The 57,671-nt window shown below is 55.7% G+C and carries 57 protein-coding genes (2 of these 57 cut by a window edge); 9 read left to right on the forward strand and 48 right to left on the reverse strand.

The window, feature by feature from the left end; genetic code table 11:
* From BR83_RS0102310 to BR83_RS0102355, 7 genes are all read right to left on the reverse strand, one after another.
* Positions 1–91, reverse strand: the 5' portion of a protein-coding gene (locus tag BR83_RS0102310; protein ID WP_027355721.1) for a sigma-54-dependent transcriptional regulator. 275 nt of this gene lie to the left of the window's left edge; only the first 91 of its 366 coding nucleotides appear in the window; it begins with the start codon at positions 89–91; its stop codon lies off the left edge, out of view.
* Positions 92–94: 3 nt separating this feature from the next.
* A complete protein-coding gene (locus BR83_RS0102315; protein ID WP_027355722.1) occupies positions 95–1,606 on the reverse strand; it encodes an ATP-binding protein in 1,512 nt (503 codons plus the stop codon).
* Positions 1,607–1,876: 270 nt separating this feature from the next.
* Positions 1,877–2,044 carry a hypothetical protein gene (locus BR83_RS17085; protein ID WP_157832949.1) on the reverse strand — a complete coding sequence of 56 codons (168 nt, stop codon included), beginning with the start codon at positions 2,042–2,044 and terminating at the stop codon, positions 1,877–1,879.
* A gap of 561 nt (positions 2,045–2,605) precedes the next feature.
* Positions 2,606–3,808, reverse strand: a complete 1,203-nt coding sequence (locus tag BR83_RS0102335) for a sulfite exporter TauE/SafE family protein (protein ID WP_027355724.1) — start codon at positions 3,806–3,808, stop codon at positions 2,606–2,608.
* 67 nt (positions 3,809–3,875) lie between these two features.
* A complete protein-coding gene (locus BR83_RS0102340) occupies positions 3,876–4,076 on the reverse strand; it encodes a hypothetical protein (protein WP_027355725.1) in 201 nt (66 codons plus the stop codon).
* Positions 4,077–4,240: 164 nt separating this feature from the next.
* The gene (locus BR83_RS0102350) at positions 4,241–4,459 is read right to left on the reverse strand and encodes a hypothetical protein (protein WP_027355726.1); all 219 of its coding nucleotides are present in this window, start codon (positions 4,457–4,459) and stop codon (positions 4,241–4,243) included.
* 639 nt (positions 4,460–5,098) lie between these two features.
* Positions 5,099–6,118, reverse strand: a complete 1,020-nt coding sequence (locus BR83_RS0102355; RefSeq protein ID WP_027355727.1) for an inorganic phosphate transporter — start codon at positions 6,116–6,118, stop codon at positions 5,099–5,101.
* Positions 6,119–6,310: 192 nt separating this feature from the next.
* On the opposite strand from BR83_RS0102355, the gene BR83_RS0102360 reads away from it, so the two are divergent.
* Positions 6,311–6,925: a DUF47 domain-containing protein gene (locus tag BR83_RS0102360; protein WP_027355728.1), complete on the forward strand. Its 615-nt coding sequence runs from the start codon at positions 6,311–6,313 to the stop codon at positions 6,923–6,925.
* A gap of 50 nt (positions 6,926–6,975) precedes the next feature.
* Here the strand turns inward: BR83_RS0102360 and BR83_RS0102365 are convergent, their stop codons facing one another.
* The 9 genes from BR83_RS0102365 to BR83_RS14830 form a co-directional block, all read right to left on the reverse strand.
* A complete protein-coding gene (locus tag BR83_RS0102365) occupies positions 6,976–7,443 on the reverse strand; it encodes a metallophosphoesterase (RefSeq protein ID WP_027355729.1) in 468 nt (155 codons plus the stop codon).
* A 21-nt stretch (positions 7,444–7,464) separates the two neighbouring features.
* Entirely contained in the window at positions 7,465–8,070 is a 606-nt protein-coding gene (locus tag BR83_RS0102370; RefSeq protein WP_027355730.1) for an XTP/dITP diphosphatase, read from the reverse strand.
* Positions 8,036–8,821: a ribonuclease PH gene (rph, locus tag BR83_RS0102375; RefSeq protein WP_027355731.1), complete on the reverse strand. Its 786-nt coding sequence runs from the start codon at positions 8,819–8,821 to the stop codon at positions 8,036–8,038. Before rph ends, BR83_RS0102370 begins: the two co-directional genes overlap by 35 nt.
* Before the next feature lie 75 nt (positions 8,822–8,896).
* A complete protein-coding gene (locus BR83_RS0102380; RefSeq protein ID WP_027355732.1) occupies positions 8,897–9,670 on the reverse strand; it encodes an MBL fold metallo-hydrolase in 774 nt (257 codons plus the stop codon).
* 38 nt (positions 9,671–9,708) lie between these two features.
* Positions 9,709–10,482, reverse strand: coding sequence for an acyl-CoA dehydratase activase (locus tag BR83_RS0102385; protein ID WP_027355733.1), 774 nt, complete (start codon positions 10,480–10,482; stop codon positions 9,709–9,711).
* A 13-nt stretch (positions 10,483–10,495) separates the two neighbouring features.
* Complete coding sequence (locus BR83_RS0102390) at positions 10,496–11,479, reverse strand: 2-hydroxyacyl-CoA dehydratase family protein (protein WP_027355734.1); 984 nt, start codon at positions 11,477–11,479, stop codon at positions 10,496–10,498.
* Positions 11,480–11,549: 70 nt separating this feature from the next.
* Entirely contained in the window at positions 11,550–12,356 is an 807-nt protein-coding gene (gene murI / locus BR83_RS0102395) for a glutamate racemase (RefSeq protein WP_027355735.1), read from the reverse strand.
* Positions 12,357–12,573: 217 nt separating this feature from the next.
* The gene (locus tag BR83_RS16315; RefSeq protein ID WP_084327040.1) at positions 12,574–14,349 is read right to left on the reverse strand and encodes an N-acetylmuramoyl-L-alanine amidase; all 1,776 of its coding nucleotides are present in this window, start codon (positions 14,347–14,349) and stop codon (positions 12,574–12,576) included.
* Between the two features lie 130 nt (positions 14,350–14,479).
* Entirely contained in the window at positions 14,480–15,088 is a 609-nt protein-coding gene (locus BR83_RS14830; protein ID WP_051617758.1) for a GerMN domain-containing protein, read from the reverse strand.
* Positions 15,089–15,218: 130 nt separating this feature from the next.
* Between BR83_RS14830 and BR83_RS0102410 the strand changes: the two genes are divergently transcribed.
* The gene (locus tag BR83_RS0102410) at positions 15,219–16,151 is read left to right on the forward strand and encodes a L,D-transpeptidase family protein (protein ID WP_027355736.1); all 933 of its coding nucleotides are present in this window, start codon (positions 15,219–15,221) and stop codon (positions 16,149–16,151) included.
* A 16-nt stretch (positions 16,152–16,167) separates the two neighbouring features.
* Here BR83_RS0102410 and BR83_RS0102415 read toward each other — a convergent pair whose 3' ends face one another.
* The 6 genes from BR83_RS0102415 to BR83_RS0102440 all read right to left on the reverse strand — a co-directional run bounded on the left by BR83_RS0102415 (position 16,168) and on the right by BR83_RS0102440 (position 21,964).
* Positions 16,168–17,526, reverse strand: coding sequence for an APC family permease (locus BR83_RS0102415; RefSeq protein WP_027355737.1), 1,359 nt, complete (start codon positions 17,524–17,526; stop codon positions 16,168–16,170).
* A gap of 1 nt (position 17,527) precedes the next feature.
* Positions 17,528–17,881: an SCP2 sterol-binding domain-containing protein gene (locus BR83_RS0102420; protein ID WP_027355738.1), complete on the reverse strand. Its 354-nt coding sequence runs from the start codon at positions 17,879–17,881 to the stop codon at positions 17,528–17,530.
* Between the two features lie 19 nt (positions 17,882–17,900).
* Complete coding sequence (locus BR83_RS0102425) at positions 17,901–18,812, reverse strand: hypothetical protein (RefSeq protein WP_027355739.1); 912 nt, start codon at positions 18,810–18,812, stop codon at positions 17,901–17,903.
* A 61-nt stretch (positions 18,813–18,873) separates the two neighbouring features.
* Positions 18,874–20,601: a phosphoenolpyruvate--protein phosphotransferase gene (ptsP, locus tag BR83_RS0102430; RefSeq protein ID WP_027355740.1), complete on the reverse strand. Its 1,728-nt coding sequence runs from the start codon at positions 20,599–20,601 to the stop codon at positions 18,874–18,876.
* Between the two features lie 200 nt (positions 20,602–20,801).
* Entirely contained in the window at positions 20,802–21,203 is a 402-nt protein-coding gene (locus tag BR83_RS0102435; protein ID WP_322786300.1) for a hypothetical protein, read from the reverse strand.
* A gap of 62 nt (positions 21,204–21,265) precedes the next feature.
* Entirely contained in the window at positions 21,266–21,964 is a 699-nt protein-coding gene (locus tag BR83_RS0102440) for a zinc dependent phospholipase C family protein (RefSeq protein ID WP_034634327.1), read from the reverse strand.
* Positions 21,965–22,362: 398 nt separating this feature from the next.
* On the opposite strand from BR83_RS0102440, the gene BR83_RS0102450 reads away from it, so the two are divergent.
* Positions 22,363–22,611: a hypothetical protein gene (locus tag BR83_RS0102450; protein WP_027355744.1), complete on the forward strand. Its 249-nt coding sequence runs from the start codon at positions 22,363–22,365 to the stop codon at positions 22,609–22,611.
* A gap of 71 nt (positions 22,612–22,682) precedes the next feature.
* Here the strand turns inward: BR83_RS0102450 and BR83_RS14835 are convergent, their stop codons facing one another.
* The 3 genes from BR83_RS14835 to BR83_RS0102465 form a co-directional block, all read right to left on the reverse strand.
* On the reverse strand, positions 22,683–22,859 hold the full coding sequence (locus BR83_RS14835) for an aspartyl-phosphate phosphatase Spo0E family protein (protein WP_242839608.1): 177 nt from the start codon (positions 22,857–22,859) through the stop codon (positions 22,683–22,685).
* Positions 22,860–23,008: 149 nt separating this feature from the next.
* On the reverse strand, positions 23,009–23,830 hold the full coding sequence (locus tag BR83_RS0102460; RefSeq protein ID WP_242839609.1) for a DNA adenine methylase: 822 nt from the start codon (positions 23,828–23,830) through the stop codon (positions 23,009–23,011).
* Between the two features lie 334 nt (positions 23,831–24,164).
* On the reverse strand, positions 24,165–24,896 hold the full coding sequence (locus tag BR83_RS0102465; protein WP_051617760.1) for a polysaccharide deacetylase family protein: 732 nt from the start codon (positions 24,894–24,896) through the stop codon (positions 24,165–24,167).
* A gap of 251 nt (positions 24,897–25,147) precedes the next feature.
* On the opposite strand from BR83_RS0102465, the gene BR83_RS0102470 reads away from it, so the two are divergent.
* The 5 genes from BR83_RS0102470 to BR83_RS14850 all read left to right on the forward strand — a co-directional run bounded on the left by BR83_RS0102470 (position 25,148) and on the right by BR83_RS14850 (position 31,505).
* Entirely contained in the window at positions 25,148–26,182 is a 1,035-nt protein-coding gene (locus tag BR83_RS0102470; protein WP_027355747.1) for a lysylphosphatidylglycerol synthase transmembrane domain-containing protein, read from the forward strand.
* Entirely contained in the window at positions 26,179–27,861 is a 1,683-nt protein-coding gene (locus BR83_RS0102475; RefSeq protein ID WP_034634332.1) for a phosphatidylglycerol lysyltransferase domain-containing protein, read from the forward strand. Before BR83_RS0102470 ends, BR83_RS0102475 begins: the two co-directional genes overlap by 4 nt.
* Entirely contained in the window at positions 27,824–28,375 is a 552-nt protein-coding gene (locus BR83_RS14840; RefSeq protein WP_051617761.1) for a flavodoxin family protein, read from the forward strand. Before BR83_RS0102475 ends, BR83_RS14840 begins: the two co-directional genes overlap by 38 nt.
* A 262-nt stretch (positions 28,376–28,637) precedes the next feature.
* The gene (locus BR83_RS14845) at positions 28,638–30,023 is read left to right on the forward strand and encodes a radical SAM protein (RefSeq protein ID WP_051617861.1); all 1,386 of its coding nucleotides are present in this window, start codon (positions 28,638–28,640) and stop codon (positions 30,021–30,023) included.
* 78 nt (positions 30,024–30,101) lie between these two features.
* Entirely contained in the window at positions 30,102–31,505 is a 1,404-nt protein-coding gene (locus BR83_RS14850) for a B12-binding domain-containing radical SAM protein (RefSeq protein ID WP_051617763.1), read from the forward strand.
* Between the two features lie 13 nt (positions 31,506–31,518).
* Here the strand turns inward: BR83_RS14850 and BR83_RS0102495 are convergent, their stop codons facing one another.
* Entirely contained in the window at positions 31,519–32,145 is a 627-nt protein-coding gene (locus tag BR83_RS0102495; protein WP_114679188.1) for a DUF1614 domain-containing protein, read from the reverse strand.
* Positions 32,146–32,535: 390 nt separating this feature from the next.
* On the opposite strand from BR83_RS0102495, the gene BR83_RS14855 reads away from it, so the two are divergent.
* Entirely contained in the window at positions 32,536–33,027 is a 492-nt protein-coding gene (locus BR83_RS14855) for a response regulator (protein WP_157832950.1), read from the forward strand.
* A 2-nt stretch (positions 33,028–33,029) separates the two neighbouring features.
* On the opposite strand, the gene BR83_RS0102505 is transcribed toward BR83_RS14855, so the two are convergent.
* The 22 genes from BR83_RS0102505 to BR83_RS0102620 form a co-directional block, all read right to left on the reverse strand.
* Entirely contained in the window at positions 33,030–34,241 is a 1,212-nt protein-coding gene (locus tag BR83_RS0102505; RefSeq protein ID WP_027355750.1) for an argininosuccinate synthase, read from the reverse strand.
* A gap of 130 nt (positions 34,242–34,371) precedes the next feature.
* The gene (locus BR83_RS0102510) at positions 34,372–34,551 is read right to left on the reverse strand and encodes a hypothetical protein (protein ID WP_027355751.1); all 180 of its coding nucleotides are present in this window, start codon (positions 34,549–34,551) and stop codon (positions 34,372–34,374) included.
* Position 34,552: 1 nt separating this feature from the next.
* A complete protein-coding gene (gene argF, locus BR83_RS0102515; RefSeq protein WP_027355752.1) occupies positions 34,553–35,488 on the reverse strand; it encodes an ornithine carbamoyltransferase in 936 nt (311 codons plus the stop codon).
* A gap of 110 nt (positions 35,489–35,598) precedes the next feature.
* Positions 35,599–38,844: a carbamoyl-phosphate synthase large subunit gene (gene carB, locus BR83_RS0102520; protein ID WP_027355753.1), complete on the reverse strand. Its 3,246-nt coding sequence runs from the start codon at positions 38,842–38,844 to the stop codon at positions 35,599–35,601.
* Positions 38,845–39,201: 357 nt separating this feature from the next.
* Complete coding sequence (locus BR83_RS0102525) at positions 39,202–40,905, reverse strand: IS200/IS605 family accessory protein TnpB-related protein (protein WP_027355754.1); 1,704 nt, start codon at positions 40,903–40,905, stop codon at positions 39,202–39,204.
* Positions 40,906–41,105: 200 nt separating this feature from the next.
* Positions 41,106–41,450 (reverse strand): MerR family DNA-binding transcriptional regulator, encoded by a 345-nt coding sequence (locus tag BR83_RS17505; protein WP_242839610.1) that lies wholly within the window; start codon positions 41,448–41,450, stop codon positions 41,106–41,108.
* Positions 41,451–41,532: 82 nt separating this feature from the next.
* Positions 41,533–42,729, reverse strand: a complete 1,197-nt coding sequence (locus BR83_RS0102535) for an acetylornithine transaminase (RefSeq protein ID WP_027355755.1) — start codon at positions 42,727–42,729, stop codon at positions 41,533–41,535.
* Between the two features lie 15 nt (positions 42,730–42,744).
* The gene (argB, locus tag BR83_RS0102540) at positions 42,745–43,632 is read right to left on the reverse strand and encodes an acetylglutamate kinase (RefSeq protein ID WP_027355756.1); all 888 of its coding nucleotides are present in this window, start codon (positions 43,630–43,632) and stop codon (positions 42,745–42,747) included.
* Positions 43,633–43,718: 86 nt separating this feature from the next.
* The gene (argJ, locus tag BR83_RS0102545) at positions 43,719–44,933 is read right to left on the reverse strand and encodes a bifunctional glutamate N-acetyltransferase/amino-acid acetyltransferase ArgJ (protein WP_027355757.1); all 1,215 of its coding nucleotides are present in this window, start codon (positions 44,931–44,933) and stop codon (positions 43,719–43,721) included.
* 423 nt (positions 44,934–45,356) lie between these two features.
* The gene (gene argC, locus BR83_RS0102550; RefSeq protein ID WP_027355758.1) at positions 45,357–46,400 is read right to left on the reverse strand and encodes an N-acetyl-gamma-glutamyl-phosphate reductase; all 1,044 of its coding nucleotides are present in this window, start codon (positions 46,398–46,400) and stop codon (positions 45,357–45,359) included.
* A 410-nt stretch (positions 46,401–46,810) separates the two neighbouring features.
* Positions 46,811–47,803 (reverse strand): electron transfer flavoprotein subunit alpha/FixB family protein, encoded by a 993-nt coding sequence (locus tag BR83_RS0102565; RefSeq protein WP_027355760.1) that lies wholly within the window; start codon positions 47,801–47,803, stop codon positions 46,811–46,813.
* A 15-nt stretch (positions 47,804–47,818) separates the two neighbouring features.
* The gene (locus BR83_RS0102570) at positions 47,819–48,589 is read right to left on the reverse strand and encodes an electron transfer flavoprotein subunit beta/FixA family protein (RefSeq protein ID WP_027355761.1); all 771 of its coding nucleotides are present in this window, start codon (positions 48,587–48,589) and stop codon (positions 47,819–47,821) included.
* Positions 48,590–48,636: 47 nt separating this feature from the next.
* Positions 48,637–49,398 (reverse strand): alpha/beta fold hydrolase, encoded by a 762-nt coding sequence (locus BR83_RS0102575; protein ID WP_027355762.1) that lies wholly within the window; start codon positions 49,396–49,398, stop codon positions 48,637–48,639.
* 20 nt (positions 49,399–49,418) lie between these two features.
* On the reverse strand, positions 49,419–49,847 hold the full coding sequence (locus BR83_RS0102580) for a Zn-ribbon domain-containing OB-fold protein (RefSeq protein WP_027355763.1): 429 nt from the start codon (positions 49,845–49,847) through the stop codon (positions 49,419–49,421).
* A 15-nt stretch (positions 49,848–49,862) separates the two neighbouring features.
* Positions 49,863–50,879, reverse strand: a complete 1,017-nt coding sequence (locus BR83_RS0102585; protein WP_027355764.1) for a hydroxymethylglutaryl-CoA synthase — start codon at positions 50,877–50,879, stop codon at positions 49,863–49,865.
* Between the two features lie 4 nt (positions 50,880–50,883).
* A complete protein-coding gene (locus tag BR83_RS0102590; RefSeq protein WP_027355765.1) occupies positions 50,884–52,059 on the reverse strand; it encodes a thiolase domain-containing protein in 1,176 nt (391 codons plus the stop codon).
* A gap of 37 nt (positions 52,060–52,096) precedes the next feature.
* On the reverse strand, positions 52,097–52,873 hold the full coding sequence (locus BR83_RS0102595) for an enoyl-CoA hydratase-related protein (RefSeq protein ID WP_027355766.1): 777 nt from the start codon (positions 52,871–52,873) through the stop codon (positions 52,097–52,099).
* A 12-nt stretch (positions 52,874–52,885) separates the two neighbouring features.
* Complete coding sequence (locus tag BR83_RS0102600) at positions 52,886–53,743, reverse strand: 3-hydroxyacyl-CoA dehydrogenase (RefSeq protein WP_207640168.1); 858 nt, start codon at positions 53,741–53,743, stop codon at positions 52,886–52,888.
* A gap of 55 nt (positions 53,744–53,798) precedes the next feature.
* Positions 53,799–54,956 (reverse strand): acyl-CoA dehydrogenase family protein, encoded by a 1,158-nt coding sequence (locus BR83_RS0102605; protein ID WP_027355768.1) that lies wholly within the window; start codon positions 54,954–54,956, stop codon positions 53,799–53,801.
* Between the two features lie 39 nt (positions 54,957–54,995).
* Complete coding sequence (locus tag BR83_RS0102610) at positions 54,996–56,183, reverse strand: CaiB/BaiF CoA transferase family protein (RefSeq protein WP_027355769.1); 1,188 nt, start codon at positions 56,181–56,183, stop codon at positions 54,996–54,998.
* A gap of 220 nt (positions 56,184–56,403) precedes the next feature.
* Positions 56,404–57,177: an SDR family NAD(P)-dependent oxidoreductase gene (locus tag BR83_RS0102615; protein ID WP_027355770.1), complete on the reverse strand. Its 774-nt coding sequence runs from the start codon at positions 57,175–57,177 to the stop codon at positions 56,404–56,406.
* Between the two features lie 97 nt (positions 57,178–57,274).
* Positions 57,275–57,671 carry the end of a zinc-dependent alcohol dehydrogenase gene (locus BR83_RS0102620; protein ID WP_027355771.1) on the reverse strand. It continues 659 nt past the right edge of the window, so 397 of the gene's 1,056 nt are visible here — the last part of the coding sequence; its start codon lies off the right edge, out of view; its stop codon occupies positions 57,275–57,277.

Consider the following 57,671-nt stretch of genomic DNA (forward strand, 5'->3'; position numbering starts at 1 on the left):
CTGTGATCACCTCATGCCCTTCATCCTCCAAAGCCTTGCGTAACGCCCAGCACATTCCTTTCTCGTCGTCAATAACCAGAACCCGGGCCATGGATTAACCCTCCTTTTCTCCGTTACTTTTCACCGGCAGGCAAACGGTAAACGCCGTACCCTGGCCGGGACGGCTATCCACCCTGATCGTCCCCCCGTGGATGCGGACAATTTCCTGGCTGATGGCCAGGCCCAGACCGCTACCCTTTGCTTTACGGCTGAAAAAGGGCTGGAAAATATGATCCAGATCCTCGGGAGGAATACCCTCACCCGTATCTTTGAACACTGCGCAAACACCATCATAAGAAGTAAAGGTTTCTATATCCAGGCGGCCACCACCGGGCATGGCCTGCACGGCATTAACGATCAGGTTCAAAAACACCTGCTGCAGTTTATCACCGTTACCTTTAACCGGCGGCAATCCCTCAGCCAGGGATAAATTTAATTCCACGCCGTTCTGGAGGAAATACGTTTTGCTGCTGGCGGTAACTTCCGTTATTAAATCGTTGAGATTCAGCTCCCTCATACCGCTGCCCGGCCGGCCAAAGTTGAGCAATTCACCAACGAGCCCGTGCAACCGGGAAATTTGTTCTTCAATGATGGACAGTGGCTCTTTCATCTCCTCATTTTTTGCCAGGGATGGTTTTATCACCTCCACCGTGGACTGCATAATCCCGATGGGAGCGCGCAACTCGTGGGCAATATCGGCAACCAGGCGGCCCAGGGCTGCCAGGTGTTCGGAACGGCGCAGGTGTTCAACCAGCTGCTCCTTTTCCTCCAGGCTCGCCGCCATGTGATTGATGGTGCGGCCAATTTCACCCAGTTCCCCGGGCATTTCCGGGACCCTGGCCGCCAGGTTTTTCTCCAGTTCCCGAACCCCTTTTTTCAACCGGTCCACTCCCCGTATCAGGGACAAAAGGCTGGCCAGGGTAGCCACTACGGCAAAACTGAAAATCCCCAATGTGGCATAACGAAGCAACAAACGCGCCCGGGCACTCCGGGCAAAGAGGGGGTGCAGCCGCTCCTCAACCCAAACCACAGCCACCACTTTTCCCTGAACACGCACCGGCACCAGGTACTCAAGAAACTGGTCATCCCAGGTCTGGCCGATCCTGGTAATCGGCTGGCCCCCGGCCAGCACGGCCTTAATGCCTTCCTCAGCCTCCCTAAAAATGCGTTCTACCCGCTCTTCAGGCGTTTCCGGTTGGCGGGGCCGGTATTCGTGGAGAAACCCCTGCACCCAAATGCGTTCCTGGCCAGTGATATATAAACCGCAACGGATCCCCGGGTGGCTCCTGACAAGGGGAGCAGTCAGGCGGTTAAACTCATCCACCACACAACCGGTTAAATCTATCCGGGGATTGTCTCTACTTTTTTCCAGAACACAGGCCTCCAATTGTTCGCCCAGGTGATCACCAAGCGCACCCAGCCTGTGTTGCATGTCCTTGATCAACTGGTCATCCGTCCGGGAAGCAAAAAGAATGTCGTAGATCATCACCAGCACAGGAACAATCAACAATACGGCCACAATACTAATTACCTGCAGTCTGAAACTCCGGGGCCGGAAATTTACCATCCTGGCACCCCTCCCGACCTATTTATGGCTTGTGAAATAGTTCGCTATCTCCATACACATTCCTCCTCCCGTTCTGAAATATCGCCACTGAGGAGAGGGCTACATTCAAGGGGGAAGCAGGGGAGAGGGGTATCTCCAGGAAAACAAATGGCCGGTAACCCGGTAATATACCGGGTACCGGCCTATGGTTGTTCCATTCGGCCCAATTCCTTAAGACATCAATTGATTATGCGTAAAAGCAGACAAGAAAACTTTTATGCCCGTTAAGTTTCAGTACCAGCCCATAACAGGTCCCAGCAGACGGGATAGCCACACAACTATCAGCGCACCGCTGACGAAAGAACCCAGGACGTCAACCAGGTCACTGAGCAACCCTGGGTCGTCCGCCTCTTCAGGAAAATGACGATCAGGCGGATACCCCCATTCCCCCATCCACATGGAGCTCCCCCCCGTTACCCCTTTTTATTTTTCAAGGTACATTTTCTTCAATGATAATATACCACCGGCCGGAGGTCAATGGTAATCATAATATTTGAAAGATTAAAAATTTGGGTATCCGGCAAATTTTTGTGTCCGGCACATAGGGAAATGCGCTTTGTTAGCGAATTATTTCACAAATTAGTAAAAGGGGGAATCCACCGTGGTTTTACCCATTCCCAAAATTAAAACACCTCCCTGTCCCGCCTGTGGTTCAAAAAACACCACCCGCGGACGTATTATCAGGCTGGCGGCCGGGTTGGGCCTGGGATTTGGGGGAGCATTATTTTTTTTACTGCTGGGTTACTTTTACCCATGGATACGCAGCCTGCTTTTTATCGCCCTGCTTTGTGGCCTGTTTGTTTGCCTTATCCCGCCCTTGGGGAAATACTGCTGCCTGGACTGTGATGCCTACTGGAACCCGGAAGACCCCGATAAGTTTTGGCGCCCCAAGCCCCCGGGTCTATAAAAATAAGGAGCCCCGGCTACATACCGGGGCTCCTTCCCTGCGGGAGGTAAGCTTTATGCTTTTATCTTAGCTGCTTCCTGCTCGCGCAGGCGCTTTTCCTTTATTTCTCTGGCCACGCCCAGGTAGAGCTGGATGAGAATGTAGGCAGTAATACCCACAGCGGCGGTAAGTATCATAATACCCCCCGCCTGGTTCCAGAGGTAGTACTTTGTGTATGCGGCCCACCAATCGGGCTTGTTGGCTACCTCTACCATGTAATGATAAACGGCGCTCTTTTTCGCGTATATGGCGGAGATTTCAGCAGGTGTAAGCCCTTGTTCCGCGAGGAAAGCCTCAAAAGGCTTCTTGTAAACCGCCGCACAGCGGGAGGAAATTTGCTTGAGAATTACCGAGGCACAGGCAAAGAAGGTAGCAATTGAGAAGACCAAGCGGATGGTGATGCCGTACACATACTTGGTACAGATAGTACCGAACTGGGCACCCACGCTGGCTCCCATCAGCATGATCACTGCGGCAACCAGTTCCACACCGCCTTTTAGGCTGTACGTAAAGGCGCCATAAGCTCCCGAGAACATAACCTCAAACAGGTCGGTACCCACGGCAATCTTCGTCGGTACACCCATCAAATAAATCAGCGCAGGTACTCGCAGGATACCGCCGCCAACCCCGAGGATACCGGCTACAAAACCGGTCACTACGCCCACGAAGAGGATGGCCCAAAGGGAGACGCGCATCCTGGCTACAGGGCAGTAGAAGGTAGGCCAGATATTAAGGGTGTCCTGGATCCAGCGGGACCAGGCAGTGCCAACGATGTCTTTGACTTGCTTCCCAGCTTCCTTTTCCAGCTTTCTTACCCGCAGGTATTCCGAAAGCATGAAGATACCGATGGAGGCCAGCAACACCATGTAGATGTAACGTACCACACTTCCGGCAATTCCCTTTTTCGTGAGCCAGAGGAGAACTTGGGCGCCACTTTCAATGCCGGAGAAGGTGCCGATAAGCATCACTACCGCTATAATTACACTGACGTGGCCGAATTTCCAGTGTCTGAAGGTGGCTATAATGGATTTACCCACCAGGTGGGTCATGTCGGTACCCACCGCATAAATCATGGGGAAACCGAAGATGTTCAATGCCGGCGTGACCATCCAGGCGCCGCCGATGCCGAAGAAACCTCCCACCACCCCGACGGTAAAGCCAATCAGCAGTAGCGGCCACCAGGCCATCTCCACACCGCTAACAGGCATGTGCATCATAACCCAACACCCCTTTCTTCAAGCCAATTATTACAACCCATGAATGAACGGAATAATTGCTTGAGTTTTATTGCTTGATAACTGTACTTTCATCTTCGAATTCTTTCTTGTAGGAACCCAGATCCACGCGCAATAACCTGAAGATCCCGTCGGCGATCAGGCCGATGGCTACACCCGCTACCACCATGGTTCCCAAATTCACCACGGCATAAGTAAAGGGTGAATTTTTGGCCAGCCCGGCAGCCCATGTGAAGTACTCGCCAATCATTCATGATTCCCCCTTTCTTAATTTTTTACCTAGCATTTTAGCCAGCCCTGCCCCTACACCTGACCACTAAGCAACCAGAAAAGCCACAGGCCTACGGAAACGGTACAGAAGAGCACGATAAATATCCTGATTAGAAGCTTACCCATGGAATTCACCTCCTTTCTTTACCAGGTGGATATTTGTACAGCAATCTTTTCCAGTTTATTAAATGCCAGGAGCAGTTTATTGACCAGCAGAGTATACTTCTGGGGAGAGAATGCCTTGAGGTAAAGGATGATGGTTAGAACTGAAATGGTAGAAACACCTGTTATATCCACGGCCAGCAGGACCACATCCTCCACCTTTTCCCTTTCCACGGCCACGGGGGAATGCTTATCCGACATCGGCTTTCTCCCCTTTCGCAAAAATTTTGGGGGAAGTGAAAAAGGCCGGCTTCCCGGGTGTACCAGGAAAACCGGCCTATGGTTGTTCCATTCGGCCTGTTTTTTCTTTGACCCCATGTTACCAAATTCACAATCCCCTGTCAATAACTATTTCGTTATAAAATTGGTTGAAATAAATTTTTTTCCGGGCCATTCGACCAGATTATTATATTGACTACGGCTGCTTCTTTTGATACCATTTAATTGGGGTAATCCGGACGAAATCCCTTTTCAGCCGAATCGAACAACGATAGGCTGGCCACCTGGTTTTGAACCAGGGTAGCCAGCCTTTTTATATGCCCCTTTCCCAAACAACTCCGGGTATAACGTTTGGGAAAAGCCGGCCCGGCTTACGGCATCCGGTAACTCCGTTAAAACCGCCCTGCTCATATAAATTCCCGGGTCAACAGTGTACCCGCCAGCCCCTTTACGGGGCCTCTTTTTTTCTACGCCCGGCGGCTATTCCTCAGTCACAGAATTCTACGTACCCTTCCGTTCCAGCACGATTGCAGACAGGAATGTCCGGGGAGTAAGCGCAAAAAAATATACTGCCGGGGTATGAAGTACCTGTCTCCCAGGCAGCATGAGCATTGCGGCAACTTAAAATACTGATGCCAGCCGGGTAATCCCGGCGTACAGCCCGTAGGATATTCCCGCCAGGACTGCGGTTACCGGCAGCGTCACCACCCAGGCGGCGACTATTTTCTGGGCCGTCCCCCACTTGACCATGGAAAAACGCCTGGCTGCACCCACGCCTATGATTGAGGAAGAGATGACGTGGGTGGTGCTCACCGGCAGTTTCAGCAATGTGGCCCCCAGGATTACCAGGGCCGAGCTCAAGTCGGCAGAAAACCCGCTGCCGGGCTCCAGCTTGATGATGCGCGTCCCCACGGTCCTGATGATCCTCCACCCGCCTACGGATGTTCCCAGGGCCATGGCCAGGGCGGCAGAAAACTTGACCCAGAAAGGTATGCTTAAATCATTTTGAAAACCGCCGGCAACCAGGGCAAAGGTAATGATCCCCATGGTTTTCTGGGCATCGTTGGTCCCGTGGGAGAAAGCCTGAAAGGCGGCAGTAAAGACCTGGAGCATCCGGAAACGCCGGTTAATCCGGTGAGGTATGGCTTTACGGAAAATCAGTTTTATCAATGTCATAACGGTAAAACCAGTAGCCGCAGCAAGGAGGGGAGAGAAAACCAGGGCTTCCAGGATGTTGATGAAACCCTGGAAATTAACTGCCGAAAAGCCGGCAGCGGTAATCACCGCCCCGGTCAGGGAACCAATCAGGGCGTGGGAGGAACTGCTGGGAAGGCCGTAATACCAGGTGATCAGGTTCCAGGCACTGGCTGCTACAAGGGCGGCCAGCACAATAACCAGACCGTTGCTGAGGGAAAAGGGGTCGGCAATTTTACCGCCGATGGTCTTGGCCACGCCGGTAAAGGTCATGGCCCCCACAAAATTCATTACAGAAGCCAGGATGATGGCCGTGCGGGGTCTCAGAGCCTTGGTGGAAATGGAAGTGGCTATGGCGTTGGCCGTATCGTGAAAGCCGTTGATGAAGTCAAAGGTCAGCGCCAGGACGATGATCACGAAAATCAACAGAAGTTCAGGGCTGAACAACCGTTATTTCCCCTTTCTCGCACAGACTGTGGGACAGGTTCCCTCTGTATATTAACACCGAATTTGCAGATTGTTAATAAGCAGGAACAAAATTTTGTCCCTACATGCCGATCCCTCTGGACTTTTTATTGGCTTAAAGTTTAAAATGATCCAGGAAGATATTCAAATACTGATAGCGGAGGCAATTTACCGATGTTTTTAAAACGCAGGCACGATTTCTTTTTTGAAAACTTCCTCCATATTGTTAAAAATATCAAGGAAGCAGCCAGGCTTTTCCGGGAAAATGTAGAGCTTTTGAAGGATACGGAAGCCTACGCGGAAAATATCAAGTTGCTGGAAGACCGGGGTGATGAGTACACCCATGCCATATTCAAGGCCCTGAACCAGACCTTCATTACCCCGCTGGAGCGGGAAGACATCATGCTGCTGACGGTAAAGCTGGATGATGTGCTGGACGGCATGGAAGCCTGTGCCGATCTGCTGGATATATACCGCATCAAAGAACCGGACCCCTATATGTGCCTTTTTGCCCGGATAGTGGAAAACTGCACGGAGGAGATTTATACAGCCGTGCAACTGCTGGTCGACAAAAAGCTCGATGATATACGCCGGCACACCTATAGAATAAACGACCTGGAAAAAGAAGCCGACCAGCTTTACCGGGAAAGCCTGCAGGTCCTTTTCGCGGAAAACGATGACCTGAAAAAAATCATCCAGTTCAAGGAAATTTATGCGACCATGGAATCGATCCTGGACTGCTGTGAAGATGTAGCCAATACCCTGGAAGGCATCATCATGCGCAGCTGAAATCCAGTTGGGAAAAGCCCCCGGCTGTTTAAATGCCGGGGGCAAGCAACTTACAGGAAAGACGAACTGACTTCCCCTCCTTCAATGATCAGCAGGCCGCCTCCCGGGCCGTGTTTTCCCCGGGGGGCATACACGCTGCCCGGATTGAAAAACAAAATGCCCTCGTGTACCTGGCAGTAACGGTCGTGGGTATGCCCAAAAACCACCACGTCCACCTGCAGTTCCAGGGCCCGGTATAAAAGTTTCTGCAGGGAAAAATGCACCTGGTAAAGATGCCCGTGGGTGAGGAACACCTTTTTCCCCTCCAGGACCAGCACCTCTTCTTCCGGGCCGTTCCTTTCCCAATCGCAATTACCGGCCACAGCATGAACGGGCACGTTCAATATCTCCGCCAGCAGCCGGCCATCGCGGTAAAAATCCCCGGCGTGAAGCACTAAATCCAGCGATTTTATTTTATTCAAAATTTTGACGGCCGTTTCCAGCCTGCCGTGAGTATCACTGATTACACCAGCGCGCATGGATAACCCCCGCTTTCCGACTCAACCCTCCAGCTCATACCGCAGGCCTGCCAGGATTTCCCTCATCAGGGCCAGGGCGCGCCCCCGGTGACTGATCCTGTTCTTTACCTCCGGGTCCAGCTCGGCAAATGTCTTCCCACAGGAGGGTACGTAAAAAAGGGGATCGTAACCGAAACCCCCTTCACCCCGGGGCTCCTCCGCGATTACTCCCTCACATGTTCCTTCCGTGGTAAAAACCTTCCCTTCCGGCGTGGCCACGGCCACCACACAGCGAAAGCGTGCGGTACGTTTTTCGGGTGGGACACCGGCTAAAAGCCTCAAGAGCTTTTCATTGTTGGCCCGGTCGTCGTGTCCTTCACCGGCAAAGCGAGCCGAGTGCACCCCCGGCGCCCCCCCCAGGTAATCCACCTCCAGCCCGGAATCGTCGGCCAGGGCCAGCTGACCGGTATGGCGGGCCACCGCCGTGGCCTTTTTCACCGCATTATCTCTAAATGTAGCCCCGTCCTCCACCACTTCCGGCACACCGGGGAAGTGCTCCAGGGACAGAACTTCATAACCCAGCGGCGAGAGGAGCTGACTTAACTCCCTCACCTTACCTGGATTGCGGGTAGCCAGTACCAGTTTCATCGCTCAGATCTCCTTTGGGACCAATCTGGGCCACCAGGGCGGGGCCCAGGACTTCTTTTTGATATTCCACCAGCAGCCGGATGCCTTCTGCTGCCAGGTCCAGCATCCGGTCCAGTTCCTCCCGGGTAAAGGAAGCTTCCTCCCCGGTACCCTGAACTTCCACCAGGCGACCATCACCGGTCATTACCACATTCATATCCACTTCCGCAGCCGAGTCTTCGGCAAAACACAGGTCCAGAACCAGCTCCCCGTTTACCCGGCCCACACTGGTAGCGGCTACAAAGTCCTTCACCGGTAAGCAAGGGAGCAGCCCCTCCCCCACCAGGTGGGCCAGGGCATCCACCAGGGCCACAAAGGATCCGGTAATGGATGCGGTACGGGTACCGCCGTCAGCCTGGATAACATCGCAGTCCAGGATCACGGTTCGCTCCCCGAGAACGGATAAATCCACCACCGAGCGCAGGGAGCGGCCAATGAGCCGCTGGATTTCCTGGGCACGCCCCTTGTTCCGGTTCAGGTCGCGGGGAGTACGTACACCCGTGGCCCGGGGCAGCATGCCGTACTCGGCGGTTACCCAGCCCGTACCCGTGCCCTGCCGGAATGGGGGCACCCTCTCTTCTACCGTGGCCGTACAGATAACCCGGGTATCGCCCACCTCCACCAGGACCGAACCCTCGGCATATTTATTGTAGTTCCGGGTAATTTTCACCGGCCTCATTTGACCGGGCTTTCTTCCGTCCACCCTTTCCATAAATTCACGCTCCCGTTCTATTATTTTTGCCGCGCCGTTGCACAGCCCGCATGCCATAGTATGCCCTGACCGTCATCAATACAGAAAATATGTATCCCCCTCAACAGCCAGCTCGACCTTTCCGCCAAAACCGGCTTCAGCTTCGGCCCTTATCCGGGCGAGATCGTATTCGGGATAAAAATGGGTGAGGATCAGCTCCTTAACCCTGGCCTGCCGGGCCAGGGTTCCCGCCTGGCGGGCGGTCATATGCCGGTCGTGCAGGAATTCGGCGTCCTTGTCCAGGCCCGAAGCTTCACACAGGAAAATGCCCGCCTCCTCGGCCAGGGCCGCCAGTTCCCCGGTGGGGGCGCTGTCCCCGGAATAGACAAAATAGCCCGATCCCTCCACCCCCACCGAGTAGGCGGGCAGGTTGTGACGGGCCGGCAGGAAGAAAAGCCTTACCGGTCCCACCGACCCGCAGCGCACCTTTATTCCCGGCGGCACCTCTTCTTCCGGCAGGGACTCGATGGGGACCACATCGAAGGCGTCGGTACAGGCAGAAAGTTCCTCGAAAATATGTACCGGTTCCGGGGGCAGGAAAAGCTGCACTTTACGCCAGCGGAGCTTTTCCCGCAGGCCGGCAGCGGTGGCATGGCGCAGGCAGTGCAGGTCTACATAGTGATCGGGATGCAGGTGGGTAATCACCGCCGCCCGCAGGTCACAGTGATGTATGAACTGCACCAGCCGGCTGAACGTGCCGTGGCCGGCATCCAGCAGGATATTACCTCCACCGTCCTGCAGGAGGTAACCGGAACAGGCCCCCCCTGCGGCCGGGTAGGGAGCCCAGCACCCCAGTACGGTAATCCGCATGACAATACCTCCCCCTCTCTCCTGTAAGGTCACGGCAATCAATCCGGACTCCTCAACCGTGCTTCCACGCAGCAGCCCACGGCCCCGGTATACTGGGGATGTTCGGGAACCACCACCTGCACCCCCAGCTCCCGGGCCAGGATCTTTCGCAAGGCGGTGTTCCGGGCTACGCCACCGGTAAACACCAGGATCTCGCTAAAAAGCCGCTGCAGCATGGGGCGGATGCGCTTGAAAATAGTGTAATTCACCCCGGCAGCCAGGGAGGAAATGGGGTGTCCTTCCACCACCTTGCCAATCAGCTCTGTCTCCCCAAAAATGGCGCAGGTAGAACTGAGATCCACGGGGTTTTCGTAATAACGGCTGAGCTCATCCAGGGTGATGTTGAGCACGGCCGCCATATTTTCCAGGTAACGCCCGGTACTGGCGGCGCACTTATCGTTGGTCTGAAAGTCCACCAGCCGCCCGCCCCGCACCAGGGCCACCTTGCTGTCCTGCCCCCCCAGGTCCAGCAGGGTGAAGTCGGACAGCCCGGTAAAATGAACCGCCCCCAGAACGTGGGCCTTAATTTCGGGAATCGTCCTGGCACCTTTGAGGGCCACGGTCTGGCGGCCATAACCGGTGCTGACCACCACCCGGGGCCGGGTTGAAGGGGGTAGCAGGGCGGACAGATCCACCGCCAGCTGGCCGTCTTCCAGCCGGCCGTGTTCCCGGTAAAAAGTGATGGTATCAAATTTAAAAAATTTCAGCTCCCCCCGGGAATCCATAAGGGCAATTTTCACATTGCGGCTACCCAGGTCAACACCACAGTACAAGAAACACACCTCTTTATCGCAGCATCTCAATAAAGGAATCCAGGCGCATGCGGGTGCGGGCGTCCAGGCGGTTGGGCTTGTCCCCTTCCAGGGTAAGGATGGGCAGGTTGAGCTTTTGCCTGACAATGAGGTCCTCAATCTGGCGGAAGCAGAAACTCTGGGCGTAATGAATGACACCATGCACGTTGCGTTTTTTTACTTCCCGGGTGATATCTTCCAGGCGGTAAAAAATGCCGTAGGGGTAACTGTACAGGCGGTAGCGCTCCACCAGGTCTTCCGTGGCAAAGGGCAGGGTGAACTGGCGCTGGGTTTCATTATAAACCACCCGGGCACCCCGTTCTTCCAGGTAGTCGTAAAGATCATCCATAATCGGCGGCACACCAATGTAGGCCAGGCGGATTTCTTCCCGCCGGGGCCCGGCCTCCTTCAGCCGGTACAGGAACTCATCTACTTCCCGCTCAAAAGCATCGGGATCCCCTTTAAAGTCGCTGCAGTTTACCTGATAAAGATGATTATCCCACCCGCCAACCAGGTTCTCCTGCCAGGTCAGGCGGTCAATCTCCCAAACTTTACGCCGGATACGATCCAGCCGCTCCCGGGCCCGGTTAACCGCGGCCCAGTCCACCCCGAAGCGGTCCATAAGCTTTTCAATCTGGAGGGTTAAAAGATCCCGGTCCCGGTCAAAGGGGTAGGCAAAGGGAATCACCTCCACCCCGGCCAGCTCCAGGGTCTCCATAAGGGCGTGGGTATTGCTGCAGTCCCCCTGGGTCACTGCCACCAGGGTACGGATATCCCCCTGGCGCAGGACCGTGCTGTAAATTCCTTTTATCCAGGCGCAGACATTGCGGGGATAACCGGCCAGCTCCGCCTCCTCCACCAGCTCCCCGGGATTGGGGCCGGTAATGAATATGTTGTTCAAATCCACCGGTATGCAGCCTGCCGCGTATATAACTTCCACGGGTACGGTGGTGGTAATACCCACCCGGCGGGATTTCAATCCAGCTCCCCTCCCCTCCGACCTGCTGCCAGGGCAGGTCATCAGATGACTAAATTTAAATGTTTTACCCTCAATCAAGTATTACCTGCTCCACCGGGGGAATTTCAACCCCCAGAAAACAGCAGGCTGTTTCTTTAAAGGAAACGGGGTCACCGCTGACAAAGTAGCGGTGCCGCACCCGGAGGCCTCCGGGATTATTTAACAAACCAAGGCGGGACATTTCTTCCCGTGCAGCCAGGGTGGTTGCTTCCGCGGGGTCAACCAGCATAACCCCGGGGCCGAGCGCCTCCCGGAACTCGGCTTCCAGAAACGGGTAGTGGGTACAACCCAGAATAAGGGTGTCAATGCCGGCTTTTTTTAAGGGCTGTACATATTCGGATACCACTTCGAAGGCCTCCCTGGTACCGGCCCGGCCCGCCTCCACCAGGGGTACCAGGCGAGGGGCAGCCTGGCTGAACACCGCCAGGCCGGGATTTATGGCTCTCAATGCCCGCTGGTAAGCGCCGCTTTTGATGGTGGCTTCCGTGGCAATGATCCCGATGCGCCCCCCGGTACTTACCCGCACTGCTTCCCTTGCTCCCGGCTCGATCAACCCTATCATGGGCAAGGCAAAGCGCTCCCTGACCACGGGCAGGGATACGGAAGAGTTGGTATTGCAGGCGAAAATGACATATTTTACCTCGCAGGAAATTAAAAAGTTGAGAATGCGCTCCGCAAAACCGATCAGCTCTTCCGGCTTACGGGGACCATAGGGTACATGGGCGCTATCCCCAAAATAAACGGTGGATTCGGCGGGCATGTGGCGAAAAACCTGCTGCAAGACGGTTAGCCCTCCCACCCCCGAATCAAATAGACCGATGGGCCTGGTATTGCTCAATTTCTAATTCTCTCCTTTAAAAATTATGTTCAGGATAGGATCATCTTAATATTTATTCAGCAACTTATGCTTTTTAACCGGTATTTGTCGGCGTTCGTCCACTTCACTTCGTGCAGCGGTTTTAACCCTTTTCTCTGCTAAAAAAGACAGGCCCGCGAAGGACCTGTATCATCATAACACAGATTTTTTCTTCTGGAAAGTAACTTATTACCGCATCCTACCCCCAGCGCTGGTGAAGATAATCGGCAATACCCTGAACTATACCCTGAGCTGCCTCTTCTATGAACCAGTCCTGGGTTAGTAAAGCAGCTTCACCGGGGTTGCTTATGTAAGCCACTTCTACCAGCACTGCGGGCATGGTTGAAGTACGCAGGATGGCAAAATTGGCCTCCAGAACACCATCATTTTCCAGCCCGAGCCTCTTAACCAGCTGGGCCTGGATATACCCGGCCAGCTTGCGGCTTTCCTCCCGGCGGCCGGGATCCCCTCCCCCGGCCGGGCTGAGAATGTAGGTAGCCGTACCCTGGACAGAAGGATTGACGTTGGCATTGATGTGGATGCTGACAAATATTTCAGCCCCTGCCCGGTTGGCCATGTCCGCGCGCTCATACAGGCCCACTTCATAATCGGCATCGCGGGTCAGCAGGGGGCGGGCTCCCTGCTCCGAGAGCAAGCTGGCCACCCTCCGGGCTATGCGCAGGGTTATATCCTTTTCCCGCAGGCCGTTACCCAGAGCACCGGGGTCCGGCCCACCGTGGCCGGGGTCAATGGCGATGACCACATCCTGCAGAATATCTTCTGGAGAGGGGATGTAAATTTCCATGACCAGCGTTTTCCCATCTGCCGACAGGCTGGCCCGGTAGCGCACGGGCCCGTTCAGGTCAAAGACCAGCCGGGTGACATCGGGAGACTTGCTGAACCAGCCCACGCGCAATTTATTTACCGCTTCTGTGCCCACTGCGGTCTCCAGCGGTATATTACCCGGCCGCACACCTGTTAGATCCACCACCAGGCGTTCCGGGGCGGACAACCTGAAAATATTGCAGGTCATCGCCCCTTCAGCTGTAATTTTAACCCTGGTGACATCGCCGGCCGGATCAACATCAATGCTGCTCACAGCAGGACCCTGTTCCTGTTCCTGCTCCTGCGGCTGCTGGCTGCCATCTTCCTGGCCTGCACCGCCGTCATCATCCGGCTGGGGCCTCCCTTCCGGCATGCCCCGGGAAGTGTCATCTCCAGGCGCACCGGGAACAGGGCTATCCCCCGAACCGGCAGGGGGGCCTTCCTCCCGCACATACCAGGCCACAATCCAGCCTGTCACACCTCCGGGCAATTGTACCTTGTACCAGTCGGAGACTTTCCCCAGCACCGTCAGGCGGTCCCCGCTGTTAACCTGGGCCAGCACTTCATACTGCAATCCGGGACCGCTGCGGACGTTAACCAGGTTGCCCTGGACAACCACCTGGCCCAGGGCACCGGTGTCACCGGAACCGCTTTCAGCAGGTACAGCGGGCTGGACCAGCACGGTGCGCGCAGGCGCATTCCATTCCACCCTGTAGCCCAGGGCCTCGGCAACATGGCGGGCGGGCAGATAACTGCGCCCATCCTCAATCACCGGCGGCACGTCCATATCCCTTGCCTGGCCGTTCACCAGCATGATCCTGCTGCCCACCGTAAGGCCCAACTGTACACCTTTTCTGGTCAGCAGAACGCTCTTTGTGCCGTTGTTCCACTGGATATCCTTATTATCCACGCCCAGAGCCAGGGCCAGGTAACGCAGGGGTACATAAGTACGCCCCTGGCTGATAAAAGGCGAAGCATCCATGCTAAAAGCGTTTTCATCTACGAAATAGCTTTTTTCTCCCACTTTAAAAACTATTTTCTGCACCCCGGCGGCCTGGGAGCTACCCGGCCCGGAAAAGAATAATAACCCCGCCGCCAGGCAGGCAGCCGCACCGGTGGTTAACAAGCGACAGAATTTCCCCTTCTTCATCCTCCCAGCTCCAGCAATTATTCAACATGATTAGACATACCGGTTAGAAGGATTCTACATTAAAGCTGGAAATCCTGCCAGAGAAAAATCAAAAAAAGAACCAGCTTCCTGCACTGGTTCTTTTTTGTTATTAGTTCGTTTCATTGTGAGCCCGTATCAGGCTGGCATCCCTTTTCAGGGGCCCGCTAATATCCAGGTGCCCGGCCAGTGTCTCCAGGGGCCTTCCCTCCACCAGGATCTGCACCTGCTGGACGCTGGGAAACTGGGTCAGGGTATTGACAATGGAGTAAACGGTAAGCAATTCCGCCGAAGAACCGCCCCGGTGCTTCTCTTTTAACTCCCGGCTGAAGTCCACAATAGCCAGGCCGTCCCTGATATTAATATCCTTTACCCTTGTTCCCGGGGGAATGGTGGGATTGAGTCCGCTACCGGAAGCAGGACCCCGGCAGAGTTCCTGCAATGTTGCCCGGGCAATAGCCTTCGTTACGGGGATTTCCCTCCTCTCGGCCACCAGGTAACCCTGGTTATCGCCAAAATAAAGGACCACCGGAACCGTCCTCACCGCTTCCTCCGTTCCGGCCCCGTTACCGGCTTCTGAAACCTGCCCGGCATCCTGCTCCCGGGAACTTTCCTGCCGGCCGGAACCCTGCCCATCCCCCTGCACCGCAAAGCCCAGTAAAATCAATCCCGCGATCACAATTATCAGATAACGAAACCGCCAGACCGGCTTTCCTTTCATAAACCCTGTTCACCCCCGTCTTATATACCATTATACACCATATTTACCATTATATGATATATGGTGCGCATAAAAAAAATACGGGGGTAAATAATTAAGGTTAAGCCTTTTGCACAGGAGTGAACAGAGCATGGGGAAAAAAATATATTTCCTCCTGACCTTACTGGTCTTATTCTTCTGTGGGACAACACCTGCCAGCGGCTACACCGGAAGTTCCGGGCAGTGCTGCCAGGATACGGAACAGGTTCTCAGGATAGGAGCTCCCTCAAGGGCATCGGAAGATGTATATCACCTGCAACAATTGTTGAACCGGCTGGGATACTATCACGGGCCGGTCGACGGCATCTACGGTCCGGCCACGGCCGGGGCTGTTAAACTATTCCAGATAGACCGCCACCTGCTCCCCGACGGGGTGGTGGGACCGGCTACCTGGAACGCCATCGGTCAAACCGCCACCAGGCCGGCCGCCAGCCAGCAGGCCCCACCCCCGGCAAAAGACGTCCGCATTCTCATCGATACCACCCGGCGCACCCTGACGGTATTCTTTGACGGCCAGCCCTACCGCCAGTATCCCGTAGCTGTGGGCAAATTCGAAACTCCCACCCCCCTGGGCAATTTCCGGGTTGTACGTAAAGCTATGCACTGGGGGACCGGCTTTGGCTCCCGCTGGCTGGGCTTGAACGTTCCCTGGGGGCTGTACGGGATCCACGGGACCAACAAGCCGTGGTCCATCGGCAGTTACGCCAGCCACGGGTGCATCCGCATGCACAACCGGGACGTGGAGGAAATATACCCCTGGATTCCCGTGGGGGCACAGGTAACCATCACCGGCAACCCTTTTACTTACCGGGAACCGCCCTTCCGGGATCTGCGCCGTGATTTTTGCGGCTCGGATGTGATGGAGGTCCAGCGAACGCTGGCCCGGCTGGGGCTGTTTAAAGGCAAAATCGACGGTACCTGGCGCTGGGACATGGAAGAAAGCGTTTACCGCTTCCGGGCTCTGCATAATCTTTCCCGGGATAACGTGATCGATAAACCGGCTTACCGGGCGCTGGGATTTTAACTATCTTTACATAAAGCTATGATTTCTCGCACCCGGCCTCAGCGGTCCCCGCTACCGGCCGGCGGCGGCGGGATGGCCGGCGGGGCTGATACTTGCTTTTTAAAACCGGTACCACCCGGTAAACATACCACCACATGATGGCAAAGCCAGCCACCAGGCACGGGAGCACATAAAGGTCCGTGAGCATCACCGCTACGGCCAGTCCGGCAAACACCAGAGTGGTAATTACGGGGACAAACATTCCCCCGGCCCGGCAGGAACCACCAGCTTCCAGGTCCTTCTGCCTTAACCGGATCACCGCCAGGCCTGCCAGGGCGTATACTATTGATTCTATGGCTGCCGCCAGATTTACCAGCACCAGATAGCGGTGGGTAACCAGAACCACCAGGGAAATGATCACCCCGGTGGCAAAAACAGTGAGGATGGCCACCCAGGGAGTGAAAAAGCGCATGCTCAGGCGGGAAAAAACGGGCGGCAGCACATACTCCCGGGCAGAAGCGTATACAAAGCGGGAAACGCTGATCAGACCGGCGTTGAAAGTGGTAATAGAGGCGGCAAGGCTCAAGATCACCATCCAGATCACTCCCGCAGGGCCCAGAACGTTACGGGCAAAAACCACCTGCGGGGCGGGTGAAGCAACCAGCGCTTGCCTGGGGGTGGTGGCGGTCATGGCCACGGTAAAGAGGGCATAGACCACGCTCAACAGCCCTACGGCCAGCAGCATACCCCGGGAAACCTGGCGGCTGTGGGTAACCTCTTCGGCCAGCGGCGTTACCCACTCAAAACCCGCAAAGAGAAAAACCCCCACCGCTACGGCACTGATGAAGGCCGGAAGGCCGCCCGTAGCAAAAGGTCCGGTGAGGTGGAAGTCGACTTTGGACAGGGCTATAAAACCCAGCACCAGCAGGGAACCCATAAGCCCGCAGGTAATCAGTTCCTGAAACGTGCCCGCAATCTTAACCCCCCGGATATTCATGGCCGTGACCACCATAAACATGACCAGGATCCAGGCCAGCGGGGGCACGGCAGGGAAGGCCGCGTTAAGGACAAACGCCAGCACATAACTCTCGGCCCCCACCACGCCCATTACCACGGTCATGTAGAGCAGGGAAATGGTCAGGGCCAGGCGGTCGTTAAATGCCCGGGAGAAGTACAGGCGGATACCGGCGGCGGAGGGAAGGCGTGCGTTCAGCTCCGAAAAGCAGCAGGCAGCCCCCAGGCATAAAAAACCGGCCGTAAGGATGGCCAGCCAGGCGGCATCGCCGGCCAGGAAACTGGCCACCTGTACGGCAGCAACAAAAGAGGAACTGGCCAGGGTGAGGCCAGCGCTGGTCGCAATCACGGTACGCAGGGTGAGCACCCGTTTTAAAGCCATTTTACTCACCCCAGATCATCAGGGAGATGAAATCAAGGCGCACAATATCATCTTCCGATCCGATAATTTTCAGCGTACCGTTCATATAAGGTTCGGTGGGGGTAATATCACCGTAAAAAAGATCCGCCAGGGTTTCGCTGTCAGAAATTACCGTAAGATCGGCCCGGGGGGGCGCCCCTTCCCGCACCGACAGCTCTCCGTTGCGCAGTTCCAGGGTATGCTGGGAGGGAATGTCGCTGGCCTGCACCAGGACCACCCGATCCCAATCCCGGTTCATAATTTTTAAACGCTCGTTCTTGTTGTACCCCTCCTGAAAAGCCAGGAGGCTGGCAGTGATTTCCTCGTGAGTGGCCAAAGATGCTTACCTCCAGAAATCAACGTAATGGCAGCACCCGGGGCTTGAAATCCAGGCGCCGCAGGAGATCCAGGTAATCCCGGGGGGTGATTTCTTCCACGGGCTTTTGCAACAGGGCCACCAGCACCGCCTCCATGACATTGGTACCAAAGGAGCGCCCCTCAAATTCAGGGGTGGTGGTCACCAGGCACCCCGCTCCCTTTTCCCTTAAGAAGGTCACATCATCAGCAGTGGTGGTATTGGTAATAATAGTCTGCCCGTTAAGCCGGGGCATATATCGGCGGACAAGGTGATAATCCCCCGCGATGACCTGAGCTTCCTGGTAATAATGACCAAATTTTTTGATCTTCTCTTCGTCCTGGGTTTCCTGCTTCTTCCCGGTGGGGTAAAGCATGTGGAAGGGCAACCTGGTCATTTCCGGCAACAGTTTGGCTGCCAGCTCTTCCAGCTCGCTGACCGTATGGATAGGGTAGGGGATGCCCGCGGCAAAAATAAGATCTCCAAAGGTTACCTCACAACCCACCTCGGCAAAGGCCTCGGCCATCCCGAAACGATCCACCGCACTGACCATCAAAACCCTGGTGCCGGGTGAAAGCAGGTCGGTATGCTCCCGCAGGTAATAAACCGTCTCCCTTTCCAGGGTATTTTTCAAACCGCTGCCGTCCACCACCGGGGTTTTCCGGACGGCATCCATAAGTTTTTTCCCATCCTGAATAACATAGCGCGTCTTACCGGCATATAAATAGACGTCAATCCCGCCCAGCCCGATGGCATCCACCTTTCCATCCAGTTCCTTTAACAGCTGGACGGCCCGCTCGAAATCACCGTCGGTACCCCGGCGGCTGATTTCAAAGCGCTCCCCCATTAGCTCCACTTCCACCCGGTGATCCCGCCGCGATGAACCCAGGCTGACGCTGACTACCCGTTTCAAAAAAAGACCTCCATTTCCAGATAACAAATACCTGACCCTTATCCATTGTAACCAAATAAAGCTAAAAATACAAGCGGCGGCTTTTCATCTCCTGCTCCAAATATCGACGAACCTCTTCCGGTCCGGATAACTGCAGGGTCCGCAGGGCCACTTCCCGGGCTTCCTTTAAGGTAACTGCTCGGATAACCTTTTTAATTTCCGGCAGAGCCCCTGCGGCAGCGCTGAACTGGTTCAGCCCCAGGCCCAAAAGGAGCAGGGTAGCCAGCGGTTCTCCGGCCATTTCGCCGCACATGGCCACTTTCTTACGGGCATTGCGGGCTACGTCAATAACATTTTTCACCAGCCGGAGGATGGCGGGGTGCAGGACCTGGTTTAAGGGATTAATGCCGGCGCTGGCCCGGTCCACCGCCAGGGTGTATTGAACCAGATCATTGGTGCCTATGCTGTAAAAGTCAACTTCGGGAGCAAACAGCTCGGCCGTCAGGGCTGCCGAGGGCACTTCCACCAGCAGGCCCACTTCAATATCGGGGTCGAATTTTTTCCCGGCCCTCTGCAGTTCTTCCTGGGCCTGGCGCATCATGGACTTGACCCGGCGCAGATCCTCAACCCGGGAAATCAGGGGAAACATCACTTTTACCCGGCCGAAGGCGCTGGCCCGCAGGATTGCCTTGATCTGGGTATTGAAAATTTCCTCGAAGTTTAAATTCAACCGGATACCCCGGCAGCCCAAAAAGGGATTGGGTTCATAGTGCATGGGCTGGAAAAAGGGACTGGAAGGGCCGGCATAATCGAGGGTGCGGATGACCACCGGCCTGCCCCGCATTCTCTGTACCACCTGGACGTAGAATTCAAACTGCTCATCCTCCCCGGGCATGGTATCCCGCCCCAGGAAAAGATGTTCGGTACGAAACAACCCGATTCCTTCCGCCCCCTGGGCCAGGGCGCTGGCCACCTCCCCGGGATGATCGATATTGGCCAGGAGTTGAACCCGGTAACCATCCCTGGTTTCTGCCGGCAGATCGGAAAGCATCTGCATTTCCTTTTTGCAGGCCAGGTAAGTCTCCCGCCGGTGCTGGTACTCGGCCAGCGTGGCCGGGTCCGGGTTGAGAATGACCGTACCTTTGCTGCCGTCAACTATGAGCAGATCACCATTCTGGACCCGGTGCACAAAACGCCCCAGGCCCACCACCGCAGGTATTTCCAGGGACCGGGCCAGAATGCAGGCCGTACAGGTTCGCCCGCCCCTTTCAATGGCCAGGCCCAGGATGCGGGAACGGTCAAGCTGCATACTGTCCGGAGCGCTCAAGTCCCGGGCCACTACTATGGATTCCTCTTTCAGGCGCGGCACCGGTGTCCAGGACTGTCCGAGCAAAATACGCAGCAGGCGGCACCCTACATCCCTGTAGTCGGCCGCCCGCTCACGCAGGTATTCGTCTCCTGAATCCTCAAACATCCGGACATAGTTGGTCACCACTTCGCCCACGGCACCTTCCACGTTGACACCCGAACGAACGATGCTGATCAGTTCCGATTCAAAGGTGGCGTCTTCCAGAATCATCAGCTGGGCGTGAAAGGTACCCGCCCGGTCCCGGCCCAGGTCCGACATGGCCCGGGCATATATCCCGGCCAGCTCCTGGTGGGCCTGCTGGAGGGCGTGCTGCAGCCGCACCAGTTCCCGGCTGACCTCTTCCGGTGAAATGGTTTTTCGCTCAAATTCCAGCTGCTCCGGGCGAAAGATGAAGGCCCTGCCAATAGCAATCCCCGGCGCCCCGGCAATTCCTTTTAACATGCGCATTACCCCCCCTGAAAAATTTCCTGAGAACAAAAATGACCAGCTCTTGCTGGTACCTTAATATGACGACAGCTGCTACTTCTAGTATATTTATTTTTAACTTCGACGTGACTCATTTCTTTCCTGCTTTTTGAACAGCCGGAAAACAATAAAATGGCGGGAGGCCTGTTCCTCCCGCCACAGGTTTTACCCGTCGCTCAAACCCGGGCTCCGTGTTTTTTAAGTATTTCCACGGCCTCCTGCACCCTGTCCTCCCCGGTAACAACCGTCAGCAGAAAAGCGCTCCCCCCGGCCAGTCCGTAATCGTAGGCAGCCATACCGCTTACCGAGGGGTCGGCCGCCCTGAGGACCCGGGAATCACTTTCAGTTAACCCGGTGCCGGTGGAAAAAAGGGTCAGCCCGGTAATGGAATCCGCCCGGCCGGCCAGGGGATAATTAATTTCGGCATTATCCTCCACCCCGAAACGGGATACGCGGTCCAGGGTGAGGGTATCATAACCGGCGGACTTTAACTCCTCCATAGCCCGCCGTGCGCTGGTGCTGGAGGGAAAGTAGGCCAGGATGGAACGTTCCCCGGGGGAAAGCTGCATTACCATCATCACCCCTGCCTTCTTTCCCCTTATTATAACCTTCCGGGCAGGGGAAAATGCGGTCCCGGCAGTTAGCCCTTCTGGATATGCCGGTAAAAAAATAGCAAAAACCCGGCTGTGGAACGCTGGGCCCGGGGAAGCAGGACACCTGTAGCCTGGTGGTAACTTTCTTCACCGGAGCTGGCCCTGACCAGGGGGTAGTATTCCCTGGCCACCCAGGCATTGGCAGCCACCCATTCCTCGGGTGTATGGCCCAGGTGATAAAGACCCCCGGAGTTAACCCGGTAATAGTGTTTTCGCCCCTTGACCCACTTCTCATAGTCCAGGTGGCCGTCAAAGAGCTGACAGCAAGCGTGATGGGGTACACAGGCATCCTGCACCAGGTGCACGGCCGCACCAAGCATGAACAACGCCTTGCGGTATTTACCCCTGTGCCAGAAAAATAAGGCCCGGTCAAAATACTGCCTGCATTTCTGGGCGGCATTTCCCCACGCCCATACCCCAACCCCCCGTCGGGGATCAAAATGGTGGGTGGTGCTGCGCAGCCCCCGGTCAGCCCAGGTAACTCCCGCATCCAGCTGGGTAGCAAACCGGCCAATCAACCGGGCACAATCCCGGTATCCGTCATGGTAGAGGATAATCCGCCCCTGCTCATTACAAAAAACATGGGTATCGCTGGCCCCCAGCACCTGCAGCGGAAGGTGCAGGGAAGACAGGTAACGGGAGGCAGCAGCCACCGGATGGGCCCACCTGGCAACATGAACTTTCATTTCCACACCCCGTTTAATTTCTTGAAGGAAATAACCGGATAACCCTGTTGATATTCTCCATAAACAGGTAAAACACCTTTTAACTTTATAATTAGGTATTATGGTCAATTACAATTTTTATGTCAATACCGTAAACTTTGAGATATTTTTCACAAATAAGCTTGCCTTTTCACACTTATATGTTAAAATTATATTAAGATAATTCCCCCGCCCAGTATGTTCCCGTTCACGGAACAGGGAAAGTTAACACGGGGAACACCGCCGGATGCATTGTAATAAGGCCAACATTTCACAATTACCGCAAAACAGCCAATTAAGGCCATTAAGGACAGGAGAATTCCTTTTTTGGCAGGAAGGCGTATGATCAAAGCAGAGGACCCCGTTGGAGGTGGCACCCCATGGCACTTATGCAACATCTGCATTATTTTACCGGAGCTGGTATTAAGGCCACCCCGGTGCCGGGCACAAACAAGTACCATATTCAATTTCAGGACGGCAGCAGCGTTTATGTAAATGAACGGGTTTTTTTCCGCCTCCTGAATTCCGAAGAAAATACGGAGAACGTCATCAGGATCCTGCGGGAGCAAACCCACCCCCCGAACTACCCGGAACGCTATCAGAACATCCTCCGGGCAACCCGGCGCTGAAAGGGCGCCGGGCTTTTATTTGCTTCGAGCCCGCCCCGGGGATGTGAAAGTCCCGGCCCGGATGCGAGGTATTATCTTCCCGCGGCCGGCACAGGTGTTTTGGTGCCAAGTTTCAGCCGGTAATACTCCACTACCAGCTCGTCCACCTTCCGGCTGGCTGCCAGGAGCTTTTCCCTGTCGCCGGGGTTCGTGGCCAGCATTCTTCTCCTGGCTTTCTCCAGTTGTAGAATCACCCTGCCGAGATCCAACAAAAATCTCCCCCCATCATCATTTCACACTACTCAATTGAACCACTTACAGGAAATTTCGTCAAGAAGAAATCATGTCGAATGGTGATGAACCGGCAGCGTGTTCTTTTTATACCTGCCATCGACCCGCCCGGCAGGTCAAACCGCCGTCAATTGAAGTTGCGGATTACCAGTTCCGGCACCGGCCCACGCTTATCGGCCCGGCAGTTGATGGCCCTCCTGGCGTAAACCACCTGTATGTTATAGTCCTTGTAAAGCTCGCGGATGAAAGGCGTATCCGAGTTGCTCAACATGACCAGGCAGCCCCTCTCATCCAGCTCCCGGAATACCTCCGCCAGGCGCCGCTGGTCATCTTCCCCAAATGCGGCGGGGGTATAGCTGGTGAAGCTGGCCGTTGCCGAAAGCGGGTGATAGGGGGGATCCAGGTAGACGAAAGCTCCGGGTTCCGCGCAGTTCAGGACCAGGCTGAAGTCGCCGCAGATTAATTCCGCTTTCTTCAGGGCCCCGCTCACCAGGCGCAGGTTCGGCTCATCCACTATTTTCGGGTTCCTGTAACGCCCGAAGGGCACGTTGTGCTGCCCCCGGCTGTTCATCCGCCACAGTCCGTTGTAGCCCGTCTTGTTCAGGTAGAGAAATCTCGAGGCCCTGGCCACAGGGCCCATCCGGTGGGGATCAAGGGCGCGGACGCGGTAGTAATATTCGGCGGTGTTTTCATGTTTCCTCAAGTCCTGCAGGAGAGCATCCAGCTCGTCCCGCACAACCCGGTAGAAATTAATTAAATCCTCATTGCTGTCAATCAATACCGCCCTGGGGGGCAGCAGGTGGAAGAAAACCGCCCCCCCGCCTGCAAAAGGCTCAACGTACTGGCCGAACTCCCTTTTGGGAAACAGAGGCTCGAACTGGGGTATGAGCTGGGATTTTCCACCCGCCCACTTGACGGGTGGCCTGGGCTTTTCTTTCCCCGCATGCACAACCATTCCCCCTGAAGGAAATCAATCGACTGGTGCCGCCAACACGTGCAAATCACGCTCCCGGCCCCTGCGGCTACGGGCCATTCCGCCCCCCCGGCCATGCCGTTTCCGGAAGGCTTTCTGCTGCCCGCCCGGCTCTTTAACCCACGGATACCCTGTACAGCCTTCACCGCCCATTCGCGTAACCCGGGCGCTCCGTCAAAACTTTGGGGTCCATTAACCCTGGCTCTGGGGAAAATTCGCCATCTTTCCGCCTGTCTCCTGCCTGTCCGTTTAACCCGCTCAACGAGCCGCACCCCGGGCGCCTGATCATGAAACTGTGGCTTTAAAAAATTTATGTGGGAATCTTTCCGCCCTGGCTGCTTTCCAGAAGTTCCGTCAGCGTTACAAATTTATATCCTCTGGCGGTAAGTATACGCAGGATTTCTTCCAGGGCCAGTACTGTTTGAGTGCGATTGCCGCCGTGATCATGCAGCAGGACAATATCTCCATTTCCGGCGCCGTTTATCACACGCCGGGCAATTTCCCGTGCCCCGGGATCAGTATAATCCCGGGGATCCATGTCCGCCGTCCAGAGAACCACCCGGTAACCCCTGGCCATCACCGCCCGCAGCAGCGCTGCATTATAAAACCCGAAAGGCGGCCGGAAGTAAACCGGGCGGTAACCGGTAGCCTTCACAATCAGTTCTTCCGAGCGTTTCAGGTCTCTCAAGGTGGCATACAGAGGTTGACCGGTCAGAAGGATGTGCCGGTAACCATGCAGGCCAATTTCATGGCCGGCCGCTATTTCCTGGCGCACCAGATGGGGGTACTGCCGCACGTTCAGTCCCAGCACAAAAAAGGTGGCCCGGGCATTGTACTTATCCAGGACTGCCAGAATTCTAGCAGTATAGAGGGGATCGGGACCATCATCAAAGGTAAGGGCAATCAACTTTTCGCTGGTTGTTACATGCCTGATCACCGCCTGACCTTCATAACTTTCGATAACTTCCCTCTCTTTTATCACCAGGATTATCAGGAAAACGATGGCCGGCAAAATCAGGAGAACGACTCTTTTTCTGATCATTAATGTTTCACCCGCTGAAAGAATGCACGGTAATGTTATTGTATAAATGCTATTGTACATACGGAGTGTTTTACTTAAACTAAAAAAGGGCTGGAAATTTAATCTGGGAGAGAGAAGCGCCGGCAAATAGTATTACAAAATCCCTTTAAAATGCCGGGGCCGCCCCGAAGCGGCGGCGGTACTGCTCCGGTGCGGAACACCGGTACCATTAAGCAGCTTGACTGAAATACTTATCTGCGGGGGTTCAACAGATGACCGGACAGAGAGGGAACTTTTCACCACTATTCTCCCCGCAAAGGGTAGTTCCTGTAGCTATACTCTTTTTTGCGGCCGCTGCCGTAGCCTTGCACCTGGGGCAGGCGGCAGAATTCCGGCGTATACTGCAGCAGAGCAGGTGGTGGTGGATTGCCGCGGCCACCCTTTTGCAGATGGTCTTCCTGATCAACCAGAGCGCCCTGTACCATGCCGCATACCGGATGGCCAGGCTCCCGGCCGGATTTGGTCGCCTTCTGGAACTGGTCATATCCGCGGCCTTCGTTTCGGCTGTCGTGCCGGGGGGAACCATTTCCGGAACAGGCCTGATGGTTTACGATGCCGTTAGACGGGGGCAAGATGCCGCCCGGGCGGTACTGGCCAGTGTTATTTTCTATATTTTCGACTACCTGGCCTTCCTGGTTATACTGCTGCTGGCCCTTTTTTATCTTTTCAGCCGGGGTAACCTTCAGTTCTATGAACTCGCGGCTGCTGCCGTGCTGGCCGGAGGGATAGGTACCCTTCTCTTGCTCCTGCTCCTGCTTACCTGCAGGCCGGTCCTCCTTGCAAATCTGGCCGGCCGCCTGGCCCGAACTGCCGGCCGGCTGTCCCGGAAAGTGGAAGAACATGCCCTGCACTGGGAGGAAAAAGCAGGGGAAATCACCGGCCGGCTCTCGGACGCACTGCAGGCCATGATTAAAAACCGCCCGGCCCTTCTCCGGGCCGCAATCCATGCGCTGCTGGTGGAAGGGATAGGTTTAATGCAATTGCAGGCCCTATTTCTGGCCTTCGGCGGGAGTCCCGGTGCGGGCCGTTTAATCACCGGCTACGCCGTAGGGGTGCTGTTCATGATTGTCTCCGTTACTCCCCAGGGAGCAGGCCTGATGGAAGGAGCCATGACCGCCGCCTACACCTCGACAGGGATTCCCCTGGAACAGGCAGTGCTGGTCACATTTACCTACCGGGTGTTGAGTTTATGGCTGCCCACGATTGGTGGTTTTATCTTTTTTAAACGGACGGTGAACCGGTGGTGAGCAACCGTTATTACCTGCGCTTGCACTATCCGGCCGCCTTCCTGGTGGGTTTGACGGGCGTGGGCAATATTTTAACCGCCTGGCTCGTTCACCACCCGGCCCGTTTTATCTGGCTGAAGCACTACCTGCCCTGGATGGTCCTGCGGGGAAGCTGGCTGTCCAGTGTTTTTGCCGGCACGGTACAATTGTTCCTTTCCTGGAGCCTGGGGCGGCGCAAACGGCAGGCCTGGTGCATCGCGGTGGCCATGTTTTTAATATCCACCGCCGCCAACCTGCTGCGGGGTCTTCACTACGGCCAGGCGGCATTCAACCTGGGCCTTTTATTGATACTGCTGGCCTTAAAGCCCCGCTTCACCGCCGCCAGCGATCCCCCTTCCGTGCGCCACGGCCTGGCTGTTTTTGCCGGTGTCACCCTGTTTACGTACCTGTACGGGTTATCCGGTTTTTACCTTCTGGACAAACATTTTCACCAGCAGTTCAACCTGGCCGAAGCTTCCAGGCAAACCATTGCCTACCTGGCCTGGCTGGCCACACCGGAGCTGGAACACCCCAACCGCCTGGCCCGCTGGTTCCTGGATTCCCTGGCCATCATCCAGGTGGGCGGTTTTCTTTACGGGCTGTACATGGTACTGCGCCCGGTAGTCTACCGGCGAACGGTGCTTTTACCGGAGAGAAAAAAGGCGGCCGGCATCGTGGAAAGGTACGGCCGCTCTTCCCTGGTACACCTGACCCTGCTGCCCGACAAGATTTACCATTTCAGCCGCTCGCAGAGGAGTTTTGTGGCCTATACGCTGGTAGGCAATGTGGCCGTGGTGCTGGGGGATCCGGTGGGGCCGGAGGACGATATTCCCCATCTCATAGACGAATTTACCACTTTTTGTGCAAACAATGACTGGCACCCGGCCTTTTACCAGGTTCTGCCCGACTATCTTCCCGTCTACCAGGCCTGCGGCTATAAAATCTTAAAAATTGGCGAAGAGGCGGTGGTGGACCTGCACACGTTCACCCTGGCCGGAAGCAGCCGGAAGAATTTGAGGCAGACGGTAAACCGCATGGTGCGCAGGGGTTATTCCACCGAACTTCTGCTGCCTCCGTTAAGGGAAGAAACCTTGAGGGAATTAAAAGAAGTTTCCGATCACTGGTTGAGGTTGCAAAAGGGCGGTGAAAAAAGGTTTTCCCTGGGCTGGTTTGAACCGGCCTATATCAGGTCCTGCCCGGTGATGGTGGTCAGGGATTCCCAGGGCCGTGTGCAGGCCTTCGCCAATATCATTCCGGAATACAGGCGCAATGAAGGCACCATAGATCTCATGCGCCGGCGGGAAGGAGAAAGTGGCCTGATTGACCTGCTGTTCGTACGCCTGGTGGAATATTTTAAGGAACAGGGGTACGACAGCTTCAACCTGGGACTGTGCCCCCTGGCAGGAGTGGGCGACCATCCCGGCGCCAGCCTGCAGGAAAGGGCCGTGTACTTCTTTTACCAGCATTTCAACCAGCTCTACGGTTTTAAAGGGCTGCGCCAGTTTAAAGAAAAATACGCCCCCCGCTGGGAACCGCGCTACCTGATTTACCCCCATCCCCTGCTCCTGCCCAAAATTGCCATGGCCGTGGTTACGGCCAACGCCGGGGGCAGCCTGTGGAAGTATGTGCAGGCCTGGCGGGAAAAGCGCCGGCTGGCGTGACCGCTGTCACCACCCGGGAGAATGCGCCCCAAAAGACGACTTCAACCCGCTGTTTGAAAAACTGCTGGCCGCTGACGGGCTGGTACCGGGTAGCCCGGTCTACATATATCATGTTACGGCACAGTTCAAAACCCGGGCCGACCGGCCGGGTAATGCTATTCACTGCCAGCGATTGCCGGGCAAATACGGTGCCGTGGTAAGTACTGCCGGGGGTTCCGGCCATGAGGAAACCGCTGATTATTTGGAAATGCTGTTAAGACGTCCAGGGGCTCAGAGTGCAGGGCGGATAGCCTGTACCCTGGACGACGGGCCTGTACCTGGGGATGCAGAGTTGCTGAAGCAGGCAAACGCCCTGGGGGTAACTCTGGTCCGGGCAATTAAAGAAAAGCAAGAATTTCCCGATCAGATCCAGCAGCAGGAAAAGCTTCGCGAATATTTCCGGGATGTAATCATTAAGCGCAAGGACCGGTGGGACCGGGAATACCGTTACTGGCAGGGAAAAGGCTGGCTGTAGAAGTCGCGTATAGCGCACCCGGACTTGATACCGGGATTTTTAAAATACCAGTGGTAATTGTGTAAGCAATATATGTTTTTAGCGGGTACCCCGAGCCCGCTTTTTTTATTTGAGGCCTGGAGGATAAGAAATAGCTGTCTGAAGATAATAAAATTTGACCGGGTTAAAAATTTCCCGGAGGGTAACTATATTCCTGAAATGCTGTTCGGAGGTTCCTTATGGTTTTTTGTACCACTATTCTAAAATGAAAGGAGATAAGAAAATGGCAACCACTCTTTTCCAAACGAAAAGCCGGGTGGCAGCACAGCTATTATCCCGCACTATTGCTTACCTGGAAAAAGATCCGGAAGCGAATTTTCCCAAACTTTTGAGTTTCGTCAAAACCATTGCCCTGCTGGACAAGCATAAAGAGCAGATCGAGCAGCTGGCCAGGATGTACAGGGAAAACGCGACCGTTAGCTGCTATGTCAACCGCCTGCTGCGCGAGGTTCATCCGCATGTGAAAAAGCGGCTCATCCTCAACTGGTTCATCCACCAAATTCTTCTGGGCTCTTCTTTACGGGAGAGTAAGGCGGCAGCACTGGGAGTGCACGTTCCGGATTTCCTGCTGGTCGATCCCACCAGCGCCTGCAATTTAAACTGCCGGGGCTGCTGGGCGGGCAGGTACTCTCCCCGGAATTCCCTCTCTTTCGAAAGGCTGGATAAACTTTTCAACGAGGCCAAAGAGCTGGGCATGTACTGGATTGTTTTTTCCGGCGGGGAGCCCCTGGTCTACCCGCGCCTTTTCGAGCTAATGGCCAGGCACAGCGACATGGCCTTCATGGCCTACACCAACGGGACGCTTATCGACGAGGAGATGGCCGGCCGGATTATTGAAGTGGGCAATTTCTCCCCGGCGATCAGCCTGGAGGGGTGGCAGGAAACCACGGATGCCCGCCGGGGTGCCGGTACTTTTGCCAGAGTTATGCGGGCCATGGATCTCCTGCGCGCCCGGGGGGCGGTTTTCGGAGCTTCCCTGACCATTACCCGCCATAACGTGCAGGAGGTGACCAGCGACGAATTCATTGATTTCCTCATTGAGCGGGGAGTCGCTTACGTCTGGACCTTCCACTATATTCCGATCGGGCGTAATCCTGACGTAAAATTGATGATTACGCCGGAACAGAGGGCGTACCTGGCCAGGCGCATTCCCTACCTGCGCACCCATAAGCCCATCCAGATTGCTGACTTCTGGAACGACGGGGAGCTGGTAGAAGGATGCATAGCCGGCGGGCGGAAGTACATCCACATTAATGCTCAGGGTGAGGTAGAACCCTGCGCCTTCGTGCATTTTGCCGTTGACAATATAAACGAAAAAAGCCTGCTGGAGGTGCTGAAGTCGTCCCTGTTTGAGGCTTACCAGAAACGGCAGCCCTTTCACTGTAACCATCTGCGGCCGTGCCCCATTATCGATAACCCCCGGGCGCTCCGGGAAATTGTGCAGGAGTCGGGTGCCCACCCCACCCACGAGGGTGCCGAAACCGTGCTGGAGGGAGTGGTGGCTGCCTACCTGGATGACCTTTCGCGCGCCTGGGGAGAACTGGCCGATGAAATCTGGGCCGAACGCCAGAAGGTGAACGGGAAGGCGCTGGTAAATGCAGCGGGGTAGGCCGGCGAGGAACCGGGTCCGTTATCAAGGCGGCCCGGGCAGGAACATTATTCCGGGGTAAAAGGGAGGTTATGCACAATGCGGGTGCTGCTGATTCAGCCGCGGCCCAGAGGAGGGCTGGGTTATAAAAGCCTGATTGCAGTGGAGCCCCTGGGACTGGAAATTGTTGGCGCCGCGTTAAAGGATCATTCCGTCCGCCTCCTGGATATGCTGGCCGGACAGAATATCACCGCCGCCGTTCAAGATTTCCGGCCGGAAGCGGTGGGAATTAATTGTTCCTTCACCGTGGATGTTTACCAGACCCTGCGCATTGCTGAGGAGGTGAAAGCCGCCAGGAAAAATACCTTTGTTTTTGTGGGCGGCCACCACGCTTCTTTGAGGCCCGAGGATTTTGACCACCCGGCGGTGGATGCTGTGGTGGTTGGGGAGGGTGAAACGACGGCGCCCGAGCTGATTGCTGCCCTCGAGGGGCAGAGGAACCCGGCCCGGGTGGCCGGCCTTGTCCTGAATACAGAGGAAGGCCAGCTCTACACCGGTGAGCGGCCGCTTTTGCAGTCGCTCGATGAGGTGCCACCGGCAGACCGGGAGCTTACCGGCAGATACAGAAACCAGTATTACCTGGGAATGCGCCGCCCCTTTGTTACGCTGGAAACTTCGTGGGGATGTCCCCACCGCTGTAATTTCTGCAGTATCTGGCGCTTTTACCGGGGCAGGGTGCGGAGTATGAGCCCGGAAAGGGTGGTGGAGGAAATCAGGTTCCTGCCCCCGGGAGACGTTCTTTTTACCGATGATAATTTCCTGGCCGATGTACGCCGCGCCGGGAAGATTGCCGAATTGTTGAAAGGCCGTGGCATCCCCAGGCGCAGGTATATTATCCAGGCCAGAAGCGATACCGTGGTGAGGCACCCAGAGATCATCCGGCAGTGGAAGGATATCGGCCTGGACGGGGTTTTCATTGGCTTTGAAAAGATCGATGAGGAAGGGATGAAGCAGGTCAACAAGCAAAACAGCGTCAAAAATAACGAGAAGGCACTGGGTATCCTGGATGCACTGGGAATTAATGTCTACGCCTCCTTTATTGTGGATCCGGATTTCAGTCCTGTGGATTTTCAGAAGTTGTTTCATTACGTCAGAAAGCTGAAGATCCGGCAGCCGCAGTTCACCATCCTGACCCCGCTGCCCGGAACCGAGCTCTTTGAGCGCTTCAAAAATATATTAACCACCACCAATTATGAGTTTTTCGACCTCCTGCACGCTGTCGTGCCCACGCGGCTCCCCCTGCCCCAGTTTTACAGGGAATTTACCACCCTTTACCGGCGTGTTTATCTGCGCCCCGGCTATTTCTTCGGTACTTTAAAGTGGCTTCTGCTGAAGCTTGTGACCGGCCGGCTCTCCCTGGAGCACCTGCAAAAACTGGTACACGGGGCAAAAATGATGGGGAGCTGCCAGGCCTACCTGGAAAACCAGATGGCCCGGGTTTAAGCTACAGGTAAAACTAGGCCAGCAGGGCGGCTACCACTCCTACCAGGAAAATACCGTCAAATACCCCTGCCCCACCTATGCTCAGGACGTGCCCGCCCAGCTCCCTGAGCCGGTGCAGGTTCAGGAGGTCAGCTCCGATAAGAGTGCCCCAGACGCCGGCAATGTAAGCCACCGGGGCGGCATTCTCGCCGGCCAGAAGAATGGCTGCTGCTGCAGCCACCAGCGGGGGGATGAAGGCGGGCAGGGAAATGCCGACCCCCGGCACGGGGCGGGCCAGGGCCCTGGCCACCGCAGTTACTATGAGTGTTGCCGCCAGCGCAGGCCACAGGGGGGTGCGTTCCAGAAGGTAAAGGCTGAAAAGGACGGGAATAACCGCACCCCCTGCGTTAATAGCAATTATTTGCTCGCGTACCCGGGGCGGGTAGTAAAAAAGAAAAGGAAAGAAAAGCCTCTCTTCCTCGACCACAAATTTCCGGCGGGACACAGGAATGTTAATAACGCCACCTATGAGGGAGAGGCTGAACAGCAAAACGGCTCCCTCCGGCGACAACCCCAGCCTGGTAAAAGAAAAGGTTGCTACCTGGAAGAAAAGGACGAAAATCAGAAAGGGGAAAAGTAAAAGCAGGAAGACAAACCACATTAACGGCACCGCCAGCACCTGCTTTCCGCATAAGATAGTTACAGGATATGTTTAACCTTTAAAATGCCCGGATCCTTCCCGGCCGATTAAATTTTTTCTTTGATTACCGGGAGGATTTTTTAAAATTTAAAAGAAATATCAAATATCGCTTTCAGCAGCTGGTTAAAAGACGGAACTATTTTAAACCTTAAAAATAACTGTCTGAAAATGAACCAAAGTGGTGCCTGCTGGCTTGCCGGAGACGCTGCGGGCGGGACGGCAGGGCGGGTATGAAATTTGCACCTGTATGTGAACGCTCCAACTATCACAAAGCAATTCCAGAGAAAGCGGCTGGTTCAACCCCGGCTGGACCGGGGGGGCGGCGCCGGCCGGAGGAAAGGGGGAGAGTTAATGGCGCTGGTACTGGTGGTGGATGATGAGGAAATTATCTGCAATCTGCTGGCCGGGGTGTTCAGGAATGCCGGGTACCGGGTTCGGACGGCGTACGGGGGCAGGGAAGCCATGGATTTAATTTTTCAGGAGTCTCCCGATGTGGTGCTCCTGGACGTGCACCTTCCGGATGCCAATGGCATGAAATTGCTGGAGCGGATTTGCCAGTATGACCGTCACCTGCCGGTGATTTTGATGTCTGCGGCGGGGACTGCCGGGATGGCCGCCCGGGCCGTAAAGGCCGGTGCTTTTGACTTCCTGTGCAAACCCTTTAATCTGCAAAAACTTCTCCGGGTAATAGAAAAGGCTCTGGAGTTCCGGCAGGCGGGGGCGGTGGGAGGGGCTTCTTTGCAGTCGCCTGAGAGCATGAGCCGCTTGCAGCGAAGGCTCCCGCAACCCTCCACCCCCGCCGGGCATGATTTCGGACACGGGCCTGAACCCGATGCCCGGTAAAATCAAGGTTTGCGGAGCCCTGCCCTCTTCTCCATCAAAGCGCGTACCTTTAAGGGCAGGCCGAAAAGGTTTATAAACCCGACAGCGTCGGCCTGGTTGTATATTTCGTCCCGGCTGAAGGTGGCCAGCTCCGGATCGTAAAGCGAATAAGGCGAACTGACCCCGGCAGGTGTGCAGTTGCCCTTGTAGAGCTTCATGCGCACCGTGCCCGTTACCGTGCGCTGGGTCACCTCCACAAAGGCATCCAGGGCCTCCCGTAAAGGAGAGAACCACACGCCGTCATACACCAGCTCGGCATAGCGGGCGGCCACCAGTTCTTTGAAATGCATGGTCATCCGGTCAAGACATATACTTTCCAGCTCCCGGTGGGCCAGATAGAGGATGGTACCGCCGGGAGTTTCGTACACGCCGCGGGACTTCATACCCACCAGGCGGTTCTCCACCATATCCACCACGCCTATACCGTTGGCGCCCCCCAGGGCATTTAACTTTTCCACCAGCGCCACCGGGTCCAGGGATTCCCCGTTTACTTTCCTGGGAATGCCCTTTTCAAAATAAATTTCCACGTAAGATGGACGGTCCGGGGCTTTTTCCGGAGGTGTGGTCAGCAAAAGCACATCTTCGGGCGGCTCCTTGGCCGGATCTTCCAGGTCCCCTCCTTCATGGCTCAGGTGCCAGATATTGCGGTCCATACTGTAAGGCCGTTCCCGGGTCACGGGAACGGGGATCCCCCGGGCACGGGCATAGTCCATGGCATCCTCCCGGGAACGGATGTCCCACTCCCGCCAGGGAGCGATGATTTTAAGGTCGGGGTTGAGGGCCTTCACCGACAGCTCGAAGCGCACCTGGTCGTTTCCCTTGCCGGTGGCACCGTGGGCCACGGCCTCCGCCCCTTCCCTTTCAGCCACCTCCACCAGCTTTTTGGCAATCAGGGGGCGGGCCATGGAGGTACCCAGAAGATACTTGCCCTCGTATATGGCCCCCGCCCGCAGGGTGGGGAAAATATATTCTTCTACAAATTCCCGTTTTACGTCCTCAATGTAGATCTTGCTGGCACCGCTCTTCAGGGCCTTTTCTTCCAGGGGGGCCAGTTCCTCCCCCTGCCCCAGGTCGGCCACCATGGCAATGACTTCGTAACCGTAATTTTCTTTGAGCCAGGGGATGATGATGGAGGTGTCCAGCCCCCCCGAATAGGCAAGCACCACTTTTTTCATAACGTTATTAACGCTCCTTCGAAATAATTTTTTCACGTCTCGCCAAGTTTGGCATCTGCTCGGCTCAATGTCGCTCGCTTCCGTGTAAAACGGCAGCCGCTTTCATCCTCTGGTGATGACGCTGAAAGCGTCATGAACGCCTCCTCACCCATAACAGGTACATGACAGCCCACCCCAGGGTTACACCGGTAAACCAGGCGCCCAGGTGCATGGGCAGGTGAACAGGATTCTGCTTGATGAAATCCAGGAGTACAATACCCGCGCCTCCTGCCAGGGCCAGGAGAAGCGATACGCGCGTAATCCGGAACATATCACGCCATTAACAGGGCCAGCACGGCTTTCTGGGCATGCAGGCGGTTTTCCGCCTCGTCCCAGACCGCCGAGTGGGGGCCATCAATGATTTCCGCCGTCACCTCTTCTCCCCTGTGGGCCGGCAGGCAGTGGAGGAAAATGAAGTCCGGGCTGGCATGGCGTACCAGTTCTCCATTGACCTGGTAGGGAGCGAAGACCTTTTTCCGCAGCTCGCTTTCCTGCTCCTGCCCCATGCTGGCCCACACATCGGTGACCACCACGTCAGCTCCCGTCACCGCCGCCACCGGGTCGGTAAGGATTTCAATGCGGCTGCCGGTTGAAATAGCATCTTCCCTGGCCGCCCGCACAATTTCCTCCCTGGGCTGGTAGCCGGGTGGCGAGGCCACGCTGATGTTTATACCCGTTTTGGCACAGCCGAAAAGCAGGGAATGGCAGACGTTATTGCCGTCCCCCACGTAGGCCAGCTTCAGGCCGGCCAGCCTGCCCTTGTACTCCCGGATAGTTTGCAGATCGGCCAGGACCTGGCACGGGTGCAGCAGGTCGGTCAGGCCGTTGATCACCGGAATATCGGCGTAGCGGGCCAGTTCTTCCACATCCGCCTGGGCGTAGGTACGGATCATAATTCCGTCCAGGTAGCGGGAAAGCACCCGGGCGGTATCGGCAATTGATTCCCCCCGCCCCAGCTGCAGGTCGCTGGCATTGAGGTACAGGGCGTACCCCCCCAGCTGGTACATGGCCACCTCAAAGGAAACCCGGGTGCGGGTGGAAGACTTTTGAAAGATCATGCCCAGGGTCTTTCCGGCCAGGTAAGGATGGGGGATACCCCTTTTTTGTTTGGACTTCAGTTCATCGGCCAGATCCAGGATGGTGATGATCTCATCCGGTGTAAAATCATGCAGGGAGAGAAGATCCCGTCCCTTAAAATTCTCCTTCATGTGTGTTACCCCTTCCTTTACAGTTCAAAATAACCCAGACCCGCACCAAACACCACCCAACCCGTCGTTAACCCGGCGCCACTGCAGCCGCCGGCAACCGGGCCAATCGCTCAGGGCAGGGCCTCCCTTTCCCCCACCAGCATCCCCGCGGTAAATTCCCGCACGCTTACCGGAGCCGGCTCCTCCCCCTGGTTTAAATTCTGCAGCACCGCCACCAGGGCCCGGGCCGTATCCAGGGAGGTCAGGCAGGGCACCCGGTACTCGGCGGCAGTACGGCGCAGGCGGAAACCCGGCCGGGCGGGATGCTTGCCCCGGGTGGGGGTGTTGATCACCAGGCTCACCGCTCCAGATCGCACCAGGTTGATCCCGTCCTCCACTTCCTGTACCGGGAGACCGGCGGCGGCAAGGGCTCTGGCCGTGCCCCTGGTGGCGTAAAGCGGGTAACCCAGGCTGGCGTACTGGCGGATCACGGGTAACGCCTCTACTTTATCCCGGTCGGCCAGGGAAACCAGGATCGCCTTCGCTGCAGGATGTTCATTTACTCCGGCCGGAACGGGACTCAGGCCGGCGGCTGTCATGGCTTTATAGAGTGCTCCGGGGAAGGTACGATCCACCCCCATAACCTCCCCGGTGGACTTCATCTCCGGCCCCAGGGAAATTTCCACTTCACCCAGCTTCTCAAAGGAAAAAACCGGCGCCTTCACCGCTATGAAATCCGAAATTCCGCCCAGGCCCGACCCGTATCCCTGTTCGGCCAGCCTCCTGCCCAGCATGGCCCGGGTGGCCACCTGCACCATGGGTACAGCCGTCACTTTACTCAAAATGGGAACGGTACGGGAAGCCCGGGGGTTAACTTCCAGGACAAAGATGCCCTCCCTGGCCACCACATACTGGATATTCAGCAACCCGCAAACCCTCAGCGCCCGGCCAATCTGGAGGGTGTAATCAACCACCTGTTCAACCTGGGCGGGGGTGAGGCTCCGGGGCGGGTACACGGCCATACTGTCCCCCGAGTGCACCCCGGCCCGCTCGATATGCTCCATAATACCGGGGATGAATATATCTTTCCCGTCCCCTATACCGTCAATCTCCACTTCCCGGCCCCGGATATACTTGTCGATGAGCACCGGGTGGCGCGGCGAAACCTGCACCGCCGTTTCCATATATTTCAGCAGTTCGGGGGTATTATGGACAATTTCCATGGCCCTCCCGCCCAGCACGTAGGAGGGCCGCACCAGAACCGGATAGCCCAGCCTTTCCGCGATCTGCCGGGCCTGCTCCACGGTAAAGGCAGTTCCTCCCTCGGTCTGGGGAATGCCCAGGCGGGCCAGCAGGGCGCTGAATTTTTCCCGGTCCTCGGCGGCGTCAATGGATTCCACCGGCGTACCCAGCACCCTCACCCCCCGGGCGGCCAGTTCCCCGGCCAGGTTGATGGCTGTCTGGCCGCCGAACTGGACGATTACGCCCAGGGGGTTTTCCTTCTCCACCACGTTGAGCACGTCTTCTAAGGTGAGGGGTTCAAAATACAGGCGGTCGGCGGTGTCGAAATCGGTGCTCACCGTCTCCGGGTTGTTGTTAATGATGATAGCCTCCACCCCTTCGGCCTGCAGACCCCATACGGAATGGACCGAGCAGTAGTCAAATTCAATACCCTGGCCGATACGGATGGGCCCCGAACCCAGCACGATCACCCCGGGCCGGGAAGATACCGGAACCTCATCCACAGCATCGTAGGTGGAATAGTAATACGGGGTGGCGGCCTCAAATTCCGCGGCACAGGTATCAACCATTTTGTAGGCCGGGACAATGCCGAGCTCCTTCCGCAGCGCCCGCACCCGGTCAAAGCCCAGGCCGGTCAAACGGCCGATGTGGCTGTCGGCAAAGCCGCAGGCTTTAGCCCGGCGCAGCAAATCGGGAGAGGGGTTGTCGCGCGCTGCCCGCAGTTCCCCTTCCAGCACCACGATATTCTTTATTTTCTCCAGGAAAAAATAGTCTATGGCTGTAAGCTGAAAAATCTCCCGCATGGCCCAGGCCCGCCGGAAAGCCTCGGCAATGGCAAACAGGCGCAGGTCATTGGGCCGGGAGAGCAGCTGCTGCAGTTCCATTTCGCTCCAGCTTCCCGACCCCTTCCACTGCAGGCTGTCCACCCCGATTTCCAGGGAACGCACGGCCTTGAGCAGGGCTCCTTCAAAGGTGCGGTCAATGGCCATCACCTCACCGGTGGCCTTCATCTGGGTACCCAGGGTGCGGTCGGCGCTGCTGAATTTATCAAAGGGCCAGCGGGGGATTTTAACCACCACATAGTCCAGGGCCGGCTCGAAACAGGCGCAGGTCTTGCCCGTCACCGGGTTGGTAATCTCATCCAGCCTCAGGCCAATGGCTATCTTGGCCGCCGTGCGGGCGATGGGATAGCCGGTGGCTTTGGAAGCCAGGGCGCTGGAGCGGCTTACCCGGGGATTAACCTCAATCACGTAGTAGCGAAAACTTTCCGGGTCCAGGGCAAACTGAATGTTGCAGCCCCCCTCCACCTTCAGGGCCCGGATGATTTTCAGGGCGGCGGAGCGCAGCAGCTGGTACTCCTTGTCGGACAGGGTCTGGGAAGGTGCCACCACGATGCTGTCCCCGGTATGAATACCTATGGGGTCAATATTTTCCATATTGCAGATGGTTATACAGTTATCGGCCCCGTCCCGCATCACTTCGTATTCTATTTCCTTCCATCCGGCCACGCTCTTTTCCAGGAGCACCTGGCCGATAGGGCTCATGGCCAGCCCCCGGTGAACGATGGCCGCCAGCTCCTGTGGGCTCGAAGCCATACCGCCTCCAGTTCCGCCCAGGGTGTAGGCGGGGCGAACGATCAGGGGATAACCGGCTTCCCGGGCAAACTCCAGAGCCTGCTCCACACTGGTAACCGTGGTGCTGGGTGGTACCGGCTCGCCGATGGCCAGCATGGTTTCCTTGAACAGCTCCCGGTCTTCGGCCCGGCGGATGCTGTCCAGGGAGGTACCCAGCAGTTCCACGCCGAACCTCTCCAGCACCCCCTGCCGGGCCAGTTCCACGGCCAGGTTCAACCCCGTCTGCCCGCCCAGGGTGGGCAGTAAGCCCTGCGGCCGCTCCCGCTCGATTATGCGGGCCACAGTCTGCCAGGTGAGGGGTTCGATGTAGATCTGGTCGGCCATATGGCTGTCGGTCATGATGGTGGCCGGGTTGGAATTCACCAGCACCACCTGGACCCCTTCCTCTCTCAGGGCCCGGCAGGCCTGGGTGCCGGCATAATCGAACTCCGCGGCCTGGCCGATAATAATGGGGCCGGAACCGATGACCAGCACTTTGTTAATGTCCTTTCGTCTGGGCATGGTTATCCTGGTTCAAAAAAGCTCACAATACCTAACAATTGTTAGTTTTTGTGAACCCAGCCTCCCCATGACCAGGTTTTCGCCCCTTTCCGGATTGGATTTGCCCGCCCCTGGGAGCGGGCTGAAGCGACAGGGAGACCTCGGCCCCGCCCAGCACTCAACACCCAGGTTAAGTTAATACTTAGAAGTTGAGCGTTGCGATGGGTGTTTAGTGCTGGGCACCCGGACGGGAGAACTGCGCGAAATAGGCACTTCCGGCTTGCGCCTTCATCAATGTTGACTATTTCGCGGAAAACTCCGCCTCCCGCGACCTGTTAGGTACGGCCTACCGGTTTTTCCGATACCGGCTAAACGGGGTCACCTACTCAGCAAAACCAGCTCCTTCAAGTCGTGCCAGACCGAGTAAAACGACTCCTGCTTGAAACGGTCCAAACCGTTGTATACAGGAATCTTTTCGTCCAGCCGCTTGAAGAGCCGCTTCACCTTTCGGGTCATCCCTTTTCCTTCCCCAGGTAAGGAATCAACCTTCCGGTTCAGCTTCTCTTTGATGACTCGAATTTTTTGCTTCAACTCGTTGGTAATGCACTCTCTGAAGCCTATCGCCCGCCGGGCGATAGTTAAAGCGGCTGCGTGGTGGATAATTACCCCGTACCGCTCCATGTACTTGTAATAGCCGATGGTGGACGTGTGCGCCGGCCAGACCGGTTTTATCCCCACCCCTTCTCTTGTGGCCTTGCGCGTGACGGCCTCGATTATCTTCTTGAACGGGAAGTTGGCCGCCATGCGGTTGAATTTCTTGTTGGTGTCCAGCCGGTCTTTCCCGAAGTCCAGGTCCTCTAAGGCAATGGGCTTACCCAGGGCTTTTGCTATGCCCACCACCACTTTGGCCAGTACGCCAATTAAGTATGTGCGCCGGTATCCGCGGCTGTAAGCAAGTTCCGGTATTTTGATGTAGAGAAAACCGTTCGGGTGTACCGTCACCTGGAATTCCCCGGCAAATTTGTGCAGGGCCTTCGGGTACGGTACGGTGAATCCTTCGGGCCAGGGTTCGGGCTGGCCGGAATAATTGACGTTGGCTAAAGCCACCCCGTCCGGGTTGGTGTCCATCCCCAGATATCCCCGGTTGGAACTGGTCACCGGTTCAGGTGCTGTTATGGTGAAGGTAATGTGCACCCTGTACCGGCCGTCCCTGCCCTTGATCAGCTCAACAGTATAGGGCGCGCCCGAAAGGAGCAGTTTCCACACCTTCAACCGGTGCTTCTCCGGCAGCCAGAGTATGCCCTCTACCCGGGGCGCCCTGGTCATTATGGGTCTACCCTTCTTGTCTGTTCCTTTCTGCTCGGACAGGTGAGAGATGGTTACTGACAGGGAGAAATCCCCGTTCCGACAGCTTATCTTGATGTTCGGGTTGCCGCCTTTGGTTTCGTCGCCGCGGGCAAAAAGCCTGTTCTGCCGGGCTTGCCGCCACTCTTCTTTTGAAACCCGGCCTTTACAGATCCCCTTCCACAAAGAACGACCCCCAAAAACTACAGCAGGTATGGTGCCGTTACTTTGATGGGTCTTTAGCTCATCCAGCTTATCACTCAGTTTTTTGACCCGCGATTTGCGGCCGTGTACGGCGCGTTTAGCTTTCTCGATTTTTACCGGGTCGTTTGCTTCAACTGCTTTATCCAGGTCTTTTTCCGCCCAGCCGAGTTTCTTCCTGGCCCGGGCCAGCTTCGTTTCCATTTCCTCAACTTCCAAAACCAGCAGTTCTCGCTGTGATTCAATAATGGCCTTTGCCTTCAATATGGCATCGTCACAAAAACGGGAGTTTATGCCAAATAACTTCTGACCTTCTTTTTTGAGCTCTTGGGGACGGGAACGGCCTTCCTGCAGCCGGTTGAACGCCCAGCGGGTACAGGCACAAAAAAGGCGCATTTCCGTGACCAGAGGGTCTTCGTCGCCCCGGCCCCACTTCTGGGAGCGAAAGGCAGGGTAAACCTCTGGGAAAAACTCGCCGCATACGGTGTATTTTACGCCGTCTTCAGGACTCCTCGGTTTCTTTTTCGGCTTCCTCATCCCGTGTCACTCCCGCCATCAGTTCCCGAAACCCCTGCCTGACCTTCCTGCCTCCCCTGGCACCGTACAACCGGGCCGAAAAAGTCGTCACTATGGCCAGCAGGTCCCGAACCAGCTCAGTATGAGCGTCCTCCGGCTCTTTTTCCGCTATGGCGATTATCTTTTATACTCGCCCTGCTCGGCCAGCTTGAGTACGTTGGCTAACCGCGGCGCTTCTGGTTTAAGCCGCTGGCTACGTCCGTGAATTCTGCCCTGATGATAAAACCGTTTTCCCGGGCGTACTGCCACAACCGTTCCATCTGCCGGTCCAGGTTGCCCACGCCGGCCTGCTTTTTTGTAGATACCCGGGCGTAAAGCACGACTGCTTCCTGCCCATCAGTCAATTGACCGGATTGCAAGAGCCTGTTGAGTTCGTCCATAGAGTACCGGCGCTGGCCTCCGGGCAGACGGACGGGCTTGATTAAACCCCGCTTCTCCCAGTTGCGCAGGCTGTCGGGATGAACGCCTAATTTTTTTGCCGCTTTGCTGATGGTTAAAAGCACCATAACTTTATGGTAACTGTTTTGTTATGTTTTATCAGTATTTGTTGACCTGTTAGTAGCTGCTACGAACCTCCTGCTGCAAAAGTTACTGTTTTATCTCAGCCAGGACGCCGGCCAGGATTTCCACCGCCTCATCCACCTCGGCCTCTGTGATAATCAAGGGAGGAATAAAGCGCAGGATGTGATTGTCCACACAGTTAATCAACAAACCGCGCTCCTGGCACCTGCCAACGATCTCTTTACCCTCGATGGACAATTCCATACCCAGCATCAGCCCCAGGCCGCGCACCTCCCTGACAAAAGAAAACCGGCCGGCCAGCTCCAGAAGGCGGGCCTTCAGGTAGGCTCCCACCCGGGCCGCATTTTCAATCACGCCGTCCTCCAGCAGGCATTTCACGGCCGCCAGCCCGGCCGCACAGGCCAGGGGGTTGCCTCCGAAGGTGGAGGCGTGGTCGCCGGGGCTGAAGGCGGCGGCCACTTCTTCCTTCGCCACCATGGCCCCGATGGGGAACCCGCCGCCCAGGGCTTTGGCCAGGGTAAAAATGTCCGGCTCCACGCCGTAATGCTGGTAGGCCAGGAACCTGCCCGTACGACCCAGGCCGCACTGCACTTCGTCGAAGATCAGCAGGGCATTGTAGCGGTCACAGAGCTCCCGGGCGGCCTTTAAATATTCAGGCGTGGCCACGTTTACCCCACCCTCGCCCTGGACCGGCTCCAGGAGCACCGCACAGGTGCCGGGGTTCACAGCCCGGGAAAGGGCCTCCACATCATTGAAGGGAACGTATTTAAACCCCGCCGGAAGGGGCTCAAACCCCTTCTGATACTTGGACTGGGCCGTGGCAGTGATGGCGGCCAGGGTACGCCCGTGGAAGGATTTCAGGGCGGTGATGATTTCATACTTATCCTGCCCGCCGTGTATTTTACCGTACTTGCGGGCCAGCTTGATGGCCGCCTCGTTGGCCTCGGCACCACTGTTGCAGAAAAACACCCGGTCGCCGCAGGAATTTTCCACCAGCAGCCGGGCCAGCCTGGCCTGGGTTTCAATGTAATAGAGGTTGGACACATGCATTAATTTCCGGACCTGTGAGGTTATGGCATCCACCACCGCCGGATGGCAGTGGCCCAGGGAGCAAACGGCCAGCCCGGCCACAAAATCAAGGTACTCCTTCCCTTCCGCATCCCAGACCCTCGCCCCCTGTCCCCTCACCAGGGCCAGGGGCAGGCGCCCGTAAGTTTGCATCACATACCTGCTGGTAAGCTCCATAATTTCTGCACCCGTCACTTTTATCCCCTCCTGCTAACGGACCACCATGGTGCCGATGCCTTTATCCGTGAACACTTCCAGCAAAATGGAGTGGGCCACCCGCCCGTCCAGAATATGGGTGGTATTGACTCCCCCGTAAAGGGCCCGGGTGCAGCATTCCACCTTGGGGATCATACCCCCGTCGATAACGCCCCGGGCTATCAAATCGGGTACATCGTCCGCCCGGATCACCGAGAGAAGGGAATCCCTGTTTTCCCGGTCCTCCAGGATACCTTCCACGTCGGTGAGGATAATTAACTTGTCAGCCCCCAGCGCTGCCGCCAGTTCCCCGGCAACGGTATCGGCATTGACGTTGTAGCTCTCCCCTTCAGGACCCACCGCTACTGGGGCCACCACAGGAATGTAGCCCTCATGGATCAGCGTCTGGACAATGGCCGGGTTAACCTTTTTCACCTGCCCCACACAGCCAATGTCCACCATCTCCACCTTCCCATCGGGCTGATATACCTTGCCCGGCATTTTCACCGCCTGAAGCAGGCAGGCATCCTTGCCGGAAAGGCCCACCGCCTTGCCGCCAATGCGGTTGATCAGGGAAACGATTTCCTTGTTCAGCTTGCCCGCCAGAACCATCTCCACTATTTCCATGGTTTCCTCGTCGGTAACCCGCAGGCCGCTGACAAAACGGGACTCAATGCCCAGCTTCTGGAGCATGGCCGTGATTTCCGGCCCCCCGCCGTGAACAACCACCGGATGCATGCCCACATACTTCATCAAAACCACATCGGTAAGTACGGCCATTTTCAGCCCGCAGTCCGTCATGGCGTGGCCGCCGTACTTGATCACCACGGTCTTGCCGTAGAACTTCTTTATATAGGGCAGGGCCTCCACCAGGATGGCCGCCTTCTCCTGTGCGCTGAGCAAGCGGATACCTCCCCCGTATACTATAACAATCTATCAATAGTTACGCTCAAAAAAAGCAGTTATGCCACATCCATTTTGCCAAACCGTTATGTCCGGTAGCTGGCATTAATATTCACATACTCACCGGTCAGATCGCAGCCCCAGGCCGTGGCCTCACATTCTCCCGACTTTAAATCCACCAGCACCCGCACCTCGCGGCCCGCCAGCGCAGCCGAGGCTGCTTCTTCATCAAAGGGCAGGGCCATCCCGTCCCTGGCCACCATTACGTCACCCAGGTATATATCCACCCGGTCGGGGTCAAACTGCGCCCCCGAATAGCCAACGGCGCAGATAACCCGGCCCCAGTTGGCATCCCGGCCGTAAACGGCTGTTTTAACCAGGTTGGAAGCTACCACCGCCCGGGCAGCCAGGCGGGCATCTTTCTCACTGGCGGCATTGATTACTTTTACTTCCAGCAGCTTTGTCGCCCCTTCGCCATCCCTGGCCACCGCCCGGGCCAGCCGGGTGCAAACCTCGGTAAGGGCATCCCGGAAAAGGTAATAATCTTCGTTTTCGGCGGCAATTTCCGGATTGCCGGCCAATCCGTTGGCCAGCACCAGAACCATATCATTGGTGCTGGTATCCCCGTCGACACTGATCATATTAAAGCTGCGGTCCACCGCGTAGCGCAGCGTCTCCTGCAGGCAGGATGGGGATACCGCCGCATCGGTGCTAATAAAGCAGAGCATGGTGGCCATGCTGGGGTGAATCATTCCGGAACCCTTGGCCATGCCCCCGATGGTCACCGTGTGCCCGCCGAGGGTAAGGGAAAGGGCCGCTTCTTTGGGCTCGGTATCGGTGGTCATAATGGCCTCGGCGGCGGCTGCACCTCCGCCGGGGCTCAATTCCCGGGCCGCAGCGGCAATACCCGGCAAAATGCGGCCCATGGGCATGGGCTGGCCGATGACCCCGGTGGAGGCCACCAGGACATCCTCCTCGGGAATATTCAATACCCGGGCCGTTTCCTGCGCCATGGCCCGGGCATCCCTGATACCCTGCTCCCCGTTGCAGGTATTGGCATTGCCGCTGTTCACCACCACCGCCCGGGCACGCCCCCTGGAAATGCGCTCCATAGTTACCAGCACAGGGGCACCCTTCACCAGGTTGGTGGTGAACACCCCGGCAGCCCGGGCCGGAACCTCGGAAAAAATTAAGGCAATATCCCGTCTTCCTTTATACTTCACCCCGGCGGCCACTCCCGCGGCCAGAAAACCCTGCGGGGCAGTGACACCGCCGCTTTTCTCTTCCCATGTTCTGGCCAAGCCAGCATTCCTCCTTATTCACTACGTCGTTAAACTGTCCGGGTTCGGACCGGACTCAACATTAGATTACTCGCTTCATATGCAAGCAGAAAGCGTAAATACTCAGTGAACCTGGTTGGATGCGGCACTGTCCCCGCTCACTCCAGTGCTTCGCGCCGACAGCACCGCGGCTTGCTTCGGGCCGGCTCTGGCTCTCTGCGGATTGCCCGCCACTAATCATTCTTCGTTGTTACCTGTTGAAATAATATGTCTTAAAAAGTCTCCTTCCGGGTAGTTCATCATGCGTCCTCGAGAGCCGAGCCGGCAGCCTCGCTTCGCCGGGTGCTGTTACCGGCGCTTCGCAAGTCATTCGCTCCGGACAGTGCCGCATCCTTGTCATAACGGTTCTACTGAATATTAACCGGAAAGATATTTTACATATTTCTACGGATATACCCCCGGACCGTAAAGCCCCGTATCCTCCGCCAGCCCGAACATTATATTCATATTCTGGACCGCCTGGCCGGCAGCCCCTTTAATCAGGTTGTCGATGGCGGAAATGATTACCACCCGGCCGGTACGCCGGTCCACCACCAGGCCGATATCACAGTGGTTGGAACCGGCCACCATTTTGGTCGCCGGCAGCATGCCCGCGGGCAACACCCGGACAAATTTCTCCTGCCGGTAAAATTCGCGGTAGAGGGCCAGAATCTCCTCCGTGCTTTTCTGCCCGGCCAGCCGGGCGTAAATGGTACTCAGGATGCCCCGGATCATGGGGGTCAGGTGGGGAGTAAAGGAAACCAGCACCTTTTTGCCGGCCAGGGCGCTCAACTCCTGTTCAATTTCAGGGGTATGGCGGTGCGCGGCCACCCCGTAGGCCTTGATGCTCTCGTTAACCTCACAGTAATGGGTGTTCAGGGACAACCCCCGCCCGGCCCCGGAAACGCCGGACTTGGAATCAATGATAATGGAGCCTGTATCGATCAGCCCTTCTTTCAGCAGGGGAGCCAGGGCCAGGATCACGCTGGTGGGGTAGCAGCCCGGATTGGCCACCAGCCGGGCGGAACGGATTTTTTCCCGGTGGATTTCCGGCAACCCGTACACCGCTTGAGGCAACAGCTCCGCGGCCGTGTGCTCCACCTTATACCATTCCTGATAGACTGCAGGGTCGTGGAGGCGGAAATCCGCACCCAGATCCACCAGGGCTTTTCCCCTGCCAACGACTTCCCGGGCCACGGCCATGGCATGGCCATGGGGCAGGGCCGTAAATATTACATCGCTTCTCTCCACCAGGGCCGGCAAATCCTGCTCCTCGCAGACCAGGTCCACATACCCGTAAAGGTGGGGGTAAACCTCCCAGAAGGCCTTGCCGGCATAACTCTGGGTGGTCAACCCCACCAGCTCCACCTGCGGGTGGGCATTTAACAGCCTGACCAGTTCGGCACCGGCATAGCCGGTGGCCCCGATAACGCTAGCTTTAATAACCATAATCGTCAGGTGCAAACCCGGGCGGCCTGAAGGCCGGGGTTTCTGGTCACCCTCTGAGGCTCCTTTCTATAAGGGAATACTTTATAATTATACAATTGGTTGTATAAAAATACAACCTCAAAGATAAGATAAAAATTACCCGGTTGGATCAATTTCTGCACAGGCGCGTAAAATCCCCTGTACTAATTACACCAAATTTTGTTATTAATGTTATTATCGGGATCGGTGTTAGATGGGGTACGGGCTTTGTAGTTTTGCCACCAGGGCGGCAAAGGCCGGGGACAAGCCCAAGGCCACCGGGCTCAAAGTCGCACCCAAGCTTGTCACCGTTAAAACAGGGTTTACCTTTCTTCAGGTAATTTTTAAGCCATTGCCAGTAAATAAATGGCGGGGCGGTGAAAAACCGCCCCTTACTGGTTTTGTTCCGCCCGTATTTTTTTAAACTCCCGTGTGAGCAGGGGCACCACTTCAAAGAGGTCACCCACGATCCCGTAATCGGCCACCTTGAAAATATTGGCTTCCGGGTCCTTATTTATGGCCACAATCACCTTGGATGAGCCCATCCCCGCCAGGTGCTGGATGGCCCCCGAGATGCCGCAGGCAATGTACAGCTGCGGGGATACGGTCTTACCCGTCTGACCCACCTGCATGCTGTGCGGCGCATATCCCGCATCCACCGCCGCCCGGGAGGCTCCCACCGCCGCCCCCAGCACGTCCGCCAGCTCTTCCAGTATCTTGAAGTTCTCCGCCGATTTCATCCCCCGGCCCCCGGAGACAATAATGTCCGCTTCGGTGAGTTCGGGACGGCTGGATACCTGGCGAACTACTTCTTTAATGATCTGGCGGATGTCCCCCGGTTCCACGTCCACCTGTACCACTTCCGCCGCGCGTCCCCCTTGGGGTTGAGGCACCGGCAGTACGTTGGGCCTGATGGTGGCCATCACCGGCCGGGCTTCCGGAGAGATGGCCTGGACAAAGGCCTTGCCCGCGTAAATGGGCCGGGTGAGGGTTATCTGGCCGTCCTGCAGTTCCACTTTCGTGCAGTCGGTACACAGCCCCGCCTGCAGCCGCTGGGCCACCTGGGCCGCCAGGTCTCGCCCCTGTACGGTACAGCCCAGGAAAATGGCCGTGGGCTGGTGTTCTAAGGCCAGCCTGGCCAGCGCCCTGGTGTACCCGTCCGTGGTGTATTCGGCCAGGGCGTCATTTTCCAGCACGTATACCTTGTCGGCACCGTATTCCCCCAGGGCGGGCGCCAGTTCGCCCACTTCTTTGCCGATGATTACAGCCGCAACTTCTTCAGCCAGCTGGTCAGCCAGCTGGCGAGCGGCACCCAGCATTTCATAGGTGACTTTTTTAACCTTACCGTTTTTGTGTTCGGCGTAGACCCAGATTCCTTTCCCCATTTCCTTCCACCTTCCTTAGATGACCTTTGCTTCTTCCCGCAGAAGCCGCACCAGAGCGGCAGCAGCTTCCGCCGGTTCTCCGGGTACGATCTTTCCTTGTGCCCTGGGGGAGGGCAGGAAGTATTTGAGGGCGCGCACTTTGGGCGCTACTTCTTCCGCGGTAAGTCCCAGGTCGCTCAGAGCGAGTTTTTCCATGGGCTTCTTTTTGGCCTGCATGATGCCCTTCATGGTGGGATAACGGGGTTCGTTCAACCCTTTCTGGGCGGTGATCACCGCGGGCAGGGGCACTTCCACCATTTCGCTGCCCCCTTCAATTTCCCGGGTGGCCAGAACCTTGCCGCCGGCTATTTCCAGCTTGATGACCATGTTGACCACCGGCAGTCCCAGGATTTCCGCTACCCGCCCGGCCACCTGGGCGGAGCCGTCGTCAATGGCCCGCCAGCCGCCTAAAATGAGGTGGTATTCCATGCGGGATACGGCTCTGGCCAGGATGGTGGCCGTGGTGTATTCGTCCATTTCTTCCAGTTCGGGGGTGATGAGTACGGCCCGGTCGGCGCCCATGGCCAGTGCCTGGCGCAGGACGTCCTGGGCTTTTGGCCCGCCCATGCTGACCACGGTTACTTCCCCTTTGGTTTTTTCCTTGATGCGCAGGGCTTCTTCCACGGCAAATTCATCGTAGGGGTTCATGATCAGGCTGACGCCTTCCGGGTTGATTTTGCCCTGGGCGTCGAGGGTGATTTTGGCTTCCGTGTCAAAGGTTTGTTTGGTGAATACTACTACCTTCATCTAATAAACACCTTCTCCCGCTAAAGCTTTTAGAAAGGTACCGCCACTCAGTTTGCCCGTATCATATTTAAAAAGTCAATTATTGCTTCGTTTACTTCTCCGGGTTTTTCCAGCATAGTCATATGCCCGGCACCGTAAATAATCTTTAGCCGGGAATTTGCTATTTGATTGTTTAAGTATTGGGCATACTTAACCGGCGTCATTTTGTCTTCATCCCCAACAATGATCAGGGTGGGAACTTTGATTTTCTGAATGTCACTCATCCGGTCAAAACTGTCACAGGCCTGATAATCCGCCAGGTACAGCGCGGGGGGAAGCCCTTCCATTTCTCGCCTGAAGCTTTGCACCAGGCTCTGCGGAACGGCAGAACCAAAGAGGTTGTTTATATTGCGCAGCGGTAATTCACCCCCGGCCAGGGTCTCCAGAACCTGCGGATTCACCCTTAGCCGTGCTCCCGTGCCTACCAGTATGAGCCCCTGCAATTTTTCCGCATGGCACAGGGCAAACTCCAGGGCAATGGCGCCGCCCATGGAGTGCCCGGCCAGAACGAATTTCCTGCTGTGTAAGGCATCGATAAAACCAGCAACTAACTCGGCGTACTCGGTAATGGAGGCAAGAGGCTTCCCCCCGGATCGTCCGTGTCCGGGTAAATCCAGGGCTACCGCCCGGTATAAACCTTTGAGGGCTTCCAGCTGAGCGGACCATCGCCGGCTGGAACCTCCCGCACCATGAACAAATATCATCAGCGGTTCTCGGCCCGTTGTCTCCTGGTAGTAAATTTTTAGGTCGTTATATATAAGGTATGGCATTCAACACCTCTGCCTTTTCTTCATGAATTAATTTTTTGGGGCCGGAACTTGTAACCATACCTGATCACATCTTCTTCCGTGTATATTCTTCTGATGACCACTTCCACCGGCATGCCAATTTCTACTTGATCCTTTTCCACATCCACCAGCTGGGCCACAATGCGGGGCCCTTCATCCAGTTCCACCAGCACCACCGGGTAGAATCGGCGGTAGGCCGCTTCTTCACTGAATTCCGGTGGCGCCCCGGCACCGGCAATAATGGTATATGAATAAACCTTGCCCTTGCCGCTTAGCTGTGCTTCTTCAAATTGATCGAAATTACCACAATACTTGCATCCTGCTTTGGGCGGGAAATTTATTTTGCCGCACTTCAGACACTTCAGGCCCACCAGGCGGTAGCGCTGCTTGACTGCCCGCTGGTACATGGGTATGGATATATGGGCTCCCACTGGTAAATCACCTCGCTAGATGTATCTTTTAACCTGCAGGTACTGGGCGTAGCCAAGGTAGGTTATGTTTTCATCCAGCTGCTTTTTGACCGTGTTTCTTCCTTCCTTTAAAGGTGCACCGGTAACCGTTAAGCTAACGGCCATGCTTCCCGCACCGGATCCATATGCCGCCAGTAAAATTTTTTCCCCGGGTTTGGACTGGTCCAGGACAGCCGCCAGGCTCAACAGGGCAGAGGAAGCACCCGTGTCGCCGGTTTGCTCGTAAAGCAGGCCGGGAGCCAGTTGCTCCTCGTCAAACCCCAGTTTTTTGGCCACACTCTTCGCACTGCGGCCATCGATCTCTTGAATAACCAGGTAATTGTAATCAGAAGGCTTCCTACCCAGCTTCTCCATCAGGCTTTGGAGCGCCCGGGTGACCAGCTGGTTGTAGGATGCGAACGTAAAAGCCCGTACTCCTATATCTCTGAGGTTGTTGTCGCCTGCAGGGCGGAAGCGCTCCCCCAGCATTTCACTGACGAAAGAATTGAAGCCGTCTATCTCAGCAATGAGATTTTCCGTACCCAAAATATAGGCTACACCACCGGCACCAAGACCATGTTCAATGCTTTCCCGGGGGCAAGCCCGCGGCGCATCGGCGGCAATCACCAGGGCGTTCCGGCCGCTGCCGGCACTAAGAAAAGCCCAGGCTGTCAACAAAGCCTCACTGCCCGCCCTGATGGACTGGCCGTGTTCGATAGCTATTACATCCTCCCTCAGGCCGAGCATAACCGCAGCGGCTCCCGATACCATCTTTTCCTGGTAAGGAGGATTAGTGGAAGCCCAGCATATTATTCCAATCTTTTCGGGGTTTATGCCGCATTTCAGGGCCTCTTTGGCCGCCTCAACGCCCATGGTTAACGCGTCTTCGTCAAAATCCATGACGGTTTTTTCCTTAATGCCGGCGGCACAGTTACCCCAGGCTTGCTGGTATTCCTTTTTGGTTATTCTTAACCGGGGCAGGTATGCGCCATAACCGACTATCCCCACTGCCATCTTGCTACCCCTCCCGCCTGTAAATGAATACCGTCGCCGTACCACCAGACCCGCCCACGTTGTGGGAAAGGCCAATTTCGGCGTTCTTTATCTGCCGCTCCGGGTTTTTGGCCTGCCCGCGCAACTGGTTAAATACTTCATAGGCCTGCCCGCAACCGGTAGCTCCAATGGGGTGGCCTTTACTCTTCAACCCGCCGCTCACATTGACGGGAATACGTCCGCCCAGGGAAGTAGCCTCTTCATCAAGAAGACGGCCGGCTTCTCCCTTCTCGCAGAATCCCAGGTCATAGTAGGCCACCACTTCCGCGATGGTGAAACAGTCGTGCACTTCCGCAAAGTCAATGTCCTCCGGTTTTACCCCGGCCTGCTTGTATGCCTGCTGGGCGGCCATGCGGGCGGCCTTGAAACTGGTGATGCAATCCCTGTCCTGCACGGCCAGGTAGTCGGTACCGGCACCATAGCCAATAATATAAACGGGATGATCCGTGAATTCCCTTGCCCGCTCCTCGCTGCACAGCAGGACCACCGCAGCCCCGTCAGTGGTGGGACAACAATCCCAGATATTCAGAGGATAGGCCACCGGTGCCCCTGCCACGGCCATTTCCAGGGTAATTTCCCTCCGGAACTGCGCCTTGGGGTTCATGGCCCCGTGTCTGTGGTTTTTCACGGCCACCTTGGCCAGCTGCTCCCGGGTTAAGCCAAACTCGTGCATGTACCTGCTGGCCACCAGGGCATAGATGCCGGCAAAGGTCAACCCGGCCAGCCTTTCAAATTCGGTGTCCCCGGAAATACCCAACCAGTATTTCGTCTTGGTGGAGGAAACATCCCGCATCTTTTCTATCCCTCCGGCCAGGGCGATATCACACTTGCCGGACGCCACCGCGCAAATGGCGCTGTACAGGGCAAAACCACCGGACGCACAGGCATTTTCCACCCTGATGGCCGGAACGTGAGGCAACCCCACATGCCCCATCAAAAGAGCGGCAAGTTGTCCCAGTTGAAACCCGCTTCCGGCGCTCAGGGACCCGATATAGGCCAGTTGAATTTCTCTGGGATCTATTCCCTTGTCCACACTATGTAGCATGTCTTTAAAGGCCCAGGCAAAAAGTTCCTTCACCCCCAGGGTGGGGAATTCACCGTAGGGCGTCTGCCCGGCGCCGATAATGGCCACTCTTCTCATCGCTCATTCCCCCGCTTTAAGGAATTGCCACCTGTTTTTACCTTCCTTTATAAACCGGGCGTCTCTTTTCCAAAAAAGCAGTCAACCCTTCCAAATGATCCTCTGTTCCAAACAGTATTGTTTGAGCCAGTCTTTCTATGATTAAGCCGGATTCAAGGCTGACATTGCTGCCCCAGTTGATCACTGCCTTGGCAAAACGAACGGCGAGAGGTCCTTTCGCCATTATCTTCTTGGCCATTTCCTTGGCTGCCCGCACTGCCTCACCGGCGGGCACTACTTTGTTAACCAGCCCAATTCGGTAGGCTTCGGCGGCATCAATGATTTCACCGGTTAGAATCAATTCCTTGGCTTTACCAATGCCTACCAGCCGGGCCAGACGCTGGGTGCCGCCTGCTCCGGGCAAAATGCCCAGGTTCAGTTCCGGCTGGCCGAGCCTGGCGTTTTCAGCGGCCACGCGCAGGTCACAGGCCAGGGCCAGTTCACAGCCGCCTCCCAGGGCGTAGCCATTAATGGCTGCAATGGTAACCTTCTCCATGTTGGCCAGGCGGTTTAAAATGGCCTGGTTCTCGTTTACAAAGGTTTCCAGCATGGTTCTTTCTTTCAGGGAAGCCACATCTGCACCGGCCACAAAGGCTTTATCCCCCGCCCCCGTGAAAATCAGTACCTGTATTTCCTCATCTTTTTCCACCTGGTCAATCAACGAGTTGATCTCCTGCCAGGTTTCCCGGTTTAAGGCATTGCGAACCTCCGGGCGGTTAACCGTGGCCACGGCAATGCCTTCTTCCTTTTCCAAGATAAGGTTTTTGAAACCCATTATGTCCTTCACCTACTTCTCGGTATAATCATAAACGCCTTTACCTACCTTGCGTCCCAGTCTGCCCGCCTGAACATACTTAACCAGCAGCGGGGCGGGGCGGTACTTCTCGCCCAGGGTTTTATGCAGGTATTCCAGTATTTTTAACCTGGTATCCAGCCCTACCAGATCGACCATCTCAAAGGGGCCCATGGGATGGTTCAGACCAAGCTTGAGGGCTTTGTCAATGTCCTCCGGTGTACCCAGACCTTCCTGAAGCATTAAAAAGGCCTCGTTCCCAATGAGCGCATTGATCCGGGTGGTCACAAAGCCCGGGAACTCGTTGATTTTTACAGTCTCCTTGCCCATTTGTTTGCAGGCTTCTGCAGAGATTGCGTAGGTCTCCTCCGATGTTTCCAGCCCGCAAACAATTTCGACCAGTTTCATTATGTGTACGGGATTGAAGAAATGCAGGCCAATCACTTTTTCCGGTCTTTTTGTGGCAGCGGCAATCTCGGTAATGCTCATGGAGGAAGTGTTGGTCGCAAGGATGGTATGAGTGGGGCAGTATTCATCAAGCTTGGCGAAAACGTCCTGCTTCAATTTCATATCTTCCGGGACGGCCTCAATAACCAGATCTACATCCTGAGCCGCTTCTTTCAAATCGGTAAAACAGCTGATGCGGGCCAGGGCGGCCTCTTTATCTTCCGGCTTGACCTTGCCCCGTTCCACCCCTTTTTGCATGTTGTCCTCAATGATTTTCAATGACTTTTCCAGATACTCGCTGCTTACATCCTGCATGTTAACCTGAAAGCCGCCCAGAGCACAGACATGGGCTATTCCCCTTCCCATGGTACCGGCACCGATCACGGCAACCTTTCGAACTATCATTATTGTTCTCCTCCCCAGAAATAATCTCTCTAAACATGCTGATTGTCTGGCCGGTCTAGGCCAGTGCATATTCCTTCAACAGCTGGCTTGCGATAATGTTCTTTTGGATCTCCGAGGTACCTTCGTAGATTCTGGTAATTCTGGCGTCACGGTAGTACCGCTCGATGGGGAAATCCTTCATGTATCCCATCCCGCCAAAAATCTGCACGGCCTTGTCGGCCACCCGGCAGTAGGCCTCGGAAGCAAAATACTTTACAGCCGCGGCTTCCTTGATCACTTTCATGCCCTGGTCAACCATCCAGGCAACTCGATATGTAAACCACCTGGTAGTTTCAATATCGACAGCCATATCTGCCAGCATATGTTGCACCGCCTGGAAGGATGCGATGGGCTTGCCAAACTGTACCCTTTGCTGGGCATATTGAACACACAGTTCCAGCAGTTTTTGCATGGAGCCCAGGTTGCGCGCGGCCAAACCGGCCCGTCCGTTGGCCAATATTTTTAAGGCATTGACATACCCCTGGCCTTCCTGGCCTAGCACATTTTCCACCGGCACCTCGCAGTCCTCCAAAATAACCTCCGCGGTATGGGATCCCCGCAAGCCCATCTTGCGTTCGATGGTACCGATCCGGAAGCCCGGGAAGTCTTTCTCTACAATAAAAGAGGTGATTCCTTTGGGTCCCTTGGACTTGTCGGTAACAGCCATTACGGTAAAAATGTCCGCCTCGGGAGCGTTGGTAATAAAGTGCTTGGTGCCGTTGAGGATGTATTTATCTCCCTTGCGAACCGCCGTTGTCTTGATGTTTGCCGCATCCGAGCCGGCATCTGGTTCGGTGAGGGCGAAGGCACCCAGGCGATCACCGGAGGCGAGATCCGGAAGATACTTTTTCTTTTGCTCTTCAGTGCCTAGCTCCACTATACCCACCGTACCTATTCCTGTGTGAGCACCGATAAGAGTGGTAAAACCGTTGCAGGTGCGTCCCAGTTGTTCATAAATGAGGCACTTTCCCAGCATGCCGATGCTACCCACGCCGCCGTATTCCTCAGGTATGCTCAACCCAAACAGGCCCATTTCCTTTGCCTTTTCGATGATTTCTTCCGGAATGCGATCTTCTTCGTCAATACGCTGGCTGATGGGATCTACTTCATTGTCCACAAAATCCTTTACCGTCTCTACCATCAGTTTTAACTCGTCGCTAATATTGAAATCCACCATTACCCCTCCCAAAGCTTTTTCTTTTGGACCAACAACTTAAATTACTCCCTTTTTTTTCAGCTCGTTTATGTCTTCCTCGCTGTATCCCAGGCCGGAAAGCACCTCCACGGTATGCTGTCCCAGCAGCGGCGGGGCCATGCGCACTGAACCTGGTGTTTCCGACATTATAATGGGAATCCCCAGCACTTTCATCGTACCGATGGTTGGATGTGGCACTTCCTGAATCATACCCAGGTGAACCACTTGCGGGTGGGATAATACCTCGGCAATGTTGTAAATCGGACCGGAAGGAACACCTGCTTCCTTTAATTTGGCCAGGATTTCCGCGGAAGTTTTGGTCCTGGTGTAATCACTCATCAGGGCAACCAGTTCTTCCCGGTTCTTTACCCTGTCTGCATTAATCGCGAATTTCGGGTGTTCTTTTAAGTGGTCGAGACCCAGTGCATCGCACATTTTCTTCCACAACCAGTCGTTGGGTACGGCAATGATTATGTACCCGTCCTGCGTTTCAAATACCTGATAAGGTGCCACGTTGGGATGGGCCGAACCCAAACGACCGGGAATCTTGCCGGTGGCCAGCACCCCCTGGGCCAGGTAGGTTTGCAGCGATACTATGGCCTGCAGCAGGGAAGCTTCTACATACTGGCCCCGGCCCGTTTTTTCCCTGGCCAGCAACGCCAGCATTACACCCAGGGCGGCATAGAGCCCGGTGGTCAAATCAACCACTGAAAAGCCGACTTTCACGGGAGGCCGGCCCGGTTCACCGGTCACACTCATAAGCCCTCCAAAGGCCTGCATCAACAAATCGTAAGCCGGTTCATCCTTCATAGGTCCGGTACGGCCAAAACCGCTTACGGCGCAATAGACCAGGCGCGGGTTAATTTCCTTCAAAACTTCGTAACCCAACCCGAATTTCTCCATAGTCCCGGTACGGAAGTTTTCAATTAGAACGTCTACCTGGCTAACCAGTTGTTTAACAATTTGCCTGCCTTCTTCGGTCTTCAGATTTAACGTGATGCCTTTCTTATTGCGGTTCAGGCTAAGATAATAGCAACTTTCTCCACCCCATTCGGGCGGTTTATAGCCCCTAGTCTCATCACCGACACCAGGCTGCTCCACCTTAATCACCTGGGCACCCATGTCAGCCAGCAACATGCTGCAGAAAGGACCGGCCAACGTTCTCGACAGTTCTAAAACCCGGATACCTTCCAACGCTCCAGCCATAATACTCCTCTCCTTTTACGTCCTTTTGCATTTTTTATTTGCTCCTGGTTCCAGCTATGACCTCTCACTGAAGACCTGTACATTGATGTGTTCCGCCAAGGGAATTGTTTTTCCTTTGTGGAACAATTATACTAACAGTCATTATATTGTGTCAATATCTTCTGTAAATAGAAAATAGAAAGGTAATAATAGAATTATCAAAGGACAGGTATGTTCCGGTTCAGTCAATGGTTCTCCCGCCGTCTATCAGAATAGTCTGGCCGGTGAGGTAATCCGAGGCCGGCGAGGACAAAAACAGCATCGTCCCCACCAAATCTACGGGCCTGCCAATTCTCCCCATAGGGATTTTTGATAGTATACCGGCATAGACTTTTTCGTCCTTCAAGTATTCTTCCGTTTGCTCGGTAACTATGTATCCAGGGGCAATGGCGTTAACATTGATGTTGTAGCGGGCCCATTCATTGGCCAGTACTTTTGTCATCTGAGCGACGGCCCCCTTGGTCATAGCATATATGCACAGGTTGGGGTGCCCGCGTACGGAGGATACCGAAGCAGTGTTAATTATCTTGCCCCTTTTCTGCTCAACCATATATCTGCCCACCTGCTGAGCCATAAAAAAAGCCCCCTTGGCGTTGACATCAACGATACTGTGCCAGTCTTCCTCGGAATATTCCAGGGCCGGTTTTCTGATATTCAACCCGGCGTGGTTAAGTAAAATATCAATTCTCCCGAAACTTTCCACCACTCTTGCCACCGATTCTTTTATTTCCCGGGTATTTTTGAGGTTGCAGGGGAAGATCTCTACCCTTACTTGGTATCCCGACAATTCTCTTTTAAGCATTTCCAGCTTTTCCTGCCTGACATCCAGCAGCGCTAGGCTTACGCCGTTCTGGGCTAGGGCGGCAGCGAACTCCCGACCTATGGAACCGGCTGCCCCTGTTATAAGCGCTATCTTACCGGCCAGGTTAAAAAGCGACTTGTAGTCAGTATTCAAAGATAAGCCCCCTTATAGAAATCATTTTCTTTAACCGCTTCACTTTGCTGCGATTCTTAAACTCCAGTTCAGTCCCCTTCTAAAACAAATACCATTTCTAAGGATAAAGCAATATTTTACCCCTTTTTTTATTACTTGCAAGATCAAAAGCAGCTACGGCCTCTGCCAGTCTAAACCTGTCGGTGACAATATGTTCAAAAGGGAATTGCGGCAGACCAGCATACTCTATAGCCTGCAAAAAAGATTTCTTACTGGTCCCATAGGTACCCTTTAGGCCGATTTCTCCCCGTACCATGCAATCCATGGGCAATGAAAACCTGCCCGTGGATATTCCCACCAGAATGACTTTTCCGCCTTTTTTTACCAGGTACATGGCCTTTTCCGGCACTGACGGATGACCGGAGCAGTCAAAAACTACGTCCGCGGGCCTATCCTGAAGATGCCCGGCCAAGGCTGAAAAATCAGCAGGATCTACTCTTACCGGAATGGCTTTT

The sequence above is a fragment of the Desulfofundulus thermocisternus DSM 10259 genome (assembly GCF_000686645.1).
GTDB lineage: Bacteria > Bacillota > Desulfotomaculia > Desulfotomaculales > Desulfovirgulaceae > Desulfofundulus > Desulfofundulus australicus.

What these genes read in the sequence shown, in the direction of transcription:
- BR83_RS0102315 (WP_027355722.1), bottom strand. Translation starts at nt 1,606, where the DNA reads ATGGTAAATTTCCGGCCCCGGAGTTTCAGACTGCAGGTAATTAGTATT.
- BR83_RS17085 (WP_157832949.1), bottom strand. Translation starts at nt 2,044, where the DNA reads ATGTGGATGGGGGAATGGGGGTATCCGCCTGATCGTCATTTTCCTGAA.
- BR83_RS0102335 (WP_027355724.1), bottom strand. Translation starts at nt 3,808, where the DNA reads ATGATGCACATGCCTGTTAGCGGTGTGGAGATGGCCTGGTGGCCGCTA.
- BR83_RS0102340 (WP_027355725.1), bottom strand. Translation starts at nt 4,076, where the DNA reads ATGATTGGCGAGTACTTCACATGGGCTGCCGGGCTGGCCAAAAATTCA.
- BR83_RS0102350 (WP_027355726.1), bottom strand. Translation starts at nt 4,459, where the DNA reads ATGTCGGATAAGCATTCCCCCGTGGCCGTGGAAAGGGAAAAGGTGGAG.
- BR83_RS0102360 (WP_027355728.1), top strand. Translation starts at nt 6,311, where the DNA reads ATGTTTTTAAAACGCAGGCACGATTTCTTTTTTGAAAACTTCCTCCAT.
- BR83_RS0102365 (WP_027355729.1), bottom strand. Translation starts at nt 7,443, where the DNA reads ATGCGCGCTGGTGTAATCAGTGATACTCACGGCAGGCTGGAAACGGCC.
- BR83_RS0102370 (WP_027355730.1), bottom strand. Translation starts at nt 8,070, where the DNA reads ATGAAACTGGTACTGGCTACCCGCAATCCAGGTAAGGTGAGGGAGTTA.
- rph (WP_027355731.1), bottom strand. Translation starts at nt 8,821, where the DNA reads ATGGAAAGGGTGGACGGAAGAAAGCCCGGTCAAATGAGGCCGGTGAAA.
- BR83_RS0102380 (WP_027355732.1), bottom strand. Translation starts at nt 9,670, where the DNA reads ATGCGGATTACCGTACTGGGGTGCTGGGCTCCCTACCCGGCCGCAGGG.
- BR83_RS16315 (WP_084327040.1), bottom strand. Translation starts at nt 14,349, where the DNA reads ATGAAGAAGGGGAAATTCTGTCGCTTGTTAACCACCGGTGCGGCTGCC.
- BR83_RS14830 (WP_051617758.1), bottom strand. Translation starts at nt 15,088, where the DNA reads ATGAAAGGAAAGCCGGTCTGGCGGTTTCGTTATCTGATAATTGTGATC.
- BR83_RS0102410 (WP_027355736.1), top strand. Translation starts at nt 15,219, where the DNA reads ATGGGGAAAAAAATATATTTCCTCCTGACCTTACTGGTCTTATTCTTC.
- BR83_RS0102415 (WP_027355737.1), bottom strand. Translation starts at nt 17,526, where the DNA reads ATGGCTTTAAAACGGGTGCTCACCCTGCGTACCGTGATTGCGACCAGC.
- ptsP (WP_027355740.1), bottom strand. Translation starts at nt 20,601, where the DNA reads ATGTTAAAAGGAATTGCCGGGGCGCCGGGGATTGCTATTGGCAGGGCC.
- BR83_RS0102435 (WP_322786300.1), bottom strand. Translation starts at nt 21,203, where the DNA reads ATGATGGTAATGCAGCTTTCCCCCGGGGAACGTTCCATCCTGGCCTAC.
- BR83_RS0102440 (WP_034634327.1), bottom strand. Translation starts at nt 21,964, where the DNA reads ATGAAAGTTCATGTTGCCAGGTGGGCCCATCCGGTGGCTGCTGCCTCC.
- BR83_RS0102450 (WP_027355744.1), top strand. Translation starts at nt 22,363, where the DNA reads ATGGCACTTATGCAACATCTGCATTATTTTACCGGAGCTGGTATTAAG.
- BR83_RS0102465 (WP_051617760.1), bottom strand. Translation starts at nt 24,896, where the DNA reads ATGATCAGAAAAAGAGTCGTTCTCCTGATTTTGCCGGCCATCGTTTTC.
- BR83_RS0102470 (WP_027355747.1), top strand. Translation starts at nt 25,148, where the DNA reads ATGACCGGACAGAGAGGGAACTTTTCACCACTATTCTCCCCGCAAAGG.
- BR83_RS14840 (WP_051617761.1), top strand. Translation starts at nt 27,824, where the DNA reads ATGTGCAGGCCTGGCGGGAAAAGCGCCGGCTGGCGTGACCGCTGTCAC.
- BR83_RS14845 (WP_051617861.1), top strand. Translation starts at nt 28,638, where the DNA reads ATGGCAACCACTCTTTTCCAAACGAAAAGCCGGGTGGCAGCACAGCTA.
- BR83_RS14850 (WP_051617763.1), top strand. Translation starts at nt 30,102, where the DNA reads ATGCGGGTGCTGCTGATTCAGCCGCGGCCCAGAGGAGGGCTGGGTTAT.
- BR83_RS0102495 (WP_114679188.1), bottom strand. Translation starts at nt 32,145, where the DNA reads ATGTGGTTTGTCTTCCTGCTTTTACTTTTCCCCTTTCTGATTTTCGTC.
- BR83_RS14855 (WP_157832950.1), top strand. Translation starts at nt 32,536, where the DNA reads ATGGCGCTGGTACTGGTGGTGGATGATGAGGAAATTATCTGCAATCTG.
- BR83_RS0102505 (WP_027355750.1), bottom strand. Translation starts at nt 34,241, where the DNA reads ATGAAAAAAGTGGTGCTTGCCTATTCGGGGGGGCTGGACACCTCCATC.
- BR83_RS0102510 (WP_027355751.1), bottom strand. Translation starts at nt 34,551, where the DNA reads ATGTTCCGGATTACGCGCGTATCGCTTCTCCTGGCCCTGGCAGGAGGC.
- argF (WP_027355752.1), bottom strand. Translation starts at nt 35,488, where the DNA reads ATGAAGGAGAATTTTAAGGGACGGGATCTTCTCTCCCTGCATGATTTT.
- carB (WP_027355753.1), bottom strand. Translation starts at nt 38,844, where the DNA reads ATGCCCAGACGAAAGGACATTAACAAAGTGCTGGTCATCGGTTCCGGC.
- BR83_RS0102525 (WP_027355754.1), bottom strand. Translation starts at nt 40,905, where the DNA reads ATGAGGAAGCCGAAAAAGAAACCGAGGAGTCCTGAAGACGGCGTAAAA.
- BR83_RS17505 (WP_242839610.1), bottom strand. Translation starts at nt 41,450, where the DNA reads ATGGTGCTTTTAACCATCAGCAAAGCGGCAAAAAAATTAGGCGTTCAT.
- argC (WP_027355758.1), bottom strand. Translation starts at nt 46,400, where the DNA reads ATGGTTATTAAAGCTAGCGTTATCGGGGCCACCGGCTATGCCGGTGCC.
- BR83_RS0102565 (WP_027355760.1), bottom strand. Translation starts at nt 47,803, where the DNA reads ATGGGGAAAGGAATCTGGGTCTACGCCGAACACAAAAACGGTAAGGTT.
- BR83_RS0102570 (WP_027355761.1), bottom strand. Translation starts at nt 48,589, where the DNA reads ATGAAGGTAGTAGTATTCACCAAACAAACCTTTGACACGGAAGCCAAA.
- BR83_RS0102575 (WP_027355762.1), bottom strand. Translation starts at nt 49,398, where the DNA reads ATGCCATACCTTATATATAACGACCTAAAAATTTACTACCAGGAGACA.
- BR83_RS0102585 (WP_027355764.1), bottom strand. Translation starts at nt 50,879, where the DNA reads ATGGCAGTGGGGATAGTCGGTTATGGCGCATACCTGCCCCGGTTAAGA.
- BR83_RS0102590 (WP_027355765.1), bottom strand. Translation starts at nt 52,059, where the DNA reads ATGAGAAGAGTGGCCATTATCGGCGCCGGGCAGACGCCCTACGGTGAA.
- BR83_RS0102595 (WP_027355766.1), bottom strand. Translation starts at nt 52,873, where the DNA reads ATGGGTTTCAAAAACCTTATCTTGGAAAAGGAAGAAGGCATTGCCGTG.
- BR83_RS0102600 (WP_207640168.1), bottom strand. Translation starts at nt 53,743, where the DNA reads ATGATAGTTCGAAAGGTTGCCGTGATCGGTGCCGGTACCATGGGAAGG.
- BR83_RS0102610 (WP_027355769.1), bottom strand. Translation starts at nt 56,183, where the DNA reads ATGGCTGGAGCGTTGGAAGGTATCCGGGTTTTAGAACTGTCGAGAACG.